A 55,999-nucleotide genomic window follows, 5' to 3' on the forward strand; every position below is an offset into this window, starting at 1 on the left:
GGCTTCTTCTGATCCGGCGCGATATCGCGTAACGGCTATCGCGGGCAAGCCTTGCGCCTACGGGATTGCGCACTACCTGTAGAGCAAGGCTTGCCCGCGATGGCGTCTTCAATACCCTCCGACGCCCATGGATGAGTTGCCCGCACATACGGATATCCGTATATTTGACTTCCCGTATATGTCGGTACGACCTCAAAGTGCTGACACTTGCGATTCTGTTGATTACCCTCTCGGCGCGGACACGGCGCTTGAGTCTTCGATATCCGCAAATGCGGAGGGAGCAATCCATGCGAGTTCTGTTCATGTGCACGGCCAACAGCTGTCGCAGCATCCTTTCAGAAGCCATGTTCAATCACCTGGCACCGCAGGGTTTCGAAGCGGTAAGTTCCGGCAGCTTTCCCAAAGGCAAAGTACTGCCGCGTAGCCTGACCACGCTACAACATTCCGCCATTTCCATCGAAGGATTGAGCAGCAAGGGCAATGATGCCTTTGAGGATAACCCACCGGATATCGTCATTACCGTTTGCGACAAGGCGGCAGGCGAAAGTTGCCCGGTGTATTTCGGCCCGGCGCTGAAGGCCCATTGGGGCCTGGAAGATCCTTCCGACGTAGTGGGTGACGAAGCGGCGGTGGACGCGGCTTTCCGCGCCACGCTTGCGCACATCGAGCAACGCTGCAGGGCGTTCCTCGCCCTGCCCTTCAATGAACTCAGCCGCGATCAACTCAAACGCGAACTGGACCGAATCGGCGCTCTCTGAGCAGGAAGAAACATGTCTGAGCAACTGCCTAACCTTGACCTCTCCCTGTTCGACGACGCAGGCATCACTTTTCGTCCGGGCGAACCCAAGCCACGCATCCTGTTGTTGTACGGGTCGACCCGCGAGCGCTCGTTCAGCCGTCTGCTGGTCGAAGAGGCCGCACGCCTGCTGGAACACTTTGGTGCAGAAACCCGCATCTTCAATCCTTCCGGTTTGCCGCTTCCCGACGATGCACCTGTGGATCATCCCAAGGTGCAGGAGTTGCGCGATCTGGTGTTGTGGTCGCAAGGTCAGGTCTGGTGTTCGCCAGAGCGGCATGGCGCGATGTCGGCTGTATTCAAGGCACAGATTGACTGGATTCCCCTTGCCCTCGGTGCCATTCGCCCGACTCAGGGCAAGACACTGGCGGTGATGCAAGTCTGCGGTGGTTCGCAGTCCTTCAACGCAGTCAACCAGCTGCGTGTGCTGGGACGCTGGATGCGCATGTTCACCATTCCCAATCAATCCTCGGTGCCGAAGGCTTTTATGGAATTCGACGAAGCCGGCCGAATGAAGCCCTCGGCGTTCTACGACCGCGTGGTCGACGTGATGGAAGAACTGGTGAAATTCACCCTGCTGCTGCGTGACCATCAGGGGTTTCTGGTGGATCGCTACTCCGAACGCAAGGAAAGCGCCGAACAGCTCATGGCCCGCGTGAACCAGCGTTCAATCTGAGGTCGTCAAGTTTATCGGTATCAGAGGCGCGCGCTTCGAACAGACAGGCGGCAATCGGCCGAAGCCGCCCGTGGATGGAGCGATCGTAAATGACGGCTAAGCTACCTTCTAGCGTCGGGTTTACAACTCGGAGGGGAGCCAATGAAACGCTGTGCAATGCTGATCGCGATCTGTTTGCTGGCCACGGCTTGTCAGAGCACAAATAATGGCGTCACCCGACTCGACAATTGTGTCTGCTACAAATCGTCCGAGGCACAACATCTGAAAGCATCGCAAATAGCCTGGAACGACCCAGAAACGCTGCAGGAACAGTTCTCGCACTGCATTTGTCGAGCGTTGATTGACCTGAAGGAGGTCGATGATCCCGGTAAGCTCTTCGTGCCTGGAACAGAAATAAAATGAATGTCGCTCGCCGGTAAGAGGCACCAGGGGCGTTGAGAGACGGGCAAGGCATCGACAGGCAAACACCGGGCATTGCTTCCACCGCTCGTCTTCGCCCTCCTCTGTCTGGCAATCGTCGTGCAGCTCTCCCTCTCGCCCGTTGCCTGCCCCTTCACACTCACGCCTGATCCATTGCCTCGACCACGCCCTTGTCCTCACCCAGGAACCCGCCACTCTGATGCTGCCAGAGCCGCGCATAGATGCCGTTCTTCGCGAGTAACTCGGTGTGGGTGCCCTGCTCGATGATGCGTCCGTCATCCATGACGATCAGGCGGTCCATGGCTGCAATGGTGGACAGCCGATGGGCGATGGCGATCACGGTTTTGCCCTGCATCATTTCATCGAGGCTTTCCTGAATGGCCACTTCGACTTCCGAGTCCAGCGCGCTGGTGGCCTCGTCAAGCAGCAGGATCGGGGCGTTCTTGAGCATCACCCGGGCAATCGCGACGCGTTGACGCTGGCCGCCGGACAGCTTGATGCCGCGCTCACCCACCAGGGTGTCGTAGCCGGTATGGCCCTGCCGGTCGCTCAGTTGGCTGATGAACTCATCGGCCTGGGCATTGGCCGCGGCGGCACGGATTTGCGCGTCGGTCGCATCGGGACGACCGTATGCAATGTTGTCGCGAATGGAACGGTGCAGCAGCGAAGTGTCCTGGGTGACCATGCCGATGGAGCTGCGCAGGCTGTCTTGCGTCACGTGTGCAATGTTCTGGCCGTCGATGCGAATCTCCCCGCTGTCGACATCATAGAAGCGCAGCAGCAAGTTGATAAGCGTGGATTTGCCGGCGCCAGAGCGGCCGACCAGGCCGATTTTTTCACCCGGACGAATGTTCAGGCTCAGGCCATCGAGCACCTGGCGCTCGCCATTGTAGTTGAAGCTCACTTTATCGAAGGTTACCGCGCCGCCTGAGGTCACCAGCACACCCGCATCCGGTGCATCCTTGACCTTGGGACCGCGGGTCAGCGTCGCCATGCCGTCCTGTACCGTGCCGATGCTCTCGAACAGCGAGGTCATTTGCCACATGATCCAGTTCGACATGCCATTGATCCGCAACGCCATTGCAGTGATTGCCGCCACGGCACCTGCGCCGACGTCACCCTGGTGCCACAGCCACAGGGCATAACCGCCGGCGGCCATGATCAGCCCGACCACCAATGCCTGGTTGACGATCTCGAACTGGCTGACCAGGCGCATCTGGCGAAAGCCGGTTTGCTTGAAATCCTCCATTGCCGCTCGCGCGAAGTGCGCTTCACGATTGGAATGGGAGAACAGTTTCACCGTAGTGATGTTCGTGTACGCATCCGAGATACGCCCGGTCATCATTGACCGCGCATTCGCCTGTTCCTGCCCGACTTTCCCCAGGCGAGGCACGAAGTACCACATGGCCAGGCCGAACAGCAGAGCCCAGGCAACGAATGGCAGCATGAGTTTCAGCGCGAAGCCACCGGCCAGTGCGATGATCGCAATGAAATACACCCCGATACCCGGGACGATTTCGATCAGGGTGAAGAGCACGTCTCGTACCGCTAGCGCGGTCTGCATCACCTTGGTGGTGACGCGGCCGGAAAACTCATCGGAAAAAAACGACAGGCTTTGCCGCAACATCAGGCGATGGAAGTCCCAGCGCAGCCGCAACGGCAAGTTAATTGCCAATATCTGGTGCTGCACCATGGTGCGCAACGCCACCAGCCCGACACTGGTTACCATGACAATGCCCATGCCCCACAACACCCGACTTTCCTGCGCAGCCGCTTCACCACCTGCCTGCCAGGTCGAGAGCAGGTCCACGACCTGGCCGAGAAAGGAAAACAGCCATGCTTCGTAAATCGATACACCGGCACCGAGCAGCGCCAGCGCGAGGATGTAACCACGCGCTCCCCGCGTACAGGCCCACAGGAAACGAGCCAGGCCGTCCGGTGGCGGTGGCACCTCGTCAGGCGGAAAGGGATCGAGCCTTCGTTCAAACACACGAAGCATGGTGTTCTCCAAAACAGTCAAGTTAAGGAGATTCTGCCATTGAACGGGCGCCTTGAGGGTTTGCAACGTCAAGGTATGGCGTTGTCGGCAGGTTGCCGCCGATGGCGAAAGGTGGAAATCGCGCGCCGGCACCCCGCCGCTGCCAGCCTCATTCGTCCACGCTGATGCCTGATCCTCCCAATTCACCAGGGACATCCTTAAGCTTCGGCACCCCATCCCTGATGCGCAGCGCGGCCTCTTGGTAGTGGACGTGAACACCTGGCGAAAACGCGAGATCCGGGATGACCGCGGCATATACATCGATGAGGCCCATCCCGGGGTGTTCGGTGAAGAGGTGTCCGCCGCAACGCCTGCACCATTTGCGATAACTCTGCGGTGTCTTGTTGAAGGTGCCAATGTCGTCAGCCCCCCGAGTGACTTGCACCGCCTCGGGTTTCCACAGCGTGAAGGCATTGACCGGCGCGGCTGACCACTGTCGACACGACTCGCAATGGCAATAGCCCATTGCCGCCGGCTCACCGCTGACGGTGAATTCGACAGCGCCGCAAAAACAACTGCCTTTGTAAGACCTTTGAATGCTCATGGAATGACTCCTTCATCAGTTAAAGCACGTACAGCCGAAGTCGGGACGGATTGCCTGAGGGTTAGCCAGCTTCACTCGTCGACGAAGCGCACCGCCGTCGTCGGCGTGCGTCGCACTTGCAGATCGAAAATGTCGGGGCGCGCATAGTGCCCGCTGACGTCGAGCGCCCGCCGCGCTGGCGCCACGAGTGAGGTGTCGATGTCCGCATACAGAATGCCCGCCTCCCGGTGCAACGGACCGGCTGTGATCCGGCCTTGAGGGTTGACCACCACCGAGTCACCGTCGTTGATCCACTCATCCGGATCGGGAAACAGTTGCAGGCGACCTGGAAAGTCATCGGGAATGTCGTTGCCGCGCAGCAAGCTGCCACTGCCGAGCACCCAGCAACGGCCTTCGAGTGCAATGTGCCGCATCGTGCTGATCCAGCCCTCGCCAGTGTCGTAGGTTGGCGCAACGTAGACTTCCACGCCTTGGGAATACAATGAATAGCGCGCCAGGGGCATGTAGTTTTCCCAGCAGATGAGCGTACCGATGCGACCGACGGGTGTATCGACGGTACGCAACCCTGACGCATCGCCAAACCCATGGACCATGCGCTCGGGGTTCGTTGGCATCAACTTGCGATGACGGTTGAGCACTTCGCCATGGGTTCCGATAACGACTACGCTGTTGTAAAGCGTGCCGCCTCCATTACGGCGTTCGCGTTCATTGATGCCGCATACGATTGTCACGGCGTGAGCAACAGCGGCCTCGCACAGTTCGTTCAGGTCGCCGCTCGCGATATCAACCGCGTTGGCCAACAGGCGAGTATGCAACTGCCCCATTAGAGCCCCGTCTTTTCCCGCCGCCAGCCGCCAGATCCACGACGGGTAACCTGGAATGAATGATTCGGGCAAAACAATCAACGAGGCTCCCGACGCTGCAGCTTCGCGGACCGATTGCACGGCCCGGGCGATCGTCGCGCTACGGTCGAGCAGCACCGGCGGCCGCTGAATGATGGCTATCTTGGTCATGACGTACTCCTGAAACCGTGGCTTTGGCAGGTTTCAGCGTGCACGTCGGGAAACCGCCCGGCTAGTTCAGAATCTGAAGCGTTGAAGTAGCGGAGGGACAGGCGATGGATGAAAGCTATGGTCAGTTCTGTACGGTCGCACGCGGTGCCGAGGCACTGTGCGAACGCTGGACGCCTTTGGTCGTGCGCGAGTTGCTATGCGGCAGCAAGCGCTTCAATGAACTGCACCGCGGCGTGCCACGCATGTCCACCAGCTTGCTGGCACAGCGGCTGCGCCACCTGGAAGATATCGGTGTCGTGCATCGCACGGCCGCAGGCAACGTCTGGGAATACAGCCTGACCGAGGCCGGCGAGGATTTGCGCCCCATCATCATGGCACTGGGCCATTGGGGGGCGCGCTGGATAGGCAGTCGCCTTCGCGATAACGAACTCGACGCGGGCTTGCTGATGTGGGACATACGTCGTTTTGCGCGCATCGAAATGTTCCCGCCCCGGTCGGTGGTCATTCACTTCCGGTTCCGCGACGCGCGGTCCGGTGAGCAAGCGTGGTGGCTGGTGGTTGAACAGGGTGTGGCAGATCTGTGTCGCGACGATCCGGGACGCGAACTCACGCTCGTCGTGGACTCCAGCGTACGAGCATTGACTGAGGTGTGGACCGGCGACCGCACGCCAAAAGAGGTTCTGCGGTCACAGGAATTGCGGGTAGACGGCGCCGTGCAAGACGCAGAAAACTTGTGGCGCTGGCTTGGCACGAGTGCGTTCGCAAGCACCCGGCGCGCTGCAATCCAGCCTTTGCAATAGCCTTGGAGAAAGCACGCGTTTGCAGTTCGCTCCTGGCCGTTCTCAGCCGGACACCACCGGCAGAAAACGGCCCAGAAGCTGCTCTCTTTAACGCAAATGCCCGTTCAGCCGATCAACCAGCGGTGACGGTCATGCCGCCATCCGCCATGACCACCGAGCCAACAATGAAGCTTGCGCGGTCCGAGGCGAGAAATGCCACGACTTCGGCAATTTCTTCCGGCTGCGCGGCACGTCCGATGGGAGCGGCTTCACCGTGCTTGGCCAGGAAGCCAGGACCGTCCTCTACCACGTCGTTAAGAATGTTGGTGACAACGTCGCCGACGCCGATGGCATTGACGCGAATGCCATGCTCGATAGCCTCGAGCGCCAGCGTGCGGGTCAATTGGGCCAATGCGCCTTTGGACGCGGTGTAAGCGGCAATGGTCGGGAAGGCGAAATAGGAGGCATAAGAGGCGATATTGACTATCGCTCCCGATTTGTTGGGCATCATCGCCTTGACTGCTTCGCGGCAATGCAAAAAGGCCGCGGTTGCGTTGACTGCCTGGATGCGCTCCCAGTCTTCGCGGGTCATGTCGATGACCAGCTTGTTGATGATGATCCCGGCGTTGTTGACCAGAATGTCCAGTCGCCCGAACGTCTCGACGGCCAATCCGACGGCGCGCTCGGCAACCCCGTCTTTGCTGATGTCGGCTACCAGCGGCACCAATCCGGGACGAGCGAGTGCTTCGACGGCGGGATTGATGTCTTCAGCAATGACCTTGGCGCCACGCGCATGCAGCATCAGTGCGATAGCCTTGCCGATGCCACTGGCGGCACCGGTGACCAGCGCGACTTTGCCTTCGACTTCGTTGGGAATACGGTGATTGATCTGAGTCATGGTGCTCTCCTGCTTGCAAGCCGGCGAGATATTCGGCGGCCTGGCGCCCGTGAGGCGCTGTAGTTATCGACGGCCTCACTGTCGCGCAATCGGGAGAATCGGGCTTTCGCAGGCTTGCCGTGGCTGTTGGAGTTTTGCGCCAACATCTGAATTTCTGAGGTAGCTTGCGCAATTGCCGATGGGTACCGAGGTTGCGTTACCCTGTTGATGCCAGCCCCTCAGCGCTTTTTTCAATGGAGCCTCGTGTGCGCCAGCCTGAACATGACGACGTGCCACCGATTGATACCCTTCGCATCGCGGCCGAATCGATGCCGCAGCATCTGCCGGGAACGCCGCAGGTGTTGCCGTTGCTCCCGCAGATGCAGGATGTGATGGTGCAGTTGTTCAGCCATCACAGCACCGTAGAGCCAATACTCGTGCCCGCCGTGGTCGAACCCCTGCTGGTATTGGTCCTGACAGGCTCGGCCAAGGTCGAGGAGCGATCCCTCGGTGGGGCTTGGAAAGCCGTCGAGGTGCAGGCTGGCGACTTTTTTCTTACCAATACAAATGAACCCTATGAGATGCGCTGGCAGACCCTGGGCTGCGACACCTTCGAAGTGATGCATCTTTATCTCGGCCTGCCCATGATTGAACAGGCGGTCCGTGATGTTCTGGGCGAGCACAGCGTTGCAGTGACGTTCCTGGATATCTCCGGTGCCCGGGATGAACGGATAAGTTTCATGCTCAATCAGTTACGCCTCGAGTTGATCGAGCAACGCAAACCCAGCCCGCTGTTCGTACACAGCCTGGCTCAGGCGCTGACCGTTCACCTGATACGGCGTTATCTCGATCCGCACAGTACGACCCGACGCAGCAATGCTCTGCAAGCGTACAAGCTGCGTCGCGTTATCGATGCAATGAACGAGCACCTGGCCGATGACTTCAGTCTTGCGCAATTGGCACGAATCGCTGACTTGAGCGACTACCACTTCAGCCGGATGTTCAAGCGTGCCACGGGGCTGTCGCCGTCGCAGTATTTCATCCGCCTGCGCATGAGTCGCGCGCGACATCTACTGCTCGAGACCGAGCGCAGCATCATTGATGTCGGGCTGGAAGTCGGTTATTCCAGCCCCAGCCATTTTTCCCAGGTTTTTCGTCGCGAAGTCGGCGTCACGCCCAGCGCCTACCGCCAAGCGTGAGGTGCCCTGGTCCCATGCGATCAGTGGATTTTCAAGTTTGCCGCCAGAAAATCCATGAAGGCTCTGACACGTGTGGGCAACTTCCCTCCTTGCCCGACGTAAACCGCGTGCACTTCCGTCTTTGCGCTGGGCACGAAGTCCTCTAGCACCGAAAGAAGCCGGCCATCCGCCAGATCTTGCTCGACCTGGCAAAACCCAACGCGCGCGAGGCCGAGCCCAAGAATTGCCAGATCGCGAACTGCATTGCCGTCACTGGCCCGTGCATTGCCGGCGACGGCCACCGGAATGGGTTGGCCGTCTGCGCTGACGAAGCCCCACTCCATCATCGGTGGACTGAAGGTGAACCCCAGACAGGTGTGGTCCGCGAGATCGGCTGGCGTTTTCGGTATGCCGCGAGCTGAAAGATAGGCCGGTGATGCCACGACAAGGGCTCTCGTCTCGCCCAAGCGCCTGGCCACGAGATTGGAGCTTTTCAGCGGGCCGCTGCGGATGGCCACGTCAGCCCGTGCGCTGATCAGGTCGACAACCTCGTCACTGAGAAAAACCTCCACCGAGACTCCAGGGTGAAGCCGCAAAAATGTCTGCAACAGGGGCAGCAGATACAAACGCCCGATATCGACGTTGCAGTTGACCCGCACGGTTCCCTGCGGCTCGGAGCTCGCCGCGGCCTCCTGCTCGGCCTCATCGAGCGCCGCCAGGATAGTCACGCTGCGTTCATAGAACGCGGCCCCTTCAGGCGTGAGCAATTGCCGTCTTGTCGAGCGATTGAGCAAACGCGTGCCCAAGCGGTTTTCCAGCCTCGAGACCAGCTTGCTGACCGCTGACGGGGTCATCGCACAATGCTTGGCGGCCGCCGTATAACCGCCATCTTCAACGACCCTGACGAACACGTTCATTTCGGCGAAGCAGTTTATGTCCAACCGTCTCATATGAATTCACGTCACAAATTGTATGCCCCAGTACCGGCTATATCTGCCGCGCTGCCACTCATACTCTAATCCAGAGCCTGAAAGGCGCAGGAGAAATTCAGCAAAGACGTGCGGATTTACAGTGGGAGGTTGAGATGAACAGCGAGATGAAACTGATCGTGATTCATGGCGCCAAGGATGAGGAAGGTCTGGACGCTGCGCTGCTGAAATGGGTTTCTGATGTTTTGGCGCAACGTGCCGAGTTCGAGCCTTGGTTTATGGGACCTGCCGACCTCATGGCCAAACCTGACAAGGTGGCAGCTATACAGCGACAGGAAACTCTTCGCCATTTGGCCGATGCTGATGCATTTCTGTTCATCACATCGCAACTGTCCGATGTTTATCACTCCGGGCTTAAAGCATTCATTGATCAGGTGTCGGTTCGCTGGCACGCAAGGCCAGTGGCATTCATTGGCTACGGCGGGGCATCGGGTGGACTTTGTGCGATCGATCACCTTCGCCAGGTGCTGTCCGCGCAGCACGCGGTACCTATCAGCAATTACGTGTCCTTCACTGATCCCTGGTCGCTGATCGATGAGGCCGGGCATGTACGACAGACTGATCAAGCCCGGCTGCCCATGGCTCGAATGCTGGTTCAGCTGAATTGGTGGGCAAGCACCCTGAAGGCTGCGAGGGAACAGATGCCGTATGTACTGGTGAGCTAAGCCCCTAAAAAACCTGAAGAAACGTCACTCGATGAGTGACGTCGCTGGTGACGTGAGTGCCGTCAATGTCGGTGCCTTGACGAAGCGGGAACCTCTACAGCCTTTGATCGAATGTTTGATCCAGATCAAATACCAGGGCAGGCAGCGGCGTAGAAAGGAATGAAACAGGCTTTTGCCGTGCCCGCCCTATAAGAACAACGCTGGAGGATTAACCCCATGCTTACCGTCAAAGACCACAATGACCGCGCCGCAGCCGCTTACGCCGCGGTGGACAGCCAGTACTGGATCGAAGCGCTCAGGGATGGTCGCCACGTGCTGATCCGGCCACTGACGGAAAAGGACCGCGACCGCGAATATGCCTTCATCAAACGGCTGTCTCCGGAATCCCGGCACATGCGCTTTCTTGCGCAAATCAGTGAGCCCAGCGCCGCGATGCTCGATCAGTTGATGGACACCGACAACAAACAACGCGTGGCCTACATCGCCATGGTCCACGACAACGGTCGGCTGGTCGAGATCGGCATCAGCCGCTACGCCGCCACCAGCGAACAGGTGTGTGAATGCGCCGTCACGGTCGCCGATGAATGGACCCACCTGGGGCTGGGCACTTTACTGATGGAACACTTGATCAAGGCCGCACGCCATAACGGCTTTCAGCAGATGTATTCGGTAGACGCCGCCAGCAATGCGCCAATGCGCGACCTGGCCAAGGCGTTGGGATTCGAGACATCCAACGATCCCGACGACAGTCGTCAGGTGATCCACCGACTTTACCTGTAAGAACCTGGAGTCATTTCGGCACACCACTGTTCGATGACCTACCGGAGTACAGTCATGGCTGATCAATCGCGTTTCATGCTGGTCGTCCCACCTCTGATGCACAACAGTCCCGCCTTTGACCGGGCTGCAGCATTGGCCAAAGCGTCGCAAGCAGCATTGCACATCGTGGCGTTCGATTACCTCGAAGGGCTGGCGACTGCCGGGATGGTTAATGAACAAGCGCTGGATCAGATGCGGCTGGGTTATGTCGAGCGTCATCGCCAGTGGCTTGAAGACCAGGCCCGCCCCATGCGCAAGATCGGTGTGCACGTCACCACGGAAGTGGTCTGGGTAGAGCGGCCGTTGCAAGAGATCCTGATTCATCTCAAAGAGCAGCCGATGGTCGCCTTGATCAAAGCCCTGGAGCACGAATCGCTGCTGTCGCGCCTGATGTTTACCCCACTGGATATTCACCTGCTGCGCGAATGCCCGGTCCCCCTGCATTTTGTCAGCCATATGCATCACGCATTGCCGCGCAAAATTGTCGCTGCCGTAGACCCTTTTCACAGTGATGACCAATACAAGGGTTTCAACGACAGGATCTTGTGTGAGGCGTCCAAACTGGCCATCACCTGCAATGCGCAGCTCGACGTGGTTTACGCCCATGATCTTTCATCCATCAGTGCAGATGAATTCGGCTTCAGTAATGGCTCGGCGTTTTTTTCTTCGAGCAAAGCCAAGACATTGTTCGACGCACAAGCCGATGCCTTCCGCGAGCTTGCGCAGCGCAACGGTATTGAACCGGAATGTCAGCACATGATCCTGGGCGATCCGGCCAAGGTGCTTTGCAACTATGCGCAGGCCTATGAAACAGACGTGATCGTCATGGGACGCGCCGGTCACCGCGCCATGGAACGCTTGGTCGGCAGCACCATCGAACGCGTGCTGTACAAGATGCCGTGCAGCGTGTGGGTGGTTCAGGAATAAAATCCAGGTTGGATCAGCGGCCAATGCCGACGTCTCAATAACCCGGAAACTCGTCGCGATAGCACACCGGCGAGCTGGCCTCCTGGTATCGATCCAGCTCGTCCTCCAGCCATCGGGCGAGTACGACGGCGTGGTTTTCCAGCAGGTTTTGAGCGGCAAAAACCAGCGTGAGCGTGCCGGTTTGTGCGTATCCCAGAAGCACCCACCAGTGTTCCGGGCGAGCGATCAGTTGCTGGCGATAGGCCGCGCTGAATTGGCCGAAATCCACTTCACCGGCGGTAAATGCCTTGTGCAAATCAATCGAAGGCGCGACGTCGGGCAACCATTGGTCCAGCGGCAACGAATCCCTGGAGCAATGTCGCGGCCACTCTCGATCGACCAATATCCGTCGCCCGTCTTCGCCCCTGGCAGGTTCGCCTGCGCGTTTGCATTGGATCATGGCGTCTCCCCTCTCCATTCCCGTGGGCTGACTCCGGTCTTGCGGCGAAACGCCCGGGCCAGTGCCGATGGGCTTTCGTAGCCAACCTCTTCGGCGATCAGGGCAATGGGCTTGCCCTCGCGCAAGCGTTTCTGCGCCAGGCTGATGCGCCAGCTCACCAGATAATCCACCGGAGCCTGGCCGACCACGCGCTTGAAATGTTCGGCGAAGCTGGCTCGCGACATGTTCGCCGCCACCGACAATTCGGCCACGCTCCAGGGCTTGCCCGGAAACTCATGCATAAGGTTCAGGGAGCGTGCCAGGCGTGGATCGGCAAGGCCGGCCATCATGCCCGGCTGTTGATTGCGACTGCTGAGGATGTGGCGCAACAACAGGATTACCACCAGTTCGAACAGTCGATCCATCACCGCTTCCCGACCGCAGGTGCCAGCAAAGGCTTCGTCGAACAACCATTGCAGGGTGCTGGCCAACGTCGGGATTTCATCGAGTTTCAGCACCAGGAAATCCGGCAGCGCGGCGGCCAGGGCATTGCCAGCCCCGCCATTGAAATCCAGGGATGCGCACACCAACTGCGTGCCGAAGGAATCGGGGGCGAACAAGCGGTGACGATAAGGTCGCGGGAAAAAGATCAGCGTTGGCTCGCGCAGGTGCAGCTCTCGTTCGTCTGCCAGTTTGAGCGACAACTCGCCCGCCTGAAGCAGATGCACATGGCCGCACGCCTGGCTGCCATCGAACGCCGTCGTGCCGCAAAACGTGCCGCTGTGAAAGGTGCCGGCGTTGACGCCGAAATGGTTGAGCAACGTGGAAAGGCGATCCATGGGAAGCTCCCGAAGTTGTTCTGGACGATCTGTCGCATATCGTCGACGATTTGCAGCCAATTGACCAGCATGAATCACTAGCATGGACTCCGTACCCAGCGCATGTCGCGCTTCAATCCCGGAGAATCACCATGACTCGTATTGCCTCTGTCAGCCTCGAACAAGCTACCGACGCCACCCGCCCATTGCTGGAAGGCGTACAAAAGAAAATCGGCTTCCTGCCCAACGTCTTCAAGGTGCTGGCCCATGCGCCTGCCGTCCTTGCCTCGTACCTGCAAAACTCGGCGGCGCTGAGCAAAACCTCATTGAGCGCCACGGAAAAGGAAGCGATCTACCTCGCCACCTCGCAGGTCAACGGCTGTGATTATTGCCTGGCGGCGCACACCGTGTTTGCCGGCAAGGCCGGGCTCACCCAACAGGAGATCCGCAGTGCGCGAATCGGTCAGTTGGACGCTTACGCCCTGCTTGCCCAGCAGATTACCGAAAGCCGTGGCCAGCTCACCAGCGAACAGATCGCTTCTGCCAGAGCCGCAGGCATCAATGACGCGAAGATCATCGAAGTGGTCGCCCATGTGGCCTCGCAGACGCTGACCAACTACCTGAACAACGTCGCATTGACCGATATCGACTTTCCGGCCATCGACGCCTGATCAACCCATTGCGGAGATAACCAGCATGAACACCGTGACCCTTTACACCACCGACACCTGCCCATACTGCCGCAGCGCCAAATCACTGCTGGCCGGCAAAGGCGCGACGATGCAAGAGATCAATGTCCAGCGCGAACCGGGAAAGTTTGAAGAAATGCTCAGCCGAAGCGGCCGGCGCAGCGTGCCGCAGATTTTTATCGGCGACACGCACATCGGTGGTTTCGATGACCTGGCCAAGCTGGATCGCCAGGGAGGGTTGATGTCGATGCTGGCGTGATTCGTCAGGCGGCTTTGCCGTGCACCAAAACCGCAGACGAACGCACAACCTGTGGGAGCGTGGCTTGCCCGCGATTGCGTCGGCACATTCAGCACGTGTGTGACTGACACACCGCTTTCGCGGGCAAGCCAGCTTCCATATTGGCGGCATTTGACTCACAAATATTGTTGGAACCTTCAATCGTCTTCATGCAACTTGATGCCTCGCTTGTGCAGCAGGTACGGCACCATCAGCACCAACAATGTCAGGGCCATGAAAAACGCCGAGATCGGCTGGGTGAAAAATATCGTCCAGTCGCCCTCGCTGATGGACAAGGCGTTGCGCAGTTGCTTTTCGGCCATTGGCCCCAGGAGCATGCCGACAATCACTGGCGCCACCGGGAAATCGAAGCGCCGCATCAGCACACCGGCCCAGCCGATAGCCAACATCAGCAGCAAGTCGAAAGACGAATGGCGCATGCCGTACACGCCGATGGTGGCGAAGACCAGAATCCCGGCGTTCAGGTACGGTCGGGGAATCTGCAGCAATTTGACCCACAGCCCCACCAGCGGCAGGTTCAGCACCAGCAGGATGACGTTGCCGATATACAGCGAAGCCACCAGGGTCCAGACCAGGTCGGCGGAGGTTTCAAACAGCATCGGCCCCGGTTGCAGGTTGTAGTTCTGAAACGCCGCCAACAGGATTGCCGCCGTCGCCGACGTGGGAATGCCCAGGGTCAGCAACGGCACCAGCGAGCCCGTGGCACTGGCGTTGTTGGCCGCTTCCGGGCCGGCCACACCTTCGATGGCGCCCTGGCCTTTGTTGGCGGAAAACTCTTTCGGGTACTTGCTGAGTTTGCGTTCGGTGGAATAGGACAGGAACGTCGGAATCTCCGCGCCACCGGCCGGAATCGAGCCGAACGGGAAGCCGATAAACGTGCCTCGCAGCCAGGCAGGCACCGAGCGTTTCCAGTCGGCGCGGGTCATCCACAACGACGTCAGGCGATGCCGCCCTTCTGCCTGTTCCGATTGATAAAGCAGGCTGTACAGGGCCTCGCCGACGGCAAACAAACCGACCGCCACCAGCACCACTTCAATGCCGTCGACCAACTCGGGAACGCCCAGGGTGTAGCGGGCGATGCCCGAGGTTGAGTCGAGGCCGATCATGCCGATGGTCAATCCGATCCCCAGCGACGCAAAGCCGCGCAACATTGACGCGCCGAGCACTGCCGACACCGTGGTGAACGACAGCACCAGGATCGCGAAATACTCGGCCGGGCCAAAATTCAGCGCCAGCCTGGCCACCAGCGGTGCGAACAGCGTCAGCAGGATCGTCGCGATCGTACCCGCGACGAATGAGCCGATCGCCGCGGTGGCCAGGGCCGGTCCCGCACGGCCATTGCGCGCCATGAGGTTGCCCTCCAGCGCCGTGACCATGGACGACGACTCACCGGGGGTATTGAGCAGAATCGAGGTGGTTGACCCGCCGAATTGCGCGCCGTAGTAAATCCCGGCAAACATGATCAGCGCACCGGTCGGATCGACCTTGGCGGTGATCGGCAGCAGCAACGCCACGGTCAGTGCCGGCCCGATCCCCGGCAGAACGCCAATGGCAGTGCCGAGCAAACAACCGACAAACCCCCACATCAGATTGATCGGCGTCAGCGCTGCGGAAAATCCCATGGCCAGATTTGCAAGAATGTCCACGCGGTCGATCTCCTTTGGCCTGGATCAGATCCAGGCATTGACCAGCGGCGGCAGGGAAACCCCCAGCCCGGCGTTGAACAGCCAATAAATCGGTAGCGTCAGGGCGATGCCGATAGCCAGGTCGCGCAACGGATGGCGACTGCCAAAACCCCGGGCCGCGCAGGCAAACAGCAGCCCGGCAGCCAGCACGAAGCCGATGAGGTTGATCAGCAGCGCCACACCCAGGAGTCCTCCGGTCACCCAGGCCGCGCCAAGCTTGCCACCCGCTATGCCGGGATTGCTGCCGTCGAGCTCGCGGAAACCACCGCTGAGCGCCTGATAACTGAGCAAAACGCCCACCGCACACAGAAACCCCGCGACCGCGTAGGGATAGACGTACGCCGGCAGAATGACGAAGCCCATCTCGGGCGGAAACCGAAAGGCCCCCACCGCCAACACGGCGCTGAGGACGATCAGGCCGATGCCGATCGCCAATTGCGTCGGTACGACTGCACGGGGCGCGGCCATCTCAGAGCAGCCCGACCTTGACCAGCATCGCACGCAACCGAACGTGCTCTTCGTCGACGAATTTGCCGAAGTCATCACCGGTCAGGACGCTCTCGGTCCAGGCATTGGTGCGAATATTCTCTTGCCAGATTTTGCTTTTGCTGGCGGCCAGCACCGCGTCGGTCACCTCTTTACGCTGTTCGGGCGTGAGGTTCACCGCGCCGTAGACACCGCGCCAGTTACCGATGATCACGTCGTAGCCACTTTCCTTGAGGGTGGGCGCATCGATCTCCGGTACACGCTCGGGCGCACCGATGGCGAGCACGCGGATCTGGCCATTCTTGATGTACTGACCCAATTCGGCATAGCCCCCGGTCAGCACCTTGATTTGGCCGCCCAGGGTCTGGGCGACGATCTCACCGCCGCCGCCAGTGGCGATGTAATTCACTTTATTGACCGGAACATCCAGTTTGCCGGCCAGTTCGGCAATGCCGATATGGTCGATGGAGCCTTTTGAGCCGCCACCCCAGGTCACGCTGGAAGGCTTGGCCTTGAAGTCCTTGATAAGGTCGTCGAGGGTCTTGTAGGGGGATTCCTTGCGCACGGCGATCACGTTGTATTCGGTAAACAGCCGGGCAATCGGCGTGACGTCCTTCAAGGTGATCTGCGGTTTGTTCTGTTCGATGCCCGCGACCATGATCGCCCCGACCACCAGCAACGCATTCGGGTCGCCTTTGGTGCTGTTGGCAAACTGCGCCAGCCCGAGCGTACCGCCCGCGCCGCCCTTGTTCTCGAAGGTCACAGCTTTGGCAGCCTTGGCTTCTATCAGGGCTTTGCCCAGCACTCGGGCCGTCTGGTCATAGCCGCCGCCTACAGAACCTGGGGCCATGAACTTGACGGTATCCAGCGCCAGTGCGGGCGTTGTGAGCGCTACAGCCACAAGGCCCACAGCCAGGCGGTGACCGACGCGACGAAACAAAGCGGACATGGTGTCTCTCCCTTTAGCATTGTTGTTATGGGTGGTATCTGCGGATAAGCGTAGAACATGGTTCCGTCGAAGGCCTGCCGAGCCTGGCGAGCCCTGCGTCACAGCCTGAAACATTCTATTGGTCGGGGTATTCCAGCCACCGAAACAGGCCATCTATCCTGAAAAGCAGCTTCGCAAAACGATCTTCAACAGGAGAACCCTGTCATGCACATCATGCTCAAGGGCTTTGGCGCGTCTTTGCTGTTGGTGGCCACTGCGGCATTTGCCCATCACGGCTGGAGCGAATACGACTCCAGCAAACCCCTGCAACTGAGCGGCACCATTGAAGCGTCCGGTTACTCACACCCCCACGGCTTCGTGAACCTGAAAACCGCAGACAAGACCTGGAACGTGGTGCTCGCCCCGCCCTCACGCATGGAAAACCGCGGCCTGACGAAAGAAATGCTGGCGGAAGGGAATCAGGCAACGGTCGTCGGTTATCAAAACCGCAACAAGCCCGATGAATTGCGCGCAGAACGCATCACGATCGGCGACAAAACCATCGAGTTGCGCTGATGGAAGCCAACCAGGGCTGGATGGACTGGCTGAATGATTCGTCGCTCGGCTCAGCCATGCGCGGTGACTTGTGGCTGTACCCGTTGGTGGAGGTGGTGCACATTCTCGGCTTCGCGATATTGGTCGGTTCGGTGGTGATGTTCGACCTGCGGGTGCTCGGCGTATCGCGCAACATTCAGGTGACCGCTCTCGCCCGCCATCTGCTGCCATGGTCCGTGGCGGCCCTGCTGTTGATCGTACCGGCTGGTTTGATGATGTTTTCCGCCCACCCTCACGACTTCGCCTCCAATGATATTTTCATCCTCAAGCTGTGCCTGATCGCCACGGCGGGGCTCAACGCCGTGCTGTTCCATGTCGGCGTGTACCGTTCCGTCACGGCGTGGAATACCGTCAACCCTGCACCGGGCGTGGCCAAACTGCAGGCACTGTTTTCCATCGTTCTTTGGGTCAGCGTGATTCTCTGCGGCCGATTGCTGGCCTACACCTGAACCATCCGCTGCGTTCCAGAGGTGTCTTCGAGCAAAAAAGCCTCGATATCGTGGCTCATGACCTAACCTCATAGGCTGAGTAACACAACCAGTCGAGCACGCCGATGCGCCATGCTGTGAGCTTCGTGATTCTCATCGCTTTATTGTTCGGGTCGAACGTCGGGATGCTGTCGGCGGCGCAACCGCTCGCGCCCCCTGTTGCCACTTCAACACCTGCGCTCGCCAGCGTCTCTGAAAGTGATCTGGACGCATTGATGGTCCAACTCGGCAACCTCAAACAGCAGGTATCCCTGGCCAGCAATTACAGTCAGCTGGAAGCTCCTCAGGATCTTCTTCAGGCCCTTATCCGCGAGATTGATCGGCTCACGGCGCTGTTAATGCCCGAACAGGCCCAATTGCAGGCGCAACTGGGGGTGTTGGGGCCGACGCCCCTGCCCGGTGCCGGGCTCGAGAAATCCGAAATCGCCAGTCAGAGAGCCGCCCTCACCGAGCAAAAAAATCAGGTCGACGCCCGTCTGAAAACCCTGGAAACCCTAAAAGCCAGCGCCGCCGAACTGTTGACTCAGATCGCCGCCATCCGCCGCAGCTTGCTGGAAACCGAGGTGACCCAGCAGACCCGCAGCGTGCTCAACCCCTGGTTCTGGTCGACATTGCTCAATCCGCCAGCGGAAGATCGGCAAAAGTTCAGCGCGTTCATCCAGCAGATCCGTGCCACGCTTGGCGCCACCTGGCAGCCGGGCGAGCGTCTGTTGACCTGCCTGCTGCTCGCCCTGGCCCTGGTTTTCTGGATCTCCGGTCGTAGGGTCGCCGAACGCGGGCTGACCTGGTTGTGCATTCATCGAATGCCAGAAGGTCGCCTGCGACGAAGCTCGCTGGCGTTGGCCTCGGTAATCGCCACGATCCTCTCTGCCTGGATTGCCCTGCAGTTGCTGTTTTTTACCGTCACCCGAGAGCTGCCCCTGACGCCACAACTCAGCGGGTTTTCCCAGGACTTTGAAAAAATCATCTATACCTGCGTGCTGATCACTGGCCTGAGCCGCGCGCTGCTGTCCACCGAACACCCTTCGTGGCGGCTGCCGGCTTTTGCCGACCCGCTCGCACTGGTGATCAAACCCTTTCCCTTGCGGTTGGCCGGTGCGCTGCTGGTGCTGGTGTCGCTGGCGCAGATCACCAATGCCACCGGCATGAGCTCGCAGGTGGTGATTTCTGTCAGGGGATTTGTTGCGCTGGTCATTTCGTTATTGATCGGTTCGCTGCTGCTGCGAGTCAGCAAAACGCGCCGGGCCATGGTCATGGCTGGCACCGCCCCCGAAGCCGGTCGCACTCTGGCGGGTTTGATCTATGCCTTTGCCAGCATCGCAATCGTGATTTCCTTACTGGCCTTGCTGATCGGCTACATCTCGCTGGCACGTTTCATCACTTACGAACTGGTCTGGTTTTTTATCATTTTCGCTGGCTTCTACTTGCTGATCCAGTTGGTGAAGGACGGCTGCGAGTACCTGTTTTCCCCCCGATACTCCACGGGAAAAGCAATCAAGCAATTACTGGGCATTGGCGATACGCGCCTGGAACAGATTTCCATCATCCTGTCCGGTGCCGGTCGCGCCACGCTCCTGCTGCTGGCGTTGATCACGCTGGTGGTGGGCGGGGTCGGGTCGACGCTCGGCCAACTGGCCACCAACATTCTGGCGATCCTCGGCGGCGACGGCTTGCGCAAACTGAACATCGTCCCTGCCAACCTCTTGCAAGCCCTGCTTGCGCTGATCATCGGCATTTACCTGATCCGTTCGCTGCGGCGCTGGCTGGACAACGAGTTCCTGCCGAAAACCGAAATGGACCCCGGCATGTGTGCCTCGCTCAGTACCTTGTTCTCCAACATCGGCTACGCGTTGGTGATTTTGCTGATGTTGTCGTCGCTGGGGGTCAAATGGACCAATCTGGCCTGGATTGTCAGCGCCTTGTCGGTAGGCATTGGCTTCGGCTTGCAGGAGATCGTCAAGAATTTCGTCTCGGGCATCATCCTGCTGACCGAGCGCCCGGTGAAGGTCGGTGACCTGATCAGCATCAGCGGTGTCGAGGGCGACATCCGCCGCATCAACGTGCGGGCCACCGAAATACAGCTGGCCGACCGCTCGATCGTGATCGTGCCGAACTCGCAGTTGATCTCGCAAAACCTGCGTAACGTCACCCTGGGTGGCAGCGCTCAAGGGGTGGCGACCCTCGAACTGATGTTCCCGCTGGACATTGACCCGGAACAGGTACGCAACCTGCTGTATGACACCTACAACCAGCACGAAGCCATTCTGGAGAAACCGGCGCCGGTGGTGCGCTTCAGCCAGCTCAAGCCTGAGGGCATTACGTTGACCGTCACCGGTTATGTCAGCAGCCCGCGGATGGTTACCGCGATCAAGAGCGAGTTGCTGTTCGAGATTCTCAAGCGGCTGGGCGCCGCCGGGATTGAATTGGCGAAACCGCCGGCGGCGTGATTACCGTCACGCCACAGGCGGTTTTTTGCATCAATGGGCGATGCACACCGATTTAAGCTCGGTGTAGGCCTCGATCACCGCACGACCGAACTCACGGCCCATGCCCGACTGCTTGACCCCACCGAATGGCATCGCCGGGTCGAGCAACACATGGGCGTTGACCCACACCGTACCGGCTTCGATGCGTGGCACCAGGTTCATGGCTTTACCCAGGTCATTGGTCCACAGGCTGGCGGCCAGACCGTAACGGTTGTCGTTGGCCAGCGCGATGACGGCGTCTTCATCGTCGAAGGGCATCACGCCCAGCACCGGGCCGAATACTTCTTCGCGAGCCACGGCCATGCTGTGGTTGATGTCGGCCAAAATAGTCGGCTGCACGAAAAAGCCGTCGCCCTCCAGCAGCTCGCCACCGGTCACTACCCGAGCGCCTTCCTGCCGCGCCAGTTCGATGTGCTTGAGCACGCTCTGTTGCTGCTTGCGCGATACCAGCGGGTTGATGGCCGCGTCGCAGTTCATGCCGTCGCCAATCGGCATGGCCGATACTGCCGCCGCCAGCGCATCCACGAACTTGTCGTGAATCGAGCGATGCACGTAGAAGCGCGAAGCCGCCGCACACACCTGGCCGTTGTTCAGCAGACCGCCGAGAATCGCGCCCTGCACGGCTTTTTCGATGTCGGCATCGGCAAGCACGATCATCGGGTTTTTACCACCCAGCTCCAGGGAGAAGCGCGTCATGTTTTCCATGCACGCCACACCGACGCTCTTGCCCACGGCGGTGGAACCGGTGAACGACACTTTGCTCACCAGCGGATGGGAGGTCAGCACGCCACCCACCGAGGCACCACCACCGGTGACGACGTTGAACACGCCCGCAGGAATCCCGGCTTCGAGGGCCAATTCCGCCAGGCGCATGGCGGTCAACGGCGTTTCCATCGCCGGTTTGATAATGACGGTGCAACCGGTGGCCAGCGCCGGCATCAGTTTCCAGGCAGCGATCAACAGCGGGAAATTCCACGGCACGATGCCAACCACAACGCCCACCGGCTCACGCTTGGTGAACGCGGTGAATCTGGCACCCGGTGGCAGCGGAATCGACACGTCGAAGGTCTGGCCTTCGATCTTGGTTGCCCAACCAGACATGTAGCGCATGAACTCCACGGTGGCGTTCAGATCCAGCGCGCGGGCCATGTTGATCGATTTGCCCTGGCTCAGGGTTTCCAGTTGCGCCAGCTCTTCGGCGTGCTCCTCCACCAGGCGGGTGAAGTTCAGCAGGATGCGTTCACGGTCGGCCGGACGCAGACTCGACCACACACCGGACTTGAACGCCTGGTGCGACGACTGCACGGCACGCTCGACGATTTCCAGCGGCGCATCGAGGGTTTCGCACAACGTCTGCCCGGTGGCCGGATTGACCACGGCGATGCTGTCGCCTTCGGCAAACACCCATTGCCCGTCGATAAAGCAGCCATGACGGCGGTCGAGAAATGCAGCTACCTGCGGCAGGATTTCAACGTTGCTCATAAATCACCTTTCGTTGAGACGAATTGTTCAGGCGCAGACCCGGCCTGATTAATGTTGTTCTTTGAGGTAGCACACGACCGCTTGACGATCATCCGCCGAGGCCATGCCCATGTAGGGCATATAGGTGCCAGGCACATAAGCCTGGGGTTGGGTGATGAGTTGCTCGATGTTCTCGGCTTGCCAGTCGATGTTCTTGTTGCGCATGGCCTGCGAATAGTTGAAGCCTTCCAGTGAGCCGGATTTGCGCCCCACCACGCCAGCCAGGTTCGGCCCCATCATGCCGGTCGCGCCTTTGCTCACTGCATGGCAAACCCCGCATTCATTGGCAAACACCTCGGCGCCGCGGCTCTGCACCGGTGCGCAATCGGCAGCCAGCGCAGCCTGGACCAGGGTCAATGAGAGCAAACCGATGAGGGGCAAACGCAGGGAGGTGAACATAAGAAAACGCCCTTGAAAATCCACGCGCCCGCCAACAGACGAGCGCCAACACTGAAGGCGCCGGGGCAACGGTGCTCCGGCAGGTTGGAAGGGATTGTCGGCGGTCGTGAGCCAGCGGGTTTTGCCCTGCGTGCCAGTCGTGTTGGCGGTTCTGCCAAACCGCTCAATCTGGCACGCACGACCAACTAATTGGCAAACAGGCAAAAGGCTCGAAAAAAGTCGCGACTTAGTATCCGGGCAGACCGCAACCCTGCGCTCAAGAACAAGAACGGATGCCACACCATGCTCAAGTCCCCCTTGCTTCGACTCTCCACGCTCGCGCTGATGATCAGCGCCGGCCAGGCCGGAGCCTACGAACTCTACGCCGATGACGACAGTCACCTGAACGCCACGCTGGAAGCGGTATTCGGCGTTTTCCACAGTCAGGAAAACTACGCCCTGTCAGGTCGTCTCGACGAAGGTTCTTCGTCGTGGCGCGAGGGTTACATCAAGTACGGCCTGAGTTTCGACCAGGGCCTGGCCGGTGTCGGTACCGCTTATGGTGCGGCGAACATGCTCAGCTCCGGCACCTGGGGCGACGGCGATGCTGCCGGTTTCAGTGACGGCTCGGAACGCACCACCAAGTTCGAAGATGCCTATCTCGGCTGGCGTTCGGCTGAGCTGTTTGCGGTGCTGGGCGCCGACGGCATCGACTTGTCGTTCGGTCGTCAGAACATCGTCGTCGGTGACGGTTTCCTGATCAACGGCGACGCCCTGAACCTCGGCAAAGGCCTGGCCGATGGTGAATTCAACCGTGGCGGCGCCTATTGGCTGGCTGCGCGCAAGGCCTTCGACGAAACCGCGGTGTTGCGCATCGGTGGCAAGGAAGGCTGGCGCAGTGACCTGATGTGGCTGAAATCCAACAACCGTGCCCAGGCGATGACTGAAATGTACGTCGGCACCCTGGAGCACGTGTCTGAAGCCGGCACCGTTGGCTTGACCTACATCGACACCACCGACATCGACGAACAGTACGCTTCCCCGGTGCAACTCGAACGCGATGGCATGAAGACCTACAGCCTGCGCGCAACCGGCAACGCCGGGGTCAAGGATCTGTTCCTGTCCGGCGAATACGCCAAGCAGGACAAACCGCACACCGCCACCGAGGACGCCTGGTACCTGGAAGCCGGCTGGACCTTTTCCGAAGCACCCTGGACGCCCTATGCCGGCTACCGTTACAGCCGTTTCTCGGAAGGCTACGACACGCTGTTCTACGGTTTCAGCCGCGGCTTCGGCACCTGGTTCCAGGGTGAAGTGGCGGGCAACTATGCCGGTCCGTTCAACACCAACTCACGCATCCAGCAACTCAAGTTCACCGTCTCGCCGCTGGAGAACCTGACCGTGGGCGCGATGTACTTCGACTTCGACACAATCGACCGCGATCTGGGTAACACCGATGGCCACGAAATCGACCTGTACGCCGAATGGCACCTTAACGACCACCTTACGGTAATGCCGCTGGTAGGCCTGTTCCAGCCGGACAAGAGCGCCGACCAGGGTGGCACGCAGTTGGGCAACAACGACAAAAACCTCTACAGCCAGCTGATCTTTGCCACGACGTTCTAACTCCAGCTAACCCCTGTAGGAGCGAGCCTGCTCGCGATGAAGGCCCGGACACCGCGGGGATTCAGGCAGCCAGCGTCATCGTTGACGTCCATCGCGACGGTGCGACGATTCGACAGGCTCGCTCCTACAGGGGATCGGGTTCGCTTCACGGAAAAAGGTATTTCCCATGCACAAAAGATTTCTCACGATCCAGAGCAAGATCGCCCTGCTCGCTGGCCTCTGCCTGTTGTTGGTGGTGGGTTTGCTGATGGGGTTATCGCTCTACCAGACACACAAAAGCAGCCAGCAAGTGGCCGAGGCCAGCGGTGAAATGCTCGCCGACGCGGCCAAGGAGCACATGCAGGCGCTGGGCAAAGTCCAGGCCATGCAGGTGCAACGCACCTTCATGCAAACCCACGAGTTCGGCCAAGGCTTGTCGCGGTATTTGCTGTACCTCAGGCAACTCCAGCATCAGGGGCAACTGAACGCCAGACAACTACGCCAGGAGCTGAGCACTCAGCTTCATCAGGCCCTGATCGACAAGCCCGACCTGCTCGGGCTTTACGTCATTTTTGAAGCCGATGCACTGGACGGCGCCGACGCCGGCTTCGCCAATCAGGCAGCGTTGGGCAGCAACGAAACCGGACGCTTTTCGTTGTACTGGGTACAAAGCAAACCCGGCGAACTGCAGGCGGTGATCGGCGACGAAGGCCTGCTGGCCAACACCGAGCCGGGGCCGAGCGGCGCGCCCTACAACGCCTTCTACACCTGCGCCCGTGACACGCGTCAGGCATGCGTACTGGAACCGTACTTCGACGAAGCCTCCGGCAGTCGCAAACTGGTGACCAGCGTCGCTTTCCCGCTGCTGGAAAACGGCAAAGTGATCGCTGTGGTCGGCCTCGACATCAACCTCGCCGCGCTGCAAAACAACAGTGAAGCCAGCGCCCAGGCACTGTTCGACGGCCATGGTCAGATCAGCATCGTCAGCCCCCGCGGCGTGATCTCCGCCAACAGCCAGGATGTCAGCCGCCTCGGCCATCCGATGGACAATGCCGAGGTAATGGACGCCTTGCGTCAGGGCCAGCCAAACGTGTTTGTCGACGCGCAACAGATCAAGGTGCTCGAACCGTTGCCACCCATTGCCGGCGCCGCGCCATGGGGTGTTTTGGTGGGCGTGCCGCAAGACGTATTGCTGGCTCCCGTGGCCACCCTGCAAAAGCAACTCGCAGCCCAGGGTGTGCAAAGCACTGCGCTGGAACTGTTGCTCGGCGGCGGTTCTGCACTGCTCGGCCTGCTGCTGATCTGGTACACCGCCCAGCGCATCACTCGACCGTTGCAAGTGCTGACGCGGGTCATGGAAGACATTTCCCTCGGCGAAGGTGACCTGACGCGACGTCTGCAAATGCAATCGCGGGATGAAATCGGCCAGTTGGCAGCGGCGTTCAACCGCTTCGTGGAGCGTATTCATCAGTCGATGCGTGAGGTGTCGGCCGCAGCCCTGGGCGTCAATCAAGGGGCGCAGCGAGTGCTGGAAGCTTCCCATTCATCGCTGAGCAATTTCGACGACCAATCCAGCCGCACCAGCAGTGTGGCCGCGGCGATCAATCAATTGGGCGCCGCTGCACAAGAGATCGCGCACAACGCCTCCGATGCCTCGCATCAATCTTGCGCCGCACGGCAACAAGCAGAGGATGGGCGCCAGGTGGTGCAACGCACGATCGAGGTGATGAATGAATTGTCGGGCAAGATCAGGGCCTCGTGCGCCAACATCGAGGTGCTCAACGACAAGACCGTGAACATCGGGCAGATCCTTGAAGTGATCAAGGGCATTTCCCAGCAGACCAACCTGCTGGCACTCAACGCCGCGATCGAAGCGGCACGGGCTGGTGAAGCGGGCCGTGGCTTTGCGGTGGTCGCCGATGAAGTGCGCAGCCTCGCCGGACGCACCCAGGCCTCGGCACTGGAGATCCAGCAGATGATTGAAGAACTACAAGTGGGCGCCCGCGACTCGGTCACCACCATGACCGAAAGCCAGCAACACAGCGAAGAAAGCGTCACCATCGCCAACCTCGCCGGCACGCGTCTGGGCAGCGTGACCCAACGGATCGGCGAGATCGACAACGTCAACCAGTCCGTCGCCGCCGCCACCGAAGAACAGACGGCAGTGGTCGAAGCGCTGAATGTCGATATCACACGGATCAACACATTGAATCAGCAAGGGGTGGAGAACCTGCAGGCGACGTTGCGTGCCTGTACCGAACTGGAGCAGCAGGCTGGGCGACTCAATCAATTGGTGGGGAGTTTCAGGATCTGACATTGAAGGTGCCGTTACATCGCCATCGCGGGCAAGCCTGCTCCAGGATGAAGGAGCGACTTGCCCGCAATGAACGTTAACGCGGTCTTGTTCACGCCGCGCTGGCATGCTCAACGCGATGAAACAAGCGGTTGAAATACACCAGGCTATCGCGCGGCTCGCGCACGCCGACCTTCGTCAGTTCGACGAACATCACCGAATGCGAACCCACTTCCTTGCACTCGCTGATGCGCCCTTGCAACTGCACCAGGGCATCGCGCAGCACCGGCACATCGGCGGCGCCGTCATCCCACAGGTCCCAGGCAAAGCGTTCTTCCATCGGCACCTTGGTCATGCCGGCGAAATGGCGGGCCAGCTCTTCCTGCTCGCCGCACAGCACGTTGACGCACAGATGGCCGTTGGTGCGGAACACGTCGTGGGTAGCGCTGTTGCGGTTGACGCAAACCAGCACGGTCGGTGGTGAATCGGTCACCGAACATACGGCACTGGCAGTGATGCCGCAGCGTCCGCCGGGGCCGTTGGTGGTGATGATGTTCACCGCAGCAGGCAGCTGCGCCATGGCGTTGCGAAAGTCGATTTGCTGCTGGCTCAGGTCGGCCATGTCGATGCCCCTTCCTTCAGGAGGACCGCCATGTGCGGCCCGTAGGTGATGGAACAAGACTAAGGCGGTAGCCGCGAGGCAACCATTCTGACGATCCCCATGGTGAGGTTGGGTTTCCGCTAGTCGACTAGGTGGTTTCTTTATCGCAAGGGCCGGCGACAGTGGGTATCCTGCTGACAGGCTCCAAAAAGATGAGCCGATGCGTGCCGCGCGTTCGCGTGCGAAAACAATAATTAGAATTTTCGTGGCAGCCCTGATGGAAACCCGCAAACCGATTGTTTACATCGTTGACGACGACAAGGACCTGCGTACTTCACTGGCGTGGCTGCTGGAGTCCGTCAGCGTGCAGGCCCAGTGCTTTGCCGGCGCCGAAGAGTTCCTCAGCCAGTACGACCCACGGCAGCCCGCCTGCCTGGTGCTGGACGTGCGCATGCCGGAGACCAGTGGTTTCCAGCTGCAGGAGATCCTCAACCAGCGCGGCAGCACCCTGCCGACCATCTTCGTTTCGGCCCATGGCGACATTCCGATGTCGGTCACGGCGATGAAGAACGGTGCCCTGGACTTCGTCGAGAAGCCCTACAACCCGCAGCAGATGATCGACCGCATCCAGGCCGCGCTCAAGACTGCGGTGCACGCCCAGGCCGATCAGCAACAGCGGCAGAACCTGCAAGGCAAACTGGCGTTATTGACCAGCCGTGAACGGGAAGTGCTGATGCTGGTGATCGATGGCAAGGCCAGCAAGGTCATCGCCCGGGAGCTGAACATCAGCGTGAAAACCGTCGACGTGCATCGCACCAAGATCAAGGAAAAGATGGGCGTGACCAGCATCGCCATGCTGGTGCGCGAAGTGCTGCATCTGCCGGTTGAAGAGCCGGTGCGGCATTGAGGTATTTGTGGCGGTCATGCGGCCGCCATCGCCAGCAGGCTGGCTCCCACAGGGGATCTGCAGTGAACACAAATTCTGGATACAACCGAGATCAACCTGTGGGAGCCAGCTTGCTGGCGATGAACGATAACGCGGTGTCAATGCTGGCTATACCGCTTGCGATAAGCCCCCGGCGATACGCCAAAGCGCGACTTGAAGGCTGACGAGAAGTAGCTCGAATCCGAGAACCCCCACGCATAACACAACGCCGAGAGCTTCAGCTCGACGTCGGCGCGGCGCAGGTTCTCCGCGCAGAAGTCCAGGCGACGGTGCTTGATGTATTGCGCCACCACCAGACCGCGCTTGGAGAACATCCGGTACAGGCCTCGCACCGAAACGCCGACCTCACGGGCGATCAGTTCGGGGCAGAGTTCTTCGTCGCGGATGTGCTGGTCGATGAAGGCGATGATCTTGCGAAATTGCCGCTCATGGGCGTCGCCGCCGCTGTCCTGGACGCTGATGCCCGGCAGCAACAGGCTGGCCAGGGCATCGAGCACGGCTTCGCTTTCCTGCATGTCCAGGCCTTCCTGCTGCCGCGTTTCCAGAACGAGTTTGTTGGCCATCGACGCCAGAGGGCTGCTGGCGGCGATGCGGGTGGCGCAGTTGACCGCGTTGAAATGCGACCCACGCTCGAACACCTGGCGCGGCAGAATCAATGACAGCTGTCGGCAATCATCGTTGTAGATCATGTCACTCGGGCGGCTGGCGTCGATCAGGGCGATGTCGCCACAGCCCAGTTGGGCGCGGTTGTCGCCCTGTTCCAGCCGTGAACTGCCGCGCATCTGGAACACTGCGTAATAGTGGCCGTCGCTGCTGGTGCTGACATCCTTGCTGGTGCGGTACAAATGCACGTGCGCCATGTCGACCACACTGAGGTTGATTGCACCGCTGCGAAATTCCGCCAGTTCGCCGTAGAAGTCGGTGTCCAGCGCCCGGGCATCGAAACGCCCACAGGCCTGGTTCACCTGGCTCAACCAACTTTCGAACGCCTCGTTGCGCACCGTCGATGCTGTAGTCATGTCCGAAAAGCCTCACGTGTTTTTGTTGTTATTGCCGACCGCTTCGTCGAGCGGTTCGGTAAACCTGTTGCGTCTTGCACCATCGCCTCCCTCGATGGCCGCCAGGCGCCATTCAACAGGCTCCGGCGCACGCTTTCCAGTGAAGAAAGCGCTTAGATGTCCAATACCAGACGAGCGGAGAGCGCTCGGGAAACACAAGCGCAAATCTGCTTGTTGGAGGCCTTTTCCTTGTTCGACAGGCAGTTGTCGCGGTGCTCCGGCACGCCGTCCAGCACCTCGACGATGCAGGTGCCGCAAATGCCTTCACGGCACTCGGTGTCGATGTCGCAACCGTGGGCTTGCAGCACGTCGACCAGGCTGGTGTCGGCCGGTACTTGCAGCACCACGCCGGAGCTGGCCAGTTCCACTTCGAACGTGCCGGCCGGGGCGCTATTGGCTGCCGGGTCCGCGGCGAAGTGTTCCAGGTGGATGGCATCGTCGGCGCGGCTGCGCGCGGCGACTTCCACCACTTTGTTCATGAACGGTGCCGGGCCGCAGGTGTAGACGTGGGCTGCCGGGCTGGCACGCTCCAGGCACGCGCTCAAGGCGTCATCCAGTTGCGCAGGCTCGATGCCGTAGTGAAATTCCACGTGATCGGCGAATTGCGTGGCCAACAGTTCGGTAAACGCGGCGTACTGCGCCGAACGCGCGAAGTAGTGCAAGCGATACGGCTGACCGCTTTCCGCGAGTTTATAGGCCATGCTCAGCAGCGGCGTCACGCCGATACCGGCGGCGAACAACACATGTTCGCTGGCACTTGCATCGAGTCGGAACAGGTTGCGCGGCGCGCCCATTTCCAGCTCCATGCCCTCTTCTACTTGCTCGTGCAAGGCCAGCGAGCCACCGCGCGATTGCGCTTCTTTTTTTACCGCCACCAGATAGGCACGACGGTCCTGTGGCGGACTGCACAGCGAATACTGGCGGGTCACACCGGTCGGCCCGGTCAGGTCGACATGGGCGCCCGGCTCATAGGTGTCGAGCGGCTGGCCGTCACTGCGCACGAGGCGAAAGGAACGGATATCCAGCGCTTCGTCGACGATCCTTTCGATCTTCACCTTCATCATTGCATCACCTGAATTTACGTTGTTTGGTTATGTCTTGGGTCGTGCACGGATCTGTAGCCAGAAACTGACCTGTGGGAGCGAGCTTGCTCGCGCTCGACTGCGCAGCAGTCGCAAAATGCTTGGGGCCGCTTCGCAGCCCAGCGCGAGCAAGCTCGCTCGCCACAATGGATCGAGTCATGGCAACAATCAGCGCATGAACAGTCCGCCATTGACGTCCAGGCATGCGCCCGTCACGGAGGTGGCGTTGTCGGCGATCAACAGCAACACACTGTCGGCGATGAACGTCGGATCACCGAGGGTGCCGGCCGGGATGATCTTGAGGATCTGTTCCAGACGCTCTGGAGCCACGGTTTCGCGGACCACCGGCAAGTCCAGCGGACCCGGCGAGATGCTATTGACCGTCACGCCTTGCGGCGCCAGTTCACGGGCGAAGACCTTGGTCAGCGTCGCCACGCCGCCCTTGGCCGCCGCATAGTGGGCGCCGGTGGCGGTGCCGCCGTTCTGCCCGGCCAGGGACGCGATGTTGACGATGCGCCCGAAGCCACGCTCGGCGAAGTGCGCGCCGAACACCTGGCAGGCCACGAAGGTGCCCCGCAGGTTGATCGCCATCGACTCGTCGAATTCTTCAGGCGTGATGTCCATCAGGGCCGCGACTTTCGACACCCCGGCGTTGTTCACCAGAATGTCAGTGCCGCCCCAGCGCTCGGTGAGCGTGTCGCGGGCACGCTGAAAATCTGCCTTGTTGCGCACATCCAGTTCGATAGCCATGGCAGTGGCACCACTGCTATCGAGTTCCAAAGCCAAGCGTTGCACGCCATCAAGGCGCACGTCCGCCAGTCCGACGCGATAACCCGCCGCATGCAGACGACGGGCGATGCACTCGCCCAGTCCGCGCGAGGCACCCGTTACGAGGGCTACTCGACTCATGATGGTGCCCTCACAAAAGGAAGCCGAGCGCGCTCAGGCTGTCGGTGGAGTTGATCAGGCGCACCACTTTGCGCTCCAGGCTCGGCACGCCATCGGTGAAACGAATGCGGTGGTTCAGGTCGGCCACGAACGGCGTGTGCACGCCGCGCTTGTAGGCATACAGCAACTGCGCTGAATTCACTTCGACGATGTCACCGGCCGCTTCCACCAGGCGGAAACGCGACACCGTGCGAATGGTTTTCGCCGCGTCCACCGCCGACGGCGAGTAGCCGGCGGTCAGGCGTTCGATACGCAGGTCACGCATGCGCGCATCGTCGTAGGCGTAGTTGAGGGTCGCTTCAAAGTCTTCGGTGTCCGGATCGATCGGCACGATGTACTTGCCGCTTTCGCTCCACAAGGTCGCCCATTCGGCGTAGTGCTTGTGGTCGAGCAGTTCGGCTTCGCGCCAGATGAATTCGATGGCCTGGGCCAACGGGCCGGAAAAACCGTTCAGGGTGTCGTGATTGCTCATTGGCTCATCATCCTTTTCCACATGTCGTAGGCACCGCGCATGCCGCCCTCGTCGGTGGCGTGGCTGACCTTGTCGCCGTTTTCGGCAGTGATTTCGCGGTTCAGGCCGCGGTTGACCAGGATCGGCGCGTCGACACCCGCGTACGAACCGCGCTGCACGCGGTCCCAGGCTTCGGCGTCGTCAGGGCTGCCGAAACCGAACGGGCCCTGGAAGTGTTCGTGAATGCGCATGCGTTCGCGGTTGGCGATTTCCGGGCCGCCGTCCATGCCCAGGGCCACGTGGCGGATCTCGGTTTCAGTGACCGACACCGGGCGCAGCACCCGGAAGAACGACATCGACATCGCCACGTTGGGGAACAGGTTCAGATTGAAACCGGCGCCGTGCAGCGAGCGCACGATGCGCCGCACCTGATCGGCCGGCAGGGTTTTCGACAGCTCTTCGGTGACGTGGGCGAAGCGTTCCTGCAACTGTTCGGTGCCGTCGTCGTGATCGAGATCGACGTGCTCCGGCACCATCACCATGACGCTGTGGCCGTTGCCCAGCGAGTGAGTCACGGCTTGTTCGTCGGTCATGAACGAGAGCATTTCCGAGGTTTCTTCATCCACCGACGACATGAACGACTTGTGCACGATCGGGAAGTGATAGCCGTCGGTGGTGTTTTCCAGCTGGATCTTCCAGTTGCCCTTGAAACTGAACTTGTGTTCGCCCTGGGTCTTGATCGGATAACCGGCGCCCTGCTTCATGAACAGGTCCATCCAGTGTTTGGCCCCGCCGAGGAAGTCTTCCAGCGGTTCGATCTCGTCGTTGTAGCTGGCGAACACCATGCCGGCGTAGCTTTCGACGCGCAGGCTGGTCAGCGGCAATTCGGATTTTTCCAGGATACCTTCGTAGCCATCCGGATACGGTAGCGCTCGCAGCTTGCCGTCCAGGCCATAGGACCAACTGTGGTAGGGGCAAGTGAAACCGGTGGCGTTGCCCTTGTGCTTCTCGCACACCGTGGCGCCACGGTGCCGGCAACGGTTTTCCAGGACATTGATGTTGTTCTTCTTGTCGCGCACCACGATCACCGGGCGACGGCCGATGGTGGCGGTCTTGAAGTCGCCGCTGTTGCGCACTTCGCTTTCGTGGGCGACCCACACCCAGGTGCGGTAGAAAATCTTTTCCAGTTCGGCTTCGAACAGCGCCGGATCGTTGTAAAGCGAGACGTCGACACGGTCGTGCTGGACCAGCTCTTCGGGGCTTTTCGACGTCGCGATCAGCTGATATTCATGAGTGCTCATGCGGTTCTCCTCATGGCTTCTTTTTATGATTGATGGGTAGAGGCTTGGAGCTGCGCACCAAAGGCGCAGACCAGCTCGTCCTGGCCTTTACGGCCGATAATCTGCAGGCCGACTTTCAGCCCGCCGCCATCGAGTTCCACCGGCACTGTCAGCGCCGGATGGCCGCTGAGATTGAAGGGGCGGACCAGCGGGGTCATGCCGGCCACGGCTTTACTGCCGGCGCGGGCTTCGCTGAGGGTTGGCGGCAGGGTTGGCAGTGTCGGCAGCAGTAACACGGCAAAGTCTTCCAGCGCCGCATCCACCTGTTGCGTGAAACGCGTGCGCACGGCTTCGGCCTGGGCCAGTTCTTCGCGGGTGGTGCGGCTCGCGGCCAACAGACGGGTTTCGACATCGGCGCCGATCAGACCCTTGCCGGTCAGGTGACCGAAAGCCGCCCAGTTCTCGACATTGATCACCGTCAGGCCGGCGGCGAACGCCGCTTCAAACTCGCTTAAATGCACGTTGCTGCGGTGCCAGCCAGCGCGGTCGGCGGCGGCACCGAGGGTCGCTTGCAGGTGCGCGTCGCAAGCCACTTCAAGGAAGCCGACCTTGGCGCCATCACCCGGCAAGCCTTGAATGGCAAAGCCCGGGCAGATCACTTGCATCGCTGCGATCAAGTCGTCCATGGTTCTGGCAAACGGCCCGACACAATCGAGGCTGGATTCCAGCGGATGGGCGCCGACACGGCTGACCCGGCCGTAAGTCGGCTTCAATCCGGCCACCCCGCAGCACGCCGCCGGGACCCGCACCGAACCACCGGTGTCGGTGCCGATGGCGATGTCTGCCAGGCCAGCGGCGACGGCAGATGCCGAACCGCTGGACGAGCCGCCCGGCACGCGATCCGCTGCTTGCGGGTTGATCGGTGTGCCGGTCCAGTCGTTGATCCCGGTGACGCCAAACGCCAGTTCATGCAGGTTGGTCTTGCCGACGATCTGCCAGCCGGCGCTGAGGATCGCGTCAACCACTTCGGCGTTTTTGCTAGCCGCCGGTGCATCGGCAAACGCGCGGCTGCCCGAGCGGGTCGGGTGGCCGGCGATGTCGATGGAGTCCTTGATGGCCACGCGTTTGCCGCTGCCGCCGAGGAGGAATTCGCTGATGAAAGTACTCATGCATTCAGCTCCTTGTTGAACAGCCGTTGCGTGCGGAAATGCGCGATCAGCCAGACGCCGTCGACACAACTGAAATCGATGTTCAGTCGGGTGCCGAACAATTCGTTGCGGCCATCGGCGTAGGTGGAAATCTGCTGCATGATCCACTGCCCTTGCGCCCCCTCACCGTCGACCACGATCGATTCGCTGGTGAGGTAGTGCAGGTTCAGCCGGAAATGGTCCGAAGGCGGCAGGTAACCACCGACAAATGCGGCCACCGTTTCACGCCCCCGATGCTGGCCAAAGGTCTGCGCGGTCACACTGCCAACGCCTTCCCAGATCGCATCGACCGTGAACAACCGGGCCAGCTCGCTGACAGAGGTCGGCGCCCGCGGCACATCGCACAGGTCCATGTAGCGCGCCATCAGGCGGCGCACTGCGCTTTCCCCTTCGAGCGTCGCCAGACGCTGCAGCACGGCCTCGTTCATGGCTTACACCTTGGCTGCATCGGGAATGGTCAACGGGCGACCGATGCGCGCTTCGATCTTGGCGTAGCGCCACAGGCTGTACTGGCCGACTGGCGTGGTGCGGAACAGGTTGCAGGCGTCGATCACCGATTGGTGGCAGTCGACGTCGGCCATGATGTACACGGTCCACGGCGATGTGGTGGACGGGCCGACCATCAAGCGGTCGTCATCCATGGCGCCGAGTACGGTGATGCCGGGCATCGCACCGAGATCGCCCATCATCTGGCTGAAGCCTTTCCACACGCTCAGGCCTTCGCCGGTGGGCAAGTCGAAAAAGTTCTGGGTGATGCCGATGCAGAAGACGACGCGCAGCGGTTCCTGGGTAGCTTGGGACATGCTCTTGATCCTTTGAAAAAGTAATGAAATTCAGACGTAGCCCGGGAACGGCGGCACGCCGAGGAACACCGAGCCGGCGCCGTCGTACAGCCCTTCGCTGAGGAAGGCGTGCTGGGTCACCACCATCGAATCGCGCAGGTAGCGTTGCAACGGGTGGCGCAGGTAAATGGCGGTGGTCCCGGCCAGGCTGTAGGCGCTTTGCACCACTTCGGCACCGGCCTGGGACACGTGGATGGCGGACAAACGCAACAGGCTGGTCTGCTCCGGCGTGACCGGGTTGCCAGCGAGAATCGAGTTCCATACCTGTTCGGTGGCGTTGTAGAAGAAGCCGCGTGCAGCGCTGAGCTTGGCCTCGGCCTTGGCAATCTCGATGCGCACATATGCGCGGTCTGACAGTTTCGGTGCGCCGGTGATACCACTGCCGCCCGCCATGCGGCTGATCTCATCGAGAGCAGCGCGGGCCAGGCCAAGGTTGACCACCGCCAGTACTTGCGCGGCGTAGGCAATCGACGGGTAGCGGAACAACGGTTCGTCGATGGTCGCAGCACCGCCACGGATGAAGGTCCAGCGCTCGTCGACGCGCTTGTCGCTCACACGCAGGTCATGGCTGCCGGTGCCTTTGAGGCCGACCACGTCCCAGTTTTCAACGATCTCTACTTGTTCCGGGCGGAACACCGCGGTGCGTGGCTTGCCGCCCGCCGCGCCGATGCCGACACCGAGCAGATCCGCGCCTTTGCAGCCGCTGGCGAACTTCCAGGTGCCATTGACCTGGTAACCACCCTCTACTGCTTCGGCCGGTTGCAATGGAAACAGGCCGCCGGCGAACACGAGGTCAGGGCTGTCGGCGTAGAGTTCAGCCAGGGTTTGCTTCGGCAACGCCGCCAGGTACACGCCGGCGCTGCCAAAACTGGCCACCCAGCCCGCCGAGCCGTCGGCTTCGGAGATACGCTCGATCATTTGCAGGAACAGGGCCGGTGCCAGGGCGTCGCCGCCGAAGCATTTCGGCGTGGCGGCACGGTAGATGCCCACTTGCTTGAAACGCTCGATCATGTCCCGTGGCACATGAGAGACCGCATCGAATTCTTCGCGACGCTGGCGCACTTCATCCAGCACCCGCGCAAAGGCCTGGCTGTCGACGACATTCTCGTCAACGCCGATTGATGCGTCTTGTTGCGCAACCGCTGAACGCAGCATGGGCATTCTCCGTTTTGATTATTGTTAGTAGGGCTGCACCGCACCGCTTTCTGTAGGAGCAAGGCTTGCCCGCGATGGCACACTTGAGAACGCTATCGCGGGCAAGCCTTGCTCCTACAGAGGTCGGCGTGGAGCCCCTTGCATTGCGGTCCAGTGTAAAAACCGCACTGCGGCGCAACTATTGGTGCGTGCAGCCCCCGGACTAAAGAAAACCCCTAGGCCGACACCCCTTACCTCTGAGCGCATCCCCATGCGCGAGCGGGTATAAAACGCCATACTTCCGGCTCCACCGTCGGAACCCTCTGCCGCCAAGGGCTTTGCGATGTATTTGCCAAAACCGAACGACTTCCATGCGCTGATCGAAGCCATGCCGCTGTGCATCATTCTTCACGATGCGCACACCAAGGAAATCCTCTGGGCCAACGCCGCTGCCCTGGCGGCGCTGGGCTTTACCCTGGAGGAGCTGACGCCCCTCAAAGCCCCGGACATGACCCGCGACGCGCCGAAATACCGACGTTCGGTGGGTTTGCGTTGGCTCGAAGGCGCTGCGCGCACCGGTCAACGCGCCATCGAGTGGTGCTATCGCTCCAAGCAAGGGGTGGAGATTCTGTCCGAGGCCGTCGCGACGCTGGTGCACCTGGATGGCCGCGATGTATTGATGGTTCAGTTCCGCGATATCTCCAAAGAAGACAAGGTCAAACGCGACCTCAAGCGCTTTGAAAGTCGACTCAAGGCGTTCATGCAGGACTTGGCCGAAGGTGTGGCGGTGCTCGGCCCGCAGGGCGATATCCGTTTCATCAGCGACTCCGGCGCACACTTGCTCGCCAGCGAAGTGCGCCAACTGATGAGCAAGAATTTTCTGGCATGGTGCGACGACGCTTCACGTCAGCGACTGTTGCAACAACTCGCCAACGAAACGCCGGAACACGCGCCGTTCAGCGTGCATTACAAAGTTCAGCGGCGTGACGGCGAGTGGCGCTGGCATGACGCAACCTGCCGCTACATCGAGATCGAGGACGACCTGGTCGGCCATCTGCTGCTGTTCCGCGATGTCACCGAGCAGGTGCAAGCCGAAGAGGCGCGGCGGGTCAGTGAACAGAAACTCGAATACCTGGCGCGTTACAACGCCATGGGTGAAATGGCCGTGGCCATCGCCCACGAATTGAGCCAACCGCTGGCGGCGACCCGCAATTTCATTGAAGGCACAGTGATTCGCCTGGGCAATACGGGCGACACCGACGAGGGCGTTGCCTGGGGTTTGCAGAATGCCGTGCGGCAGATCGAGCACGCCTCGGTGATCATCAAGAGCGTGCGCGATTACGTGGTCAAGCTTGAGCAGTCCGAAGAGCTGGTCGACCTCAATGAGCTGCTGCGCGAAACCCGCTACTTCATCAGTTTGCGCGCCGATCCGAGTCTGGTCCGGGTCGACGTCGTGACCTCCCCCGAGCCGCTGCGGGTGAGCTGCGAAAAAGTGCTGATCGGCCAGGTGATCCTCAACCTGGCCTTCAACGCCATTGAAGAAATGGCCGATCTACCCATCGAACGGCGGTTGTTGCGCATCCATGCCAGTAGCGACAACGGCGTGGCGCTGGTGCGTATCGAGGACTGTGGACGCGGCATCCAGGCCCAGGCGCAGGAGAAGCTGTTCGATGGCTTTTTCTCGTCCAAGGTCAGCGGCAACGGCATCGGCCTGGCGCTGTGCAAGAACATCATCGGTCGTCATCGTGGCGATATCTGGGCGCAGAACCTGGAACCCTGCGGCGCCGTGTTTACCTTCTCCCTCCCCCTCGCCACATGATCGTTCCCACGCTCCGCCTGGGAACGATCATAAATCCTGTGGCGAGGGAGCTCGCTCCCGTTCGATTGCGCAGCAATCGTAAAACTTTCCATCGCCTGCACCCATTCGGGGGCTGCTTCGCAGCCCAGCGGGAGCAAGCTCCCTCGCCACAGTGACACAGACACAGATACACAAACACTTCACAGGCAGGGCAATTCCCGGGGTTTGTTGATCGTTGTTGATCGTTCCCACGCTCCGCGTGGGAACGCAGCCAGGGACGCTCCGCGTCCCAAAGAGCGAACGCAGAGCGTCCTTTGAGGCGTTCCCACGCAGAGCGTGGGAACGATCATAAATCCTGTGGCGAGGGAGCTCGCTCCCGTTCGATTGCGCAGCAATCGTAAAACCTTCCATCGCCTGCACCAGTTTGGCGGCTGCTTCACAGCCCAGCGGGAGCAAGCGCCCTCGCCACTGTGACACTGGCACAGATACACAAACACTTGGCAGGCAGGGCAATTCCCGGGGTTGGCGGGCGAGGCACTATTGAGTTGTCAGAATCTGCCCACTCACCCGCGATCCGCGTTACCAACAATTCAGGAAGTTCCCCTTATGCGAACAAACAGGATCTCCGTACAGTCAGCGCTAGGCCTGAGCCTGCTTGTACTCGGTTTGAACAGTGCCCGTGCGGACCTGCCCGCCGACACCGGCATCGGCCAGACCACCTTGGCGTTCCCCGCTGAACCGCACCGCGCGTTTGTCGTCGATGTCGAGTTCGAAAGCTTTGTCGCCGGCCGTGTCACCGTGGTCGACCCGGATCAGAAACGCGTGCTGGGCATGGTGCCAACCGGATTCGCCGCGCCTTCGACCCTGAGCCATGACGGCAAGCTGATCTACAGCGCCGACATCTGGTACTCCCGTGGCACCCGTGGCACCCGCACCGACGTGTTGACCGCTTGGGACAGCTCGACCCTGTCGCCGGCCTGGGAAGTGCTGATTCCGAACAAGCGCGCCGAGTCGCTGACCCAGCGCTACGGCCTGAAGACCAGCGGCGATGACCGTTTTGTCTACGTCTACAACTTCACCCCGTCGACCTCGGTGACGGTGGTCGACACCCAGACCAAGGCCGTCGCGACCGAAATCGCAATCCCTGGTTGCGTGCTCAACTACCCGGTCGGCAAGCGCCGCTTCGCCTCACTGTGCGGCGACGGCAGCCTGCAAGTGGTGACGATCAACGACCAGGGCCAGGAAACAGCGCGCAACCGCACGCCATTCTTCGATCCGAATGCCGAGAAACTGGTAGAGCGTGCGGTCAACGTCGGTGACACCTACTACTTCACCACCACGACTGGCACCGTGCGCGCCGTGGACTTCTCCGGTGACACGCCGAAAATCCTGCCGAGCTGGTCGCTGACCACCGACGAGGAAAAGAAAGCCGGCTGGGCACCGGGTGGCTGGCAGCTGATGGCCGTCGCGCCGAAGCTGAACCGCTTGTACGTGCTGATGCACGACGCCCACGAACCGATGAAGTGGGAAGACCCGAGCACTTTCATCTGGGCCTATGACCTCAAGACCCTGAAGAAAATCGCCACCCTGGAAGCCCCGACACCGGTGTGGAGCATGCAGGCAACCGGTGACGACAAGCCGCTATTGCTGGGCACCGACGTTGAAGGTGGCTTGCAGATTTTCGATCTCAAGACCAACAAGCACACCGGCAGCATGGCAAAAGTCGCGAAGACCGCGACTCAGATCATGAGCTACTGAACGAGGTTCGGCCATGCAATCAGATCCGATCTTCATCATTGCCAGCGCACTCGCCATTTCGGCGCTGCTGGCCAGTGCAGCGACCCACAAGCTGCGGGCACCAGCGCGCTACGCCAAACAGCTGGCGGACTATCAATTGCTGCCAGCGGCGCTGGTACGCCCGAGCGCACGGTTGATTCCGCTGCTGGAACTGGCCATCGCTTTCGCGCTGCTGGTCCCGTTCAGCCGGGGCTGGGCGGCGTTCAGTGCGGCCAGCCTGCTGGCGCTGTACGCCGCCGCTATCGGCATCAACCTGTGGCGCGGCCGCCGCGACATCGACTGCGGTTGTGCCGGGCCAGACCAGGCGCAACCGTTGCGTCCGGCCCTGCTGCTGCGCAACAGCGTGCTGGTGGCGCTGGCGCTGTTGGCCAGTGTGGCGCCGGTGGTGCGCGACATGACTGTGTTCGATGGTTTCGTGACGGTGGCTGCCGCCGCTGTCGCACTGCTCATCTACGCCGCGGCCGATGGCCTGCTGGCGAACTCCCCTCTTCTGCTCAAATTGATTGGTAGGTAATCAAAATGGAAGGCTTGATAGTTTCCAACGTTCTGCTCTGGGTGTTGCTGGTGGCCGTGGCGTTTGTCGTCATGGGCCTGGTCCGTCAGATCGGTGTACTGCACGGTCGCCTGGCCCCGGCCGGCGCGCTGATGGTCGACAAAGGCGTGGCCGTCAACGAAGCCGCACCGCAAATCACCGCCGCCGACCGTAAGGGTCGCCCGGTGAACTTCGGCTACGCCGGGGAAAAATCACAACTGCTGTTCTTCCTCTCGCCGACCTGCCCGATCTGCAAATCCTTGCTGCCGGCGATCAAATCCATCGCCAGGGAAAAGGCCGGCACCCTCGACGTGGTGTTCGTCAGCGACGGCGACATGGACGCCCAGCAAGCACTGATCCGCGAGCACAAACTGGAAGACGCCACCTACGTGGTCGGTCCGGAAGTGGGCATGACCTATCAGATCGGCAAGCTGCCATACGCCGCGCTGATCGACCAGTCCGGCACCCTGCGCGCCAAGGGCTTGGTCAATTCCCGCGAGCACCTGGACAGCCTGTTCGAGGTTGAACACTTGAAACACGCGACGCTGCAGCAGTACCTCAATGCTCAGCCCCACGACCACGCGCATGACCACAGCCACGGCCATAGCCACTGATTAAGGCAGGGAGACCTTCATGAAACTGCTGGATCTGTTGTTCGAGCGCTCGACGCGCCGTGTTGCCGACACCACCTCACGCCGCAAATTGCTGGCGCGCATGGGCTCGCTGATGGTGGCCGGTGCCGCCCTGCCCCTGCTGTTGCCACTGGATCGCACCAGCAAGGCGCTGGCCGCCACTGACCCGAAAGCCGGCGACCCTGGTGACCCGAACAGCTGCGATTACTGGCGTTACTGCTCCATCGACGGCTTCCTGTGCAGCTGCTGCGGTGGTTCGGTGACGTCCTGCCCACCGGGCACCGAAGCCTCGCAAGTGACCTGGATCGGCACCTGCCGCAACCCGGCCGATGGCAAGGACTACATCATTTCGTACAACGACTGCTGCGGTAAGCAAAGCTGCGCCCAGTGCGCCTGCACCCGTAACGACAGTGAGGAACCGGCCTACCGCCCGTTCAACAACAACGACGTGAACTGGTGCCTGGCCGCCAAATCGCACATCTATCACTGCACCGTTTCGATCATTCGCGGCGTCGCCGTTTAAGCACGCAATTTCCGCCGATTGCCCGTGCAATCGGCATTCTTTGCGTGTGTTTTTTCGTAGGCGCCAGGCTTGCCGGCGAAGGCGTTCTCATGGACGCCTTCGCCGGCAAGCCTGGCGCCTACAGGTTCGGTTTTCTCCTGTAGGGAAGATGTCATGCGTAAGTTGCTCATCCTTAGCCTGGCCTGCCTCATGACCACCCCGATCGTCCATGCCCGGGCCATTCCCAATCCCAACCAGCGCCACGCACCGGGCAACGAAGAACTGCAAAAACCCATCGCCGAAGCCAATTACAGCGTCGGCGTGAACTATCAATTGCAATGCGCCGGCTGCCATCTGGGCGACGGCAGCGGTTCCGCCGCCAACGACACACCACGGATGAAGGGCTTTGTCGGCAACTTCCTGAAAGTCCCCGGTGGCCGCGAATTCCTGGTACGTGTGCCAGGCATGTCGCAATCGGCGTTGAACAACGCGCAATTGGCCGACTTGCTCAACTGGCTGATGCGTGAAGACGGCATGGCCGGCAACAGCGTGCCGAAGGATTACCAGCCCTACAGCGCCGAAGAAGTCGCGACTTTGCGGGCCAAGACCATGCTCAACCTGCCTGGCACCCGTGGTGAACTGATCAAGGCCATGCGAGCGCAGGGCATCGCGATTGATGACGGGATGAATTACTGAGTCGGCTCGAACGCAACCTGCCTCAGTTGTCGGTACGCCTCGACCAATTGCCCGAGGCTGAACGCCAGGTTTCGCCCGCCGGGATTGGGCAAGACCCACAAAATCCTTGCGCATGAATCGCGCTTTTCGACAGGAGACAAAAACCGAAACCGTCAGCCTGAGCAGACGGTTTCGGTTTTTTCGGCAGCTGCGACCCAGCAGGTTTATGCGGCAGTCAACGGTACACTCGACGGTGCGTCGCGACGCTCGGCCTGATCAACCGCCTGGCCTGGAACGCGATCCACCGCTGGCGTCCACGCCGGCACGCTCGGCATTTCCTTACGCAGGCTGTGAATCAGCGTGTACGACATCACCAGCAGCAACATCGCAATCGGTAAACCGGCGGCGATACTCGCCATCTGAATCGCTTTCAGCCCACCCGCCAGCAGCAGGCCCGCAGCAATCGCCCCTTCCAGAATGCACCAGAGCAACCTGATCCAGTTCGGCGGGTTGGTGCTGCCCAAGGCACACAAGGTGCACAACACTTGGGTTCCGGCATCGGCCGTGGTGACGAAGTGCACACCCAGCAACACGCACACCAGTATCGACAGAACGGCGCCAACAGTAGGGCCATCCAGTGACTGGACCAGCGTGAACATCGCCGCCGTGGTTTCTTTCTTGGTCGCGAGCAGCACTGTGCCGCCTTCGAACTTCGGTTGTTCCTGACCCACCACCTGGCTGGCAACGGATGCCTGATAAGCCTGGCGATCCTGTTGTTCGTTTTTCAGCGCTGCGCCACCGAACACCGACATCCACAAAATGGTCACCATGGTCGGCACCACCAGGGCGCCGATCACCAGTTCACGAATGGTCCGGCCTTTGGAAATTCGCGCAATGAACAGACCGACAAATGGGCCCCAGGTCATCCACCACGGCCAGTAGAACGCCGTCCACCAGTTTTGCCATTCGCTGTCTTTCTGCGTGTCCATCCAGAAACTCAGGCCAACAATGTTCTGTACATAGTCGCCGGTGGATTCAAACATCAAGTTGAGAATGTAACGGGTCGGACCAATGGCAAGTACTGCCAGCATCAAAATGAATGACAAGTACATATTAAGTGTAGAGATTCGCTTCATGCCTTTGGACAATCCGGCCAGTAGCGAAATGCACGCAACAATACTCACGAACAGAATAATGGATAACTGCAAACCAACACTTACCGGAATACCGAATACCTGATGCAGGCCGGTATTGATCTGTACAACGCCCAGTCCGAGTGATTGCGAAACACCGAAGGCCGTAATAACGACGCCCATGATATCGACCACATGACCGATCCATCCGTAGATGCGGTCGCCAATCAGCGGATACAGCAGCGAACGAAGCGCCAGCGGCAAACCTTTACGGTAGGCGAAATACGCCAGGCTCAAGCCGATCATGGAGAAGATCGCCCATGGGTGCAGGCCCCAGTGGAACAGCGTGATGCGCATCGCCAGGGTGGCCGACTCGTCCGTCAAACCCTTGGAAAACGGGTTGTCGGCGTAATGCAGCATGGGTTCGGCGACGGACCAGAAGATCAAACCGATGCCCATTCCCGCACTGAACAGCATGGCGATCCATGACGCGAAACTGAACTCGGGCCGGTCGTGTTCAGCGCCCAGTTTGAGATTGCCGAAACGGCTGACGGAGATGTACAGCAGCAAACCGAGTACGCCACTGATCAAGGCGAGGTAATACCACTTGAAGTTATGCAGGATAAATATCGAAGCCATTTCGAAGGCTTTGGCAGCCTGCTCATCCTTGAATGCACAAAATAGAACAAACGAAATCACCGCCAATATCGAAGCGACGGTCACATTCGGGTTCAAGCCTTTTAACATGCCTGATTGCGCACGCATTGTTTTCCCCTTTTGTTTTTGTTTAAGGGTTTTAGAGAGTATTCCGCAACATAGCTATCGCCTGATATCTGACGTCAGCACGCTGTTTATCTGCAGATTTAATCCGGTCTAACTCGGTTTTGGCAGCATCGCCAAGATGATTGAAACCTGACCTTCGTTCAAACCATTTTTAGTCACCGACTCATGAGAAAAACGCATCAATAAAACCGCTCCTCCTTCCTCCATTCAGCGCCGATCCGTGCACTCACTTACGGGGTCAGCCAAAGACACCAGGTTAGAGCTGGCAATGCCGTTGGGTGTCGATGGGTGTTGAAGCGGCGCGTCCTGTTGCAGGTGCTTGCCCGTGACTTTCGCCTGGCCCACGCACAGTGCGAGCAGCGCGGCACTGCCGGCATAGAAAAAGTAAAAACTTGAAGTGCCGAAGCATTCCATCAACACGCCTGCAATCAGCGGTCCGAAACAGGCGCCGACGCCAAAGGTGATCAACAGCATGCCCGACAGTGAAACGCGCAACTGCGGTTCCATGTTGTCGTTGGCCAACGCTACACCGAGCGGATACAGGCAGAATTGCAAAAAGCCGATCGCCGAACCGAACCACAGCAGTGTCACGAACGAAGGCGCTTGATTGAAGCCCAGCGGCAGGCAGACGAGCACCAGCAAAACTGCCACCGCACGAATCAGACTCGCACGGGGCAATCGATCCGAGAGCCAGCCCAAAGGCAACTGAGCCAGCAAGCCCGCGCCGATGGTCAACGCCATGAACTGGCCGACCTGCGCCGTTTCCAGTCCCTGTTTGCTCGCATAGATCGCGGCCAGCCCGTAGAAGCTGCCGTTGATCATGCCGGACACCAGAATCGTCATCAGAGACTGCGGAATACGCCGCACGAACACCCGCAGGTCGATCGAGGCAGCGGGCACCGCCGTGGGATGTGCACTGCGAGTAAGTGCCACCGGCACCGAGCACAGCGCAAATACCATCGCCACACCCAGCAGAGCGCGGATGCCCAGCCCCTCGTCGAGACTCAAGGCCAGTTGGCCGAGCATCATCCCGACGTAACTGGCGACCATGTACAGCGCCAGCACACTGCCGCGCTGCTCGGTGCGCGCCTGATCGTTGAGCCAGCTTTCCAGCACCATCAATTGGCACATCATGGCCAGTCCGACCAACCCGCGCAGCACCAGCCAGAACGCCAGGGACGTGCTGAACTCATGGGCCAATACCGCCGCTGCAATCAGCCCGGCGCACGCCGCATAGGTTCGAATATGCCCGACCTGTGCGATCAAGCTGCGTCCGACCCAGCCGCCCAACACCATGCCCAACGCATTGGCGGCCATCAACGCACCACCTGCGGTTTCGCTCGCCCCCAAGGCATTCAGGCGCAGCGCCAGATAGGTCATCAGCAAGGTCGATCCCAACTGCATCAGCAAGCTGGCCAGATACAGCGCACCGAAAGTTTTTGTCAGTCTTATCACCGTGCCGGTCCCCGGATAATTTACAACTCAAGCCAAGCCGTGAAGTTGCTTCCAGTTGCCGGGATGCACCACATACCCGAACAAGGCATGCCCGCCGTACACCAGTTCGGTGCCTTCGGGTATCCATAGCAATTGCCCGGGCGTGACTTGAAACAGCTCGTTGCCGACGCGCAATTCGAAGCAACCCTCGATGACGAAAATCACTTCGTCGTAGAGCACCGTCCAGGCGACCTGCGCGCCTTCCCAGCGGGCGAAGCCCACGCCGATGTTCGGCGAGACTTCGTTGCTGATGGCCCGCGCCACATAAGCGGCGCCGGGCGGACCACCACGGAAGGTGAAGTCCAGGTCGTGATGGTCGATGCGCAGCACCGGACCTTTGCCTTTGGCCAATTGGCTCATAGCTCGCTCCGGCTGTTCCAGGCCGCCAGATGAATGCGCGAGCGAACGCCCAGGCCAAGGAACGGTTCTGGCGGGTTGAGCGACGGCATGCCGGTCACCGCCCGAATATCGTTCAACTGTGCCGAGTCGGCACCCACCGCGAGATCGGCGAGCATCGTTCCGGAGATGGTGCCCCACGCGGCACCGACACCGTTGTCGCAGGCTGACGCATGAACACCCGGCTCCAGCTCACCGAAGAAGTTGGTGAAGTTGCGCGAGATCGCATAGACGCCACCCCAGGTATGGCTGAACGGCACGTCGGCCAGTTGCGGGAAGCGCGCCAGGAATGCCTTGCGGTGCGCATCACGGACTTTCGAACGCATGCCATCGCTGGTGCTGCGTCCGTACTTGGGCACGTGCTTGTAGGTGTTGCGGATGATCAACCGACGATCCTGGGTCATGCGCACCGTCGTGCCGGCGTGATCGGCCGGGGTCAGCCCCCAGTCCAGCTGGCCGCCATAAATGGCCAGCTCTGCATCGGTCAGCGGTCGGGTCCAGCTGGCGAAGGTCATCACCGGCAGCAGACGATTGCGCAGATAACCGAACTCCTGTGTGAAGATGCTGGTGCCCAGGAGCAATTGCGGCGTGCGAATCAGCCCCGCCGTGCCGTGCAAAATCCAGCCGCCACGACCGTCACGTTCCAGACGCTGGATGGGCGACTCTTCGAGCAGCTCGACATTGCCCGGCAACGAGCGAGCCAGCCCCGTCACCAGCGCCGCCGGTTGCATCAGATAGCAGCCGGGCGTGTAGATCGCGCCACTGTAATGGCCAGTGCCCAGGACCTTTGCCAATTCGGCGGAATCGGCTCTGCGGAACGGCTCTCCGAGGTCTCTCATCAAGCGTTCGAAGTGATCGAGATAAGCCAGGCCACGTGCACCGACGGCGCCCTGATACTTGCCGGCATGGGACCATTGGCAATCGATGCCATGGTTTTGCACCAGGCCTTGCAACTGTGAAATAGCGGCGCGGTTGAGCGACAGCAAACGCTGTTTGTGCGCAGGGTCCGGATGCTCCAGGGCAAACTTGTGCGGCAAGTCGATGACAAAACCGGAGTTGCGCCCCGAGGCACCCTGGGCGACCCGTTGCGCATCCACCAGCAGAATACGCGCCTGGGGATGATGCTCGGCCAAGCGACGGGCGGCGGCAAGGCCGGCGAAGCCCGCGCCAATCACCGCGTAATCCGCACGCTGTTCGCCCGACAGACGCTTGCACGCCGGTTGCTCGGGCAATGCTGAATACCAGCCGCAGCTCGTGTCATCGAATGGCAGGTTGATGATGTTTTTCATGATTCGGGCCTCAGGCTACAGCCTGCTGAGAATGCTGACAGGACTGCAGCAATGCGCTGCGTTGCGTTTGCGCTTGGCGACCGAGCAGGACAAAGCCATTGAGCTTGCCCGCCGCGTCGTAGAACCCGGCACTCAAGCCATCTTCGGTCGGCGTGCAGCGCCACTCACCTTCGCTGGCGATGGCAGGCGCCAACAGGCACAGCGGTGCGGCCGGCGTTTTCACCGTCACCGGCATCAACGGGTAGTCGACAGCCGTGGATTGCCCGAGCAATGTCTTGCTCAACGCCTGAATGCCCTGATTGATCGGTGCCAGGTACGGCAGCAGTTGCCCATCGATCTCGATGCAGTCGCCCAAGGCGTAGATGCCCGGTGCAGAAGTTTGCAACTGAGCATTCACCTGAATACCTCGTCCAACCGCCAGACCGGCACTCTCTGCCAGGCTCAGGTCAGGACGCAGGCCAACCGCCGACAACACCAGATCCGCCTCGAGGGTTTGGCCATTGGCGAGTTGCAGGCGATAACCTTGAGGCGTGGATTCAATGGCCTCCAAGGTGTTTTGCAGATGCCATTTCACCCCCAGATCACTCAAAGCGTTTTGCAGCACCTGCCCGGCCTCGGCCGGCAACAGACGCTCCATCGGCCAACGCCCCAGACCGATGACATCAACGCTGAAACCGTTGTGGGCCAGGTCATTGGCAAACTCGCAACCAATCAACCCATCCCCCAGGATCGCGACACGGCGCACACCGGTCAGGCGCTCACGAAAGCCGTGGTAATCCTGCAAATTATTGACGCTGATCAGCGCTGAGCTATCGCCCTGGATCGGCAAGCGAATCGGTTGCGCACCGCTGGCAAGCACCAACTGGCCGTAAGCCATTTCACCGAAGCTGGTGCGCAAGCGTCGTGTCGAACTGTCGATGCCCAGCACCTTGCAGTGCGGGTACACGCGGATGTTCAAACGCTGTTCGATGGCCAGCGGCGATTCGCCGGACAACGCCTCGGCGCTTTTGCCCTGGGACAAACCGATCGACAGTGCCGGTTTCGAGTACAGGTGCCCGGACTCTTGCGTCAGCACGCGGATCTCAACCTTGGGATCTGCCTTGCGCAGCGCCTGGGCCAGGCCGTAACCGGCATAGCCGCTGCCGATGATGACGATCGGCTGGCGCGTTACCGCAGCCACCACAGGCGTCGCCACCGCTGGTGGCGGTGCGCTGACAGCGGTGACCGCCTGCGTGTGTTCACTGATATCGAGCATCTCGAAGTCTGCCTTGCCGACGTGGCATTCGGGGCAGACCCAATCCTGGGGAACATCCTCCCAGCGCGTGCCGGCAAGGATGCCATCTTCCGGCCAGCCCAGCGCCTCGTCGTAGATCAGACCGCAAACGATACAAAGCCAAGTCTTGAACATGCCGTTCACTCCCCAGCAATCCGGATCGCTACGTTCTTGGTGCGCACGTAGCTGTACAAGGCTTCCTGACCCTTCTCGCGACCGAAGCCCGACAAGCCGACGCCGCCGAACGGCGTTTCGATGCCGCCGGCGTACCATTCGTTGACGAACACCTGGCCGGATTTCAGTTGACGCGTGCAGCGCATGGCGCGGCTGATGTCCTGGGTGAACACCCCGGCCACCAGGCCGAACTCGGTGCCGTTGGCAATCGCGATGGCTTCTTCTTCGGTGTCGAAAGGCATGATCGCCAGCACTGGCCCGAACACTTCCTCCTGGGCGATGCACATGTCGGCAGTGACGTCGCGGAACACCGTCGGGCGCATGAAATGTCCGGCTCGGTCGGCAAACGCTTCGCCACCGGTAACCGCCACGGCGCCGTCTTCCATCGCTCGCCGGCACAACGCCTCGATGCCCGCCAGTTGCCCGGCGCTGACGACCGGCGTGAGGTCGGCGTTATCCTGACCTACGCCAACGCTGAGGCCTTCGGCCATGGCAACGACTGCCTCGACCACTTCTTCATAAATCTCGCGCTGCACCAGCAACCGCGACATCGCCGAACACACCTGGCCGGCATTGAAGAAAATCCCTGACTGAACGCTCGCCAGCAATTGCTCGCGATCGGCATCGGCGAAGGCAATGGCGGCCGACTTGCCACCCAACTCCATGACGCTCGGAATCGCATGCTGTGCGGCGTCGCGCAGAATCGACTGGCCGGTTGGCACGGAGCCAGTGAACACGATCTGGTCGACACTACGATGGCTGACCAGATACGAGCCGACCTCGCGACCACGGCCGCAAATCAGGTTGACCGCCCCATCGGGCAAACCGGCCTTGGCGATGGCGCGGATCAGCACGCACATGCCCAGTGGCGAAAGTTCGGGGGACTTGATCACCACCGCGTTGCCCGCCGCCAGTGCCGGCGCCAGCGAGCGGGCACAGATCGACACCGGGAAATTCCACGGCACGATCTGCGCCGAGACACCCATCGGATCGTACAGGGTGAAGTCCATGTAGCCGTTGCCCAACGGGATCGAGGTGCCCTCGATCTTGTCCGCCATGCCAGCGTAATACTCGAAGTAGCGCGCGGCTTCGATGAACTCGTCTTTGGCGTCGCTCAGGCGCTTGCCGTTTTCCTGGCACAGCACCCAGGCGCCCTCGTCCGCCACGGCGCGGATTTCCTCGGCAATGCGCAGTAGCCAGGTCACGCGTTGCGCCGGACGAGCGCGAGTCAGTACGCCGCTGTCGGCGCAGCGGCGAGCGGCCAGCAACGCACGCTCGGCATCGGCCACGGTGGCCTGGGCGATAGTCGCGACCGGCTCAGCGGTGCCGGGGTTGTTGACCGTCAGGCGCTGGACGCTGTCGCTCCATTGCCCGTCGATATAGTTGAGCCAGTGAGAGGCGATCGGATACATGGACCTCTCCTCAGGCGGACGGCGTGGTGGCAAGCAACTGACGTGCGGCCCACTGGTGGAAGAAATGCGTCGGGATGTCCATTTCCGGTGAGAACGCGCCACCCTTGTAGCCAGGGGAATGCCGGCCTTTCTGCATGCCTTCGACCGAGCTTATGTCTTCGGCGAACACCACTTTCCAGGACTCCAGAATCGCCTCGCGGCAGGCACTGAACTCGTCGCTGCTGGCGGCTTCGTCGCCAACATAGAACAGGCGCAAGTGCTCGATGGTGCGTCCCGGTGCAACCGGCTCAAGCTGCATGGCGAAGGCATGATCAGCCTGGATGCCGAGCAATACGTTAGGGAAGAACGCGACGTATTCGGCATTTTTCAGACGGTCCAGCGGCCAGCCCGGGAATGTCGGCAAGTGCGTACCGGCGACGTCCGAAAGGTTGTAGGCGTAGCTGCCCTGGCCGGCGAAGTGTTGGTCAAAAATGATGTTGTAGTGGTCTTCCAGGCGTGAGTAGGAGTTCAGGCTCGGGTGAACCCACGGCAAGTGATAAGCCTCGCAGTAGTTCTCGACCGCCAGTTTCCAGTTGCAATTGATGTCCAGGGTGGTGGCGTCGTGGCCCGGGCGACGGCGCATCAAGCTCATGCCGTCTTCACCGAGAAACTGGGTCCAGCGTTGGGTCAACGGCGCCAGCATGTCTTCCAGCGGCTGCGCATCGCCGGACAGGTTGATGAACACCATGTCCATCCAGATCGCGCTGCGGATGGCTTTCAAGCCATGTTTTTCACAGGCGAAGCGCTCGTCTTTGTGCTGGTCGATGCCGCCGACGTGCGGCGTTCCGCGCAGCCCGCCGTTAAGGTCGTAAGTCCAGGAGTGGTAAGGGCAGCGAATCACGCCCTGCACTTCACCGGCCTCTTCCACCAACTTCATGCCGCGGTGACTGCACACGTTGTGGAACACCTGCACCAGGCCTTCGCGGTTACGCATTAGCAACAATGGCAAGCCCATGAAGTCGATGGGCTTGACCGAACCGGCCTTGCCCAGGTCGCTGGCGAAACCGACGCAGGCCCAGGTCTTGCCCAGGACCTGATCGCGCTCGAGTTCGAAGTAACGTTGCTCGGTGTAGAACTCGTTGCTCAGGCCGGTCGCTTCGTGGATCGGATTGAGGACGGTTTCCAGGTGATGCACAGGAATTTGTTGGATGGTGCTCATTATTGTTCTCCCCTGCTGGGCACGGTATTGAATGATCGGCAGGCTCGTTGGCCAGGGTCCGCTGGCGGCAAGTTTGGGAAAACAGGGTGGGTCTCGACAAACGATATTTCCGGCGCAATTCATGACTTATTGTCATAAATATCGAGCGTATGTTTTTAGCTTGCGAGCATTTTCCCGGGGCAAAAAAAATCGCCCGGCATCGAAATGCCGGGCGATTCAGATTGAAATTCGACCCCGTTAACGGCGTTACAGGACGTCCTCCGCTGGCGGAAGCTGGTTCAACAACCAGCTGCGGAAACGTTTAACGCTCTGGCGCATCCCGCCACGGGCCAAGGGCTCCAGCAAACAGAATTGCGCATCGGTTCTCAATACCGTATCGAGCGGTCGGATGAGTGCGCCACTGTGCAGGTGATCATCGACAAGGTTGGACCAGGCCAGCGCTATGCCCTGCCCGCTGATCGCCGACTGGATCAGCATCGAGTAACTGTTGATATTGATCCGGCGTTTCGGTTCGACCTTTTTCAGGCCCTGGCTGTGGAACCATTCCGGCCAGCCGATCCAGTCCCGTTGCGGGTCGTCGAGAAACAGCCAGGTGCAGGCTGCCAGGTCTTCAGGGGTATTCAAGGCGGGATGCTTGGCAAGATAGGCCGGGCTGCAAACCGGGTAAACCTCTTCGGAAAACAACGGCGTGACCTGCATGTCCCTGGGCGGTGTCTTGCAGTAATACAGCGCCAGGTCGCAATCGAGCCGGGAGAAATCCTTGACCTGATCATGGGCGATGATCCGCAGGTCGATCTCTTCGTTCTCCCGCTGAAACTCGGTCACTTTAGGCAAAAGCCACAACGAGGCCATTGCGGTACTGGTGGCGACCGTCACCTGTTCGGCGCCCTGCCAATGGCGAATCTCACCGGTGGCCTGCGCCACCTGCATCAACGCCGCACGCACCGTTTCATAGTACTGACTGGCTGCCGGGCTCAGTTGAATCGTACGAGTGGTCCGCTCGAACAGAACCTTGCCCAGATAGTCTTCCAGCAAACGAACCTGTCGACTGATTGCACCTTGCGTCACGTTCAACTCATGGGCAGCCAAGGTGAAACTCAAATGACGCGCCGCCGCTTCAAACGCGACCAGACTGTTGAGTGGCGGTAATGGGTGGATTTTCATACAAGGCAGGTCACGTCGTTATTTTGGTTATCGCCGCAGTTTAGCCCTTGGCGCTGGACGTGGACAGCGCAGGTTCCAGACCATACCCCTAATCCTGTAGGGGCATGGCTTGCCCGCGATGGCGTCACGACATTCAGCATCGCTGGTGCCTGACACCCCGCTTGACCCGGCCTACACCCGAGACGCTTCCTTCAATTTCGGCAACATCGGTTCAGTCGTCATTGCAGATGGCGCAAACACAGCCTCAGGCTTTTCCACCTCAACCTCACCATTCAAGGCCTTGTGCATTTTCACCGTGTCCAGCGCTCCGACCCATTTGGCAATCGCCATGGTGCCAACGCCATTACCTATGGTGTTGGTGATCGCCCGCGCTTCCGACATGAAACGGTCGACACCCAGCAGCAACACCATCCCCGCCACCGGAATGGTCCCGAGGGACGACAACGTGGCCGCCAGAATGATGAAGCCGGAACCGGTGACCCCCGCCGAGCCCTTGGAAGTGAACATCAGCACCGCCAGGACGATCAATTGGTCGGTCAGGGTCAGTGGCGTGTTGGTCGCCTGGGCGATGAAGATCGCGGCGATGGTGTAATAGATCGCCTGCCCGTCCGGGTTGAAGGTCAGACCGGAGGGGATGATCATCCCGGCCACGGGTTTTGATACACCAGCCTTTTCCATCTTGGAAATCATCTGCGGCAGTACCGATTCCGAAGAGCTGGTACCCAGCACGGTGAACAGTTCTTCCTTGATGAACTTGAGGAACTTCCACAGGCTGAACCCGCTGTAGCGGCAGATCGGGCCGAGAACAAAGATCACGAACACGGCACAGGTCAGGTACACGCAGGCCATCAGTTTGCCCAAGGAGAACAGCGAGCCGAAACCGTACTTGCCGATGGTAAACGCGATTGCACCAAATGCGCCGATCGGTGCCAGGCGCATGACCATGTTGACGATGCGAAACATGCCCTGCATCAGGCTGTCCAGCGTATCGACAAAGACTTTGCCGCGCGGCCCGACATGCGCCAGGGCGATGCCGAGCAGGATCGAAAAGAGCAAAATCTGCAGTACGTTGCCCTTGGCGAAGGCGTCGACAATGGTGTCGGGGATGATGTTCATGACGAAGTCCATGAACGAAGCGTGTTTCACCGCCGAGGTGTAGGTGGCCAGGCTGGAGGTGTCGAGCGTCGCGACATCGATGTTCATGCCCGCGCCGGGCTTGAACACATCGACCACCACCAGGCCGACCACCAGTGCCAGCGTCGACACCACCTCGAAATACAGCAACGCGCGAAAGCCGACGCGCCCCAGTTCCTTCATGTTTTCCATGCGGGCGATGCCCGTGACCACGGTCAGGAAGATCACCGGTGCAAGGAGCATTTTGATCAGTTTGATGAACGCATCGCCCAGGGGTTTGAGCGCGGTTCCGGTTTCGGGAACGAACACCCCGACGATGGCGCCGAGGATCACCGCAATGAGCACTTGTACGTAGAGTTTGCCAAGTATTCTTTTCATGACAGGGCCCTGATTTTTTATTGTTGTCAGGAAATGCCCAGGGGTCGGATCCACCGATCCGCCCCTTGGCGTTGTGCCGCAGTACTACTTTGAATCGCCGGGAAAGATCAGCGGTTGATCAGCGCGAGTACCGCATCGGTGATCTGGCGGGTGGTGGCGTTGCCGCCGAGGTCCGGGGTGTGCAGACCGCTTTCGGTCACCGCTTCGATGGCTGACATCAAGTGTTTGGCCGCGGCGACCTCACCCAGGTGTTCCAGCATCATGGCGGCGGTCCAGAACGTCGCGATCGGGTTGGCGACGCCTTTACCGGTGATGTCGAAGGCTGAGCCGTGGATCGGTTCGAACATCGAAGGAAACTTGCGTGACGGGTTGAGATTGGCGGTCGGTGCGATACCCAGGCTGCCGGACAGCGCGGCAGCCAGGTCGGAGAGGATGTCGGCGTGCAGGTTGGTGGCGACGATCACGTCCAGGGTCGATGGCTTGAGCACCATGCGCGTGGTCACGGCGTCGACCAGTTCCTTGTCGATCTTCACATCCGGAAAATCCTTGGCCACTTCATAGAAGATTTCGTCCCACAGCACCATGCCGTGGCGCTGGGCGTTGGACTTGGTGACCATGGTCAGGTGCTTGCGTGGGCGGCTTTGCGCCAGTTCGAAAGCGAAGCGGTGAATGCGCTCGACCCCGGCCCGGGTGAACACCGACACTTCGGTGGCGACTTCTTCCGGCAAGCCGCGATGCACACGACCGCCGTTGCCGGAGTACTCGCCTTCGGAGTTCTCGCGCACCACGACCCAGTCAATCTGGTCACCGTTATGCAGCGGACTTTTCACCCCCGGCAAGACACGGGCCGGGCGTACGTTGGCGTACTGGTCGAACCCTTGGCAGATCGGCAGGCGCAAGCCCCACAGGGAAATGTGATCCGGCACGTTGAGCGCACCGACCGCGCCGAAGAAGATCGCGTCGAAGGTTTTCAGCTCTTCCAGGCCACCTTCGGGAATGTAGTAGCCGTTCTTCAGGTAGTTGTCGGAGTTCCAGTCGAAATGTTTGAAATCCAGTTCGAAGCCGGTTTTTTTCGACAGGGCCTGCAGTACCTCGACGCCTGCGGCGATCACTTCCACACCAATGCCGTCACCGGGTACTGCAGCAATTTTGTATGCGCTCATTGTTGACTCCACTCTCATCGATTTCTTGTTGTTCCCGCTGTTCAGGCGGGGTGTGAGCGGAGTATATGTAGTGAACAAATAGCTGTGAGTTCCTCAAAATCACTACATAAATAACTTTGAGTTACGAATGAACCAGACCCTGGATTTATCGTTTTTTTACCTGTTGGCCAACAAAGGCAGCCTTGCCGCCACCGCCCGGGAGCTGGGTATCACCCCACCGGCAGTGAGCAAACGCCTGACGGCGCTGGAAGCCCGGTTGGGTATTCGCCTGGTCAACCGCACCACGCGCTCGATGAGCCTGACGTCCGAGGGCGAGCTGTATTTCTCCCAGGCCGCGCGCATCCTCACCCAGATCAACGAGCTCGAACAGTTGGTGAGCAGCAGCCGGGCCACGCCCAAGGGGCTGATTCGGGTCAATGCTTCGCTGGGCTTCGGCCGACGGCATATCGGCCCTGCCCTCGCCGCGTTCTACGCCCGCTATCCCGAAGTGGAAATCCAACTGGAGATCAGCGACCACCCGCTGGACCTGACCACCCACGGCTTCGATCTGGGGATTCGCTTCGGCACCTTGCCGGATGCCGCTTTCCACGCGCGCAAGATCGCCTCCAACCGGCGCTTGCTATGTGCCTCGCCGCTGTACCTGGACAAGTACGGCACCCCGCAAAAACTCGCGGAGCTGCAGCACCACAACTGCATTTTCATCCGCCAGAACGAATCACCCTATGGCGTCTGGAGCTTCACCAACGGCGGTCACACGGAAAACATCAAAGTGCATGGCGCCCTTGGCTGCAACGATGGAGAGGTAGCGCTGAATTGGGCGCTGGATGGGCATGGCATCCTGCTTCGGGCGGAGTGGGACATCGCCCGTTATGTGCGCAGTGGCCGCTTGCGCCTGGTGCTGGAAGACCAGACGCCGACCCGGGCCGATGTGTATGCGGTGTACCCGCAGCAGCTGCATTTGTCAGCGCGGGTACGCAGCCTGATCGACTTTCTGATCGAGCGGTTCAAGCACATTGATAATGTCGAGGAAGGTTGAGGTTCACCTCTGCCCGGTGAACTGGACGCTTTCAGGTCCTGGCGATGGTGCTCCCGA

General features: G+C 60.4%; 55 protein-coding genes and 2 pseudogenes. 23 read left to right on the forward strand and 34 right to left on the reverse strand.

Translation table 11 applies throughout. The features are described from left to right. Positions 1–287: 287 nt before the first annotated feature. The 3 genes from D8U18_RS27175 (at position 288) to D8U18_RS27185 (ending at position 1,874) form a co-directional block, all read left to right on the forward strand. On the forward strand, positions 288–758 hold the full coding sequence (locus D8U18_RS27175) for an arsenate reductase ArsC (protein ID WP_131109100.1): 471 nt from the start codon (positions 288–290) through the stop codon (positions 756–758). 12 nt (positions 759–770) lie between these two features. Continuing rightward, entirely contained in the window at positions 771–1,472 is a 702-nt protein-coding gene (gene arsH, locus D8U18_RS27180) for an arsenical resistance protein ArsH (RefSeq protein ID WP_056853728.1), read from the forward strand. Positions 1,473–1,613: 141 nt separating this feature from the next. Beyond that, a complete protein-coding gene (locus D8U18_RS27185) occupies positions 1,614–1,874 on the forward strand; it encodes a hypothetical protein (RefSeq protein ID WP_056853729.1) in 261 nt (86 codons plus the stop codon). Positions 1,875–2,031: 157 nt separating this feature from the next. Here the strand turns inward: D8U18_RS27185 and D8U18_RS27190 are convergent, their stop codons facing one another. The 3 genes from D8U18_RS27190 to D8U18_RS27200 form a co-directional block, all read right to left on the reverse strand. Further along, on the reverse strand, positions 2,032–3,891 hold the full coding sequence (locus D8U18_RS27190; RefSeq protein WP_056853730.1) for an ABC transporter ATP-binding protein: 1,860 nt from the start codon (positions 3,889–3,891) through the stop codon (positions 2,032–2,034). Positions 3,892–4,039: 148 nt separating this feature from the next. Further along, on the reverse strand, positions 4,040–4,474 hold the full coding sequence (locus tag D8U18_RS27195) for a GFA family protein (protein ID WP_056853731.1): 435 nt from the start codon (positions 4,472–4,474) through the stop codon (positions 4,040–4,042). 71 nt (positions 4,475–4,545) lie between these two features. Then, a complete protein-coding gene (locus D8U18_RS27200; protein WP_131109102.1) occupies positions 4,546–5,487 on the reverse strand; it encodes a carbon-nitrogen hydrolase family protein in 942 nt (313 codons plus the stop codon). Positions 5,488–5,591: 104 nt separating this feature from the next. On the opposite strand from D8U18_RS27200, the gene D8U18_RS27205 reads away from it, so the two are divergent. Beyond that, positions 5,592–6,287, forward strand: coding sequence for a helix-turn-helix domain-containing protein (locus D8U18_RS27205; protein WP_131109104.1), 696 nt, complete (start codon positions 5,592–5,594; stop codon positions 6,285–6,287). Between the two features lie 112 nt (positions 6,288–6,399). Here D8U18_RS27205 and D8U18_RS27210 read toward each other — a convergent pair whose 3' ends face one another. Continuing rightward, positions 6,400–7,164: an SDR family oxidoreductase gene (locus D8U18_RS27210; RefSeq protein ID WP_056853734.1), complete on the reverse strand. Its 765-nt coding sequence runs from the start codon at positions 7,162–7,164 to the stop codon at positions 6,400–6,402. A 233-nt stretch (positions 7,165–7,397) separates the two neighbouring features. Here D8U18_RS27210 and D8U18_RS27215 point away from each other — a divergent pair, with 233 nt between their 5' ends. After that, positions 7,398–8,342 carry an AraC family transcriptional regulator gene (locus D8U18_RS27215; RefSeq protein WP_131109106.1) on the forward strand — a complete coding sequence of 315 codons (945 nt, stop codon included), beginning with the start codon at positions 7,398–7,400 and terminating at the stop codon, positions 8,340–8,342. Between the two features lie 20 nt (positions 8,343–8,362). Here D8U18_RS27215 and D8U18_RS27220 read toward each other — a convergent pair whose 3' ends face one another. Further along, positions 8,363–9,271, reverse strand: coding sequence for a LysR family transcriptional regulator (locus D8U18_RS27220; protein WP_131109108.1), 909 nt, complete (start codon positions 9,269–9,271; stop codon positions 8,363–8,365). A gap of 134 nt (positions 9,272–9,405) precedes the next feature. On the opposite strand from D8U18_RS27220, the gene D8U18_RS27225 reads away from it, so the two are divergent. From D8U18_RS27225 to D8U18_RS27235, 3 genes are all read left to right on the forward strand, one after another. Further along, a complete protein-coding gene (locus D8U18_RS27225; RefSeq protein ID WP_131109110.1) occupies positions 9,406–9,975 on the forward strand; it encodes an NAD(P)H-dependent oxidoreductase in 570 nt (189 codons plus the stop codon). Between the two features lie 216 nt (positions 9,976–10,191). Further along, complete coding sequence (locus D8U18_RS27230) at positions 10,192–10,755, forward strand: GNAT family N-acetyltransferase (protein WP_056853738.1); 564 nt, start codon at positions 10,192–10,194, stop codon at positions 10,753–10,755. Between the two features lie 54 nt (positions 10,756–10,809). After that, positions 10,810–11,721, forward strand: coding sequence for a universal stress protein (locus D8U18_RS27235; RefSeq protein WP_131109112.1), 912 nt, complete (start codon positions 10,810–10,812; stop codon positions 11,719–11,721). Positions 11,722–11,755: 34 nt separating this feature from the next. Here the strand turns inward: D8U18_RS27235 and D8U18_RS27240 are convergent, their stop codons facing one another. Then, positions 11,756–12,160, reverse strand: coding sequence for a DUF488 family protein (locus D8U18_RS27240; RefSeq protein WP_131109114.1), 405 nt, complete (start codon positions 12,158–12,160; stop codon positions 11,756–11,758). Then, complete coding sequence (locus D8U18_RS27245; RefSeq protein WP_131109116.1) at positions 12,157–12,978, reverse strand: AraC family transcriptional regulator; 822 nt, start codon at positions 12,976–12,978, stop codon at positions 12,157–12,159. The genes D8U18_RS27240 and D8U18_RS27245 overlap by 4 nt, the downstream gene beginning before the upstream one ends. Positions 12,979–13,109: 131 nt before the next feature. On the opposite strand from D8U18_RS27245, the gene D8U18_RS27250 reads away from it, so the two are divergent. Together D8U18_RS27250 and grxC are read left to right on the forward strand one after the other, a co-directional pair. Next, entirely contained in the window at positions 13,110–13,628 is a 519-nt protein-coding gene (locus D8U18_RS27250; protein ID WP_056853742.1) for a carboxymuconolactone decarboxylase family protein, read from the forward strand. 25 nt (positions 13,629–13,653) lie between these two features. Next, positions 13,654–13,905 carry a glutaredoxin 3 gene (grxC, locus tag D8U18_RS27255; RefSeq protein WP_056853743.1) on the forward strand — a complete coding sequence of 84 codons (252 nt, stop codon included), beginning with the start codon at positions 13,654–13,656 and terminating at the stop codon, positions 13,903–13,905. Between the two features lie 176 nt (positions 13,906–14,081). On the opposite strand, the gene D8U18_RS27260 is transcribed toward grxC, so the two are convergent. The 3 genes from D8U18_RS27260 to D8U18_RS27270 are packed head-to-tail and all read right to left on the reverse strand — an operon-like array spanning position 14,082 to position 17,064. Next, positions 14,082–15,590, reverse strand: a complete 1,509-nt coding sequence (locus tag D8U18_RS27260; RefSeq protein ID WP_056853744.1) for a tripartite tricarboxylate transporter permease — start codon at positions 15,588–15,590, stop codon at positions 14,082–14,084. 24 nt (positions 15,591–15,614) lie between these two features. After that, entirely contained in the window at positions 15,615–16,097 is a 483-nt protein-coding gene (locus tag D8U18_RS27265; protein ID WP_131109118.1) for a tripartite tricarboxylate transporter TctB family protein, read from the reverse strand. A 1-nt stretch (position 16,098) separates the two neighbouring features. Beyond that, entirely contained in the window at positions 16,099–17,064 is a 966-nt protein-coding gene (locus D8U18_RS27270) for a tripartite tricarboxylate transporter substrate-binding protein (RefSeq protein WP_131109121.1), read from the reverse strand. Positions 17,065–17,268: 204 nt separating this feature from the next. On the opposite strand from D8U18_RS27270, the gene D8U18_RS27275 reads away from it, so the two are divergent. The 3 genes from D8U18_RS27275 (at position 17,269) to D8U18_RS27285 (ending at position 20,593) form a co-directional block, all read left to right on the forward strand. Next, the gene (locus D8U18_RS27275; protein ID WP_130931133.1) at positions 17,269–17,619 is read left to right on the forward strand and encodes a DUF6152 family protein; all 351 of its coding nucleotides are present in this window, start codon (positions 17,269–17,271) and stop codon (positions 17,617–17,619) included. Next, positions 17,619–18,107, forward strand: coding sequence for a DUF6644 family protein (locus D8U18_RS27280; protein WP_130903656.1), 489 nt, complete (start codon positions 17,619–17,621; stop codon positions 18,105–18,107). Before D8U18_RS27275 ends, D8U18_RS27280 begins: the two co-directional genes overlap by 1 nt. 104 nt (positions 18,108–18,211) lie before the next feature. Beyond that, positions 18,212–20,593, forward strand: coding sequence for a DUF3772 domain-containing protein (locus tag D8U18_RS27285; RefSeq protein ID WP_056853749.1), 2,382 nt, complete (start codon positions 18,212–18,214; stop codon positions 20,591–20,593). 30 nt (positions 20,594–20,623) lie between these two features. Here the strand turns inward: D8U18_RS27285 and D8U18_RS27290 are convergent, their stop codons facing one another. Next, a complete protein-coding gene (locus tag D8U18_RS27290; RefSeq protein ID WP_131109123.1) occupies positions 20,624–22,114 on the reverse strand; it encodes an aldehyde dehydrogenase family protein in 1,491 nt (496 codons plus the stop codon). A 48-nt stretch (positions 22,115–22,162) separates the two neighbouring features. Then, positions 22,163–22,552 carry a c-type cytochrome gene (locus tag D8U18_RS27295; protein WP_056853751.1) on the reverse strand — a complete coding sequence of 130 codons (390 nt, stop codon included), beginning with the start codon at positions 22,550–22,552 and terminating at the stop codon, positions 22,163–22,165. A gap of 282 nt (positions 22,553–22,834) precedes the next feature. Here D8U18_RS27295 and D8U18_RS27300 point away from each other — a divergent pair, with 282 nt between their 5' ends. Both D8U18_RS27300 and D8U18_RS27305 read left to right on the forward strand, forming a co-directional pair. Continuing rightward, complete coding sequence (locus D8U18_RS27300; RefSeq protein WP_131109125.1) at positions 22,835–24,157, forward strand: hypothetical protein; 1,323 nt, start codon at positions 22,835–22,837, stop codon at positions 24,155–24,157. Between the two features lie 166 nt (positions 24,158–24,323). Then, positions 24,324–26,450: a methyl-accepting chemotaxis protein gene (locus D8U18_RS27305; RefSeq protein WP_131109127.1), complete on the forward strand. Its 2,127-nt coding sequence runs from the start codon at positions 24,324–24,326 to the stop codon at positions 26,448–26,450. A gap of 91 nt (positions 26,451–26,541) precedes the next feature. Here D8U18_RS27305 and hpaC read toward each other — a convergent pair whose 3' ends face one another. Continuing rightward, a complete protein-coding gene (hpaC, locus tag D8U18_RS27310; protein WP_056853754.1) occupies positions 26,542–27,051 on the reverse strand; it encodes a 4-hydroxyphenylacetate 3-monooxygenase, reductase component in 510 nt (169 codons plus the stop codon). Between the two features lie 256 nt (positions 27,052–27,307). On the opposite strand from hpaC, the gene D8U18_RS27315 reads away from it, so the two are divergent. Continuing rightward, positions 27,308–27,937, forward strand: a complete 630-nt coding sequence (locus D8U18_RS27315) for a response regulator (RefSeq protein WP_130903690.1) — start codon at positions 27,308–27,310, stop codon at positions 27,935–27,937. 137 nt (positions 27,938–28,074) lie between these two features. On the opposite strand, the gene feaR is transcribed toward D8U18_RS27315, so the two are convergent. The 9 genes from feaR to D8U18_RS27365 all read right to left on the reverse strand — a co-directional run bounded on the left by feaR (position 28,075) and on the right by D8U18_RS27365 (position 36,000). Then, a complete protein-coding gene (gene feaR / locus D8U18_RS27320) occupies positions 28,075–28,995 on the reverse strand; it encodes a transcriptional regulator FeaR (protein WP_130908238.1) in 921 nt (306 codons plus the stop codon). Between the two features lie 152 nt (positions 28,996–29,147). Then, positions 29,148–30,098, reverse strand: a complete 951-nt coding sequence (locus tag D8U18_RS27325; RefSeq protein ID WP_056853756.1) for a PDR/VanB family oxidoreductase — start codon at positions 30,096–30,098, stop codon at positions 29,148–29,150. 186 nt (positions 30,099–30,284) lie between these two features. Next, on the reverse strand, positions 30,285–31,025 hold the full coding sequence (locus D8U18_RS27335) for an SDR family oxidoreductase (RefSeq protein ID WP_130903693.1): 741 nt from the start codon (positions 31,023–31,025) through the stop codon (positions 30,285–30,287). 10 nt (positions 31,026–31,035) lie between these two features. Continuing rightward, a complete protein-coding gene (locus tag D8U18_RS27340; protein WP_056853758.1) occupies positions 31,036–31,536 on the reverse strand; it encodes an aromatic-ring-hydroxylating dioxygenase subunit beta in 501 nt (166 codons plus the stop codon). Continuing rightward, positions 31,533–32,816 carry an aromatic ring-hydroxylating dioxygenase subunit alpha gene (locus tag D8U18_RS27345; RefSeq protein WP_056853759.1) on the reverse strand — a complete coding sequence of 428 codons (1,284 nt, stop codon included), beginning with the start codon at positions 32,814–32,816 and terminating at the stop codon, positions 31,533–31,535. Before D8U18_RS27345 ends, D8U18_RS27340 begins: the two co-directional genes overlap by 4 nt. A 23-nt stretch (positions 32,817–32,839) precedes the next feature. Then, positions 32,840–33,964, reverse strand: a complete 1,125-nt coding sequence (locus D8U18_RS27350) for an amidase (protein ID WP_130903695.1) — start codon at positions 33,962–33,964, stop codon at positions 32,840–32,842. Continuing rightward, positions 33,961–34,431 carry a nuclear transport factor 2 family protein gene (locus tag D8U18_RS27355; RefSeq protein WP_056853761.1) on the reverse strand — a complete coding sequence of 157 codons (471 nt, stop codon included), beginning with the start codon at positions 34,429–34,431 and terminating at the stop codon, positions 33,961–33,963. Before D8U18_RS27355 ends, D8U18_RS27350 begins: the two co-directional genes overlap by 4 nt. Before the next feature lie 3 nt (positions 34,432–34,434). Beyond that, positions 34,435–34,806 (reverse strand): hypothetical protein, encoded by a 372-nt coding sequence (locus tag D8U18_RS27360; RefSeq protein ID WP_046040355.1) that lies wholly within the window; start codon positions 34,804–34,806, stop codon positions 34,435–34,437. A gap of 30 nt (positions 34,807–34,836) precedes the next feature. Continuing rightward, complete coding sequence (locus D8U18_RS27365; RefSeq protein WP_130903697.1) at positions 34,837–36,000, reverse strand: acyl-CoA dehydrogenase family protein; 1,164 nt, start codon at positions 35,998–36,000, stop codon at positions 34,837–34,839. 322 nt (positions 36,001–36,322) lie between these two features. Between D8U18_RS27365 and D8U18_RS27370 the strand changes: the two genes are divergently transcribed. The 6 genes from D8U18_RS27370 (at position 36,323) to D8U18_RS27400 (ending at position 41,936) form a co-directional block, all read left to right on the forward strand. Next, positions 36,323–37,798, forward strand: a complete 1,476-nt coding sequence (locus tag D8U18_RS27370) for an ATP-binding protein (protein WP_056853763.1) — start codon at positions 36,323–36,325, stop codon at positions 37,796–37,798. A 585-nt stretch (positions 37,799–38,383) separates the two neighbouring features. Then, on the forward strand, positions 38,384–39,535 hold the full coding sequence (locus D8U18_RS27380; RefSeq protein WP_131109131.1) for an amine dehydrogenase large subunit: 1,152 nt from the start codon (positions 38,384–38,386) through the stop codon (positions 39,533–39,535). A gap of 13 nt (positions 39,536–39,548) precedes the next feature. After that, positions 39,549–40,088, forward strand: coding sequence for a MauE/DoxX family redox-associated membrane protein (locus D8U18_RS27385; RefSeq protein WP_131109133.1), 540 nt, complete (start codon positions 39,549–39,551; stop codon positions 40,086–40,088). Between the two features lie 5 nt (positions 40,089–40,093). Beyond that, positions 40,094–40,720, forward strand: a complete 627-nt coding sequence (gene mauD / locus D8U18_RS27390) for a methylamine dehydrogenase accessory protein MauD (RefSeq protein WP_056853766.1) — start codon at positions 40,094–40,096, stop codon at positions 40,718–40,720. Positions 40,721–40,739: 19 nt separating this feature from the next. After that, complete coding sequence (locus tag D8U18_RS27395; protein ID WP_056853767.1) at positions 40,740–41,261, forward strand: methylamine dehydrogenase light chain; 522 nt, start codon at positions 40,740–40,742, stop codon at positions 41,259–41,261. A 153-nt stretch (positions 41,262–41,414) separates the two neighbouring features. Continuing rightward, on the forward strand, positions 41,415–41,936 hold the full coding sequence (locus D8U18_RS27400; protein WP_131109135.1) for a cytochrome C: 522 nt from the start codon (positions 41,415–41,417) through the stop codon (positions 41,934–41,936). Here the strand turns inward: D8U18_RS27400 and D8U18_RS29165 are convergent. The 12 genes and pseudogenes from D8U18_RS29165 to D8U18_RS27455 form a co-directional block, all read right to left on the reverse strand. Next, a pseudogene (locus tag D8U18_RS29165) lies at positions 41,930–42,037 on the reverse strand (G/U mismatch-specific DNA glycosylase); the annotation flags it as partial. The gene D8U18_RS27400 and the pseudogene D8U18_RS29165 sit on opposite strands and share 7 nt — an antisense overlap. A 102-nt stretch (positions 42,038–42,139) precedes the next feature. Next, positions 42,140–43,813, reverse strand: coding sequence for a BCCT family transporter (locus D8U18_RS27410; RefSeq protein WP_056853769.1), 1,674 nt, complete (start codon positions 43,811–43,813; stop codon positions 42,140–42,142). A gap of 225 nt (positions 43,814–44,038) precedes the next feature. Next, entirely contained in the window at positions 44,039–45,286 is a 1,248-nt protein-coding gene (locus D8U18_RS27415) for an MFS transporter (RefSeq protein ID WP_177434422.1), read from the reverse strand. 27 nt (positions 45,287–45,313) lie between these two features. Continuing rightward, complete coding sequence (locus tag D8U18_RS27420) at positions 45,314–45,685, reverse strand: ethanolamine utilization protein EutQ (protein ID WP_131109137.1); 372 nt, start codon at positions 45,683–45,685, stop codon at positions 45,314–45,316. Next, entirely contained in the window at positions 45,682–47,010 is a 1,329-nt protein-coding gene (locus tag D8U18_RS27425) for an FAD-dependent oxidoreductase (protein WP_131109140.1), read from the reverse strand. Before D8U18_RS27425 ends, D8U18_RS27420 begins: the two co-directional genes overlap by 4 nt. Positions 47,011–47,020: 10 nt before the next feature. Then, the gene (locus D8U18_RS27430; protein WP_236708435.1) at positions 47,021–48,265 is read right to left on the reverse strand and encodes an FAD-dependent oxidoreductase; all 1,245 of its coding nucleotides are present in this window, start codon (positions 48,263–48,265) and stop codon (positions 47,021–47,023) included. After that, positions 48,254–48,418 (reverse strand): annotated as a pseudogene (locus D8U18_RS29170) (rubredoxin); the annotation flags it as partial. The pseudogene D8U18_RS29170 and the gene D8U18_RS27430, both read right to left, overlap by 12 nt. A 5-nt stretch (positions 48,419–48,423) precedes the next feature. Then, the gene (locus D8U18_RS27435) at positions 48,424–49,869 is read right to left on the reverse strand and encodes an aldehyde dehydrogenase family protein (protein ID WP_130908246.1); all 1,446 of its coding nucleotides are present in this window, start codon (positions 49,867–49,869) and stop codon (positions 48,424–48,426) included. A gap of 10 nt (positions 49,870–49,879) precedes the next feature. Continuing rightward, positions 49,880–51,067 (reverse strand): aromatic ring-hydroxylating dioxygenase subunit alpha, encoded by a 1,188-nt coding sequence (locus D8U18_RS27440; RefSeq protein ID WP_177336564.1) that lies wholly within the window; start codon positions 51,065–51,067, stop codon positions 49,880–49,882. Positions 51,068–51,313: 246 nt separating this feature from the next. Beyond that, positions 51,314–52,231, reverse strand: coding sequence for a LysR substrate-binding domain-containing protein (locus D8U18_RS27445; RefSeq protein WP_056853773.1), 918 nt, complete (start codon positions 52,229–52,231; stop codon positions 51,314–51,316). 171 nt (positions 52,232–52,402) lie between these two features. Beyond that, the gene (locus D8U18_RS27450) at positions 52,403–53,743 is read right to left on the reverse strand and encodes a dicarboxylate/amino acid:cation symporter (protein ID WP_056853774.1); all 1,341 of its coding nucleotides are present in this window, start codon (positions 53,741–53,743) and stop codon (positions 52,403–52,405) included. 107 nt (positions 53,744–53,850) lie between these two features. Then, entirely contained in the window at positions 53,851–54,906 is a 1,056-nt protein-coding gene (locus D8U18_RS27455; RefSeq protein ID WP_130908247.1) for a tartrate dehydrogenase, read from the reverse strand. A gap of 127 nt (positions 54,907–55,033) precedes the next feature. Here D8U18_RS27455 and D8U18_RS27460 point away from each other — a divergent pair, with 127 nt between their 5' ends. Next, complete coding sequence (locus D8U18_RS27460) at positions 55,034–55,942, forward strand: LysR family transcriptional regulator (protein WP_056853776.1); 909 nt, start codon at positions 55,034–55,036, stop codon at positions 55,940–55,942. The last annotated feature ends 57 nt before the right edge of the window (positions 55,943–55,999 follow it).

It is taken from the genome of Pseudomonas sp. Sample_10 (assembly GCF_004321495.1).
Classification (GTDB): domain Bacteria; phylum Pseudomonadota; class Gammaproteobacteria; order Pseudomonadales; family Pseudomonadaceae; genus Aquipseudomonas.

Excerpts from the sequence above, each read along its gene's own strand:
- D8U18_RS27175 (WP_131109100.1), top strand. The coding sequence starts at position 288 with ATGCGAGTTCTGTTCATGTGCACGGCCAACAGCTGTCGCAGCATCCTT.
- arsH (WP_056853728.1), top strand. The coding sequence starts at position 771 with ATGTCTGAGCAACTGCCTAACCTTGACCTCTCCCTGTTCGACGACGCA.
- D8U18_RS27185 (WP_056853729.1), top strand. The coding sequence starts at position 1,614 with ATGAAACGCTGTGCAATGCTGATCGCGATCTGTTTGCTGGCCACGGCT.
- D8U18_RS27190 (WP_056853730.1), bottom strand. The coding sequence starts at position 3,891 with ATGCTTCGTGTGTTTGAACGAAGGCTCGATCCCTTTCCGCCTGACGAG.
- D8U18_RS27195 (WP_056853731.1), bottom strand. The coding sequence starts at position 4,474 with ATGAGCATTCAAAGGTCTTACAAAGGCAGTTGTTTTTGCGGCGCTGTC.
- D8U18_RS27200 (WP_131109102.1), bottom strand. The coding sequence starts at position 5,487 with ATGACCAAGATAGCCATCATTCAGCGGCCGCCGGTGCTGCTCGACCGT.
- D8U18_RS27205 (WP_131109104.1), top strand. The coding sequence starts at position 5,592 with ATGGATGAAAGCTATGGTCAGTTCTGTACGGTCGCACGCGGTGCCGAG.
- D8U18_RS27210 (WP_056853734.1), bottom strand. The coding sequence starts at position 7,164 with ATGACTCAGATCAATCACCGTATTCCCAACGAAGTCGAAGGCAAAGTC.
- D8U18_RS27215 (WP_131109106.1), top strand. The coding sequence starts at position 7,398 with ATGGAGCCTCGTGTGCGCCAGCCTGAACATGACGACGTGCCACCGATT.
- D8U18_RS27220 (WP_131109108.1), bottom strand. The coding sequence starts at position 9,271 with ATGAGACGGTTGGACATAAACTGCTTCGCCGAAATGAACGTGTTCGTC.
- D8U18_RS27225 (WP_131109110.1), top strand. The coding sequence starts at position 9,406 with ATGAACAGCGAGATGAAACTGATCGTGATTCATGGCGCCAAGGATGAG.
- D8U18_RS27230 (WP_056853738.1), top strand. The coding sequence starts at position 10,192 with ATGCTTACCGTCAAAGACCACAATGACCGCGCCGCAGCCGCTTACGCC.
- D8U18_RS27235 (WP_131109112.1), top strand. The coding sequence starts at position 10,810 with ATGGCTGATCAATCGCGTTTCATGCTGGTCGTCCCACCTCTGATGCAC.
- D8U18_RS27240 (WP_131109114.1), bottom strand. The coding sequence starts at position 12,160 with ATGATCCAATGCAAACGCGCAGGCGAACCTGCCAGGGGCGAAGACGGG.
- D8U18_RS27245 (WP_131109116.1), bottom strand. The coding sequence starts at position 12,978 with ATGGATCGCCTTTCCACGTTGCTCAACCATTTCGGCGTCAACGCCGGC.
- D8U18_RS27250 (WP_056853742.1), top strand. The coding sequence starts at position 13,110 with ATGACTCGTATTGCCTCTGTCAGCCTCGAACAAGCTACCGACGCCACC.
- grxC (WP_056853743.1), top strand. The coding sequence starts at position 13,654 with ATGAACACCGTGACCCTTTACACCACCGACACCTGCCCATACTGCCGC.
- D8U18_RS27265 (WP_131109118.1), bottom strand. The coding sequence starts at position 16,097 with ATGGCCGCGCCCCGTGCAGTCGTACCGACGCAATTGGCGATCGGCATC.
- D8U18_RS27270 (WP_131109121.1), bottom strand. The coding sequence starts at position 17,064 with ATGTCCGCTTTGTTTCGTCGCGTCGGTCACCGCCTGGCTGTGGGCCTT.
- D8U18_RS27275 (WP_130931133.1), top strand. The coding sequence starts at position 17,269 with ATGCACATCATGCTCAAGGGCTTTGGCGCGTCTTTGCTGTTGGTGGCC.
- D8U18_RS27280 (WP_130903656.1), top strand. The coding sequence starts at position 17,619 with ATGGAAGCCAACCAGGGCTGGATGGACTGGCTGAATGATTCGTCGCTC.
- D8U18_RS27285 (WP_056853749.1), top strand. The coding sequence starts at position 18,212 with ATGCGCCATGCTGTGAGCTTCGTGATTCTCATCGCTTTATTGTTCGGG.
- D8U18_RS27290 (WP_131109123.1), bottom strand. The coding sequence starts at position 22,114 with ATGAGCAACGTTGAAATCCTGCCGCAGGTAGCTGCATTTCTCGACCGC.
- D8U18_RS27295 (WP_056853751.1), bottom strand. The coding sequence starts at position 22,552 with ATGTTCACCTCCCTGCGTTTGCCCCTCATCGGTTTGCTCTCATTGACC.
- D8U18_RS27300 (WP_131109125.1), top strand. The coding sequence starts at position 22,835 with ATGCTCAAGTCCCCCTTGCTTCGACTCTCCACGCTCGCGCTGATGATC.
- D8U18_RS27305 (WP_131109127.1), top strand. The coding sequence starts at position 24,324 with ATGCACAAAAGATTTCTCACGATCCAGAGCAAGATCGCCCTGCTCGCT.
- hpaC (WP_056853754.1), bottom strand. The coding sequence starts at position 27,051 with ATGGCCGACCTGAGCCAGCAGCAAATCGACTTTCGCAACGCCATGGCG.
- D8U18_RS27315 (WP_130903690.1), top strand. The coding sequence starts at position 27,308 with ATGGAAACCCGCAAACCGATTGTTTACATCGTTGACGACGACAAGGAC.
- feaR (WP_130908238.1), bottom strand. The coding sequence starts at position 28,995 with ATGACTACAGCATCGACGGTGCGCAACGAGGCGTTCGAAAGTTGGTTG.
- D8U18_RS27325 (WP_056853756.1), bottom strand. The coding sequence starts at position 30,098 with ATGATGAAGGTGAAGATCGAAAGGATCGTCGACGAAGCGCTGGATATC.
- D8U18_RS27335 (WP_130903693.1), bottom strand. The coding sequence starts at position 31,025 with ATGAGTCGAGTAGCCCTCGTAACGGGTGCCTCGCGCGGACTGGGCGAG.
- D8U18_RS27340 (WP_056853758.1), bottom strand. The coding sequence starts at position 31,536 with ATGAGCAATCACGACACCCTGAACGGTTTTTCCGGCCCGTTGGCCCAG.
- D8U18_RS27345 (WP_056853759.1), bottom strand. The coding sequence starts at position 32,816 with ATGAGCACTCATGAATATCAGCTGATCGCGACGTCGAAAAGCCCCGAA.
- D8U18_RS27350 (WP_130903695.1), bottom strand. The coding sequence starts at position 33,964 with ATGAGTACTTTCATCAGCGAATTCCTCCTCGGCGGCAGCGGCAAACGC.
- D8U18_RS27355 (WP_056853761.1), bottom strand. The coding sequence starts at position 34,431 with ATGAACGAGGCCGTGCTGCAGCGTCTGGCGACGCTCGAAGGGGAAAGC.
- D8U18_RS27360 (WP_046040355.1), bottom strand. The coding sequence starts at position 34,806 with ATGTCCCAAGCTACCCAGGAACCGCTGCGCGTCGTCTTCTGCATCGGC.
- D8U18_RS27365 (WP_130903697.1), bottom strand. The coding sequence starts at position 36,000 with ATGCTGCGTTCAGCGGTTGCGCAACAAGACGCATCAATCGGCGTTGAC.
- D8U18_RS27370 (WP_056853763.1), top strand. The coding sequence starts at position 36,323 with ATGTATTTGCCAAAACCGAACGACTTCCATGCGCTGATCGAAGCCATG.
- D8U18_RS27380 (WP_131109131.1), top strand. The coding sequence starts at position 38,384 with ATGCGAACAAACAGGATCTCCGTACAGTCAGCGCTAGGCCTGAGCCTG.
- D8U18_RS27385 (WP_131109133.1), top strand. The coding sequence starts at position 39,549 with ATGCAATCAGATCCGATCTTCATCATTGCCAGCGCACTCGCCATTTCG.
- mauD (WP_056853766.1), top strand. The coding sequence starts at position 40,094 with ATGGAAGGCTTGATAGTTTCCAACGTTCTGCTCTGGGTGTTGCTGGTG.
- D8U18_RS27395 (WP_056853767.1), top strand. The coding sequence starts at position 40,740 with ATGAAACTGCTGGATCTGTTGTTCGAGCGCTCGACGCGCCGTGTTGCC.
- D8U18_RS27400 (WP_131109135.1), top strand. The coding sequence starts at position 41,415 with ATGCGTAAGTTGCTCATCCTTAGCCTGGCCTGCCTCATGACCACCCCG.
- D8U18_RS27410 (WP_056853769.1), bottom strand. The coding sequence starts at position 43,813 with ATGCGTGCGCAATCAGGCATGTTAAAAGGCTTGAACCCGAATGTGACC.
- D8U18_RS27420 (WP_131109137.1), bottom strand. The coding sequence starts at position 45,685 with ATGAGCCAATTGGCCAAAGGCAAAGGTCCGGTGCTGCGCATCGACCAT.
- D8U18_RS27425 (WP_131109140.1), bottom strand. The coding sequence starts at position 47,010 with ATGAAAAACATCATCAACCTGCCATTCGATGACACGAGCTGCGGCTGG.
- D8U18_RS27430 (WP_236708435.1), bottom strand. The coding sequence starts at position 48,265 with ATGCTCGATATCAGTGAACACACGCAGGCGGTCACCGCTGTCAGCGCA.
- D8U18_RS27435 (WP_130908246.1), bottom strand. The coding sequence starts at position 49,869 with ATGTATCCGATCGCCTCTCACTGGCTCAACTATATCGACGGGCAATGG.
- D8U18_RS27440 (WP_177336564.1), bottom strand. The coding sequence starts at position 51,067 with ATGAGCACCATCCAACAAATTCCTGTGCATCACCTGGAAACCGTCCTC.
- D8U18_RS27445 (WP_056853773.1), bottom strand. The coding sequence starts at position 52,231 with ATGAAAATCCACCCATTACCGCCACTCAACAGTCTGGTCGCGTTTGAA.
- D8U18_RS27450 (WP_056853774.1), bottom strand. The coding sequence starts at position 53,743 with ATGAAAAGAATACTTGGCAAACTCTACGTACAAGTGCTCATTGCGGTG.
- D8U18_RS27455 (WP_130908247.1), bottom strand. The coding sequence starts at position 54,906 with ATGAGCGCATACAAAATTGCTGCAGTACCCGGTGACGGCATTGGTGTG.
- D8U18_RS27460 (WP_056853776.1), top strand. The coding sequence starts at position 55,034 with ATGAACCAGACCCTGGATTTATCGTTTTTTTACCTGTTGGCCAACAAA.